The sequence below is a fragment of the Streptomyces sp. NPDC001606 genome, from assembly GCF_053596835.1.
Window position 1 is genome coordinate 54,939 of sequence record NZ_JBSFHC010000004.1, and the last position, 55,258, is coordinate 110,196.

The following is a 55,258-nucleotide window of genomic DNA, read 5'->3' on the forward strand; positions in this document are numbered from 1 at the left end:
GCACGGCCCCCGCGCCGGTCATCGCGCCGGCCGCCGCCGCGCCCGCCGCCGGGGTCGCCAGGCCCAGCGCGAGCAGCGTGCCGCCGCCCGCCTCCGCGAGGCCCGCCGCCATGGCGCTCGCCTTGCCGGGCTTGTAGCCGACGGACTCCATGAACTGGCCGGTTCCCTCCAGGCCGTGCCCGCCGAACCACCCGAACAGCTTCTGCGCGCCGTGGGCGACCAGCACCCCGCCGGTCCCCAGCCGGAGCAGCAGCAGGCCCAGATCGCGTCGGTCGTAACAGGTCATGGCGGCTCCCGGGCAGACAAGGGGGACGGGGGGCTGTTGTCCTCCCACCGTCGCATCAGGGGCACCGGGCGGCCCGTCCTGGAGGGCGTTCGGGTGGCGGGGCCCAGGGAGCGGTGTGAGCCTGACGCCATGACGATTCAGCCCTCCAGACTCAGCGACCCGGCCGTCCGCGCCTTCGTCACCGCCGTCAACTCCCATGACCGCGAGGCCTTCCTGGAGCTCCTCGCCCCGGACGCGACCATGTCCGACGACGGCACCGACCGGGACCTCGCCGAGTGGATCGACCAGGAGATCTTCTCCTCCCACGGCCACCTGGACGTCGAGAGGGAGTCCGACGGCGGCCGGACCCTGGTCGCCGGCTACCGCAACGACACCTGGGGCGAGATGCGCACCCGGTGGCACTTCACCGTCGACGGCGACGGATCGATCCTCCGGTTCGAGACCGGCCAGGCCTGAGCGAGCAGCTCCGAGCCGCCTGCGGTAAGAGGTGTACAAGGGCTCGGAAAGCCAGGCGCTCGTACGATTTTCATAAGACGGCACATTCCGCTCCCTCCCGCCCCGGCGTACCGGAATCCCCAGCTCTGCGCGGTGTACGGTCCCCGAGTGCGCGAATGTTCCCGGCTCAGCCGGCGTGCCGTCCTCGGACTGACGGCCGCCGCCCTCCCCCTCTCCGCTGCCACCGAAGCCTCCGCCGCCACCAGGGTCGTCGGAGGTGAGCGGCTGGCCCGTCCCGGCGTCCAGGTGAACGGTGCCACCGGACTGCCCGAGAAACTCACCGCCCGCTCCTGGCTCGTCGCCGACCAGGAGACCGGTGAGGTGCTCGCCTCGTGCAACGCGCACCGGCGGCTCGCGCCCGCGTCCACGCTGAAGATGCTGTTCGCGGACACCGTGCTGAAGAAGTTCGACCGCACCGAGCGGTACACCGTCAAGGACAGCGACCTCGCGGACATCCCGGCCGGCTCCAGCCTGGTCGGCATCAAGCCCGGCATCACCTACACCGTCGAGCAGCTGTGGCAGGGCGTGTTCCTGCGCTCCGGCAACGACGCCGTGCATGTGCTCGCCCACATGAACGGCGGTGTGCCCCGGACGGTCGCCGAGATGCAGGCCAAGGCCGAGGACCTCCAGGCCCTGGACACCCATGTGGTCAGCCCCGACGGCTTCGACCACCCGGGCCAGCTGTCCTCCGCGTACGACCTCACCTTGTTCGCCCGGCACGGTCTGAAGGACGCCGACTTCCGGGGCTACTGCTCCACCCGCACCGCCGACTTCCCGGCGGGCGGCAGGAAGACCTTCCAGATCCAGAACACCGACCGCCTGCTGACCGGGGCGTGGGGCCTGAAGACGTACGACGGGCTCATCGGCGTGAAGAACGGCTACACCAGTCACGCGGGCAACACCTTCACCGGCGCCGCCACGCGCGGCGGGCGCACCCTGCTGGTGACCGTGATGCACCCCGAGGCCGGCAGCAACGCCGTCTACGAGCAGACCGCCGCGCTGCTCGACTGGGGCTTCGCGCACGGCAGTTCCGCGCGGGCCGTGGGCATGCTGGTCGATCCGCTGAGCGAGGGCGGCGCGGCCGCGGGCCCCGGCGGTGTCGCCCGCAGGTCCTCCGGCGCGGCCGCCGATGCTCCGGACCCGGCCGGCGGCAAGGACTCGCCGTGGCATCTCGCCGAGGGCGCGGCGGGGACCCTGGCGCTGCTGGGGGCCGGTGTGTGGGCGCTGCGCAGGCGCGCGGTGCGCAGGGCGGAGGCCAGGGCACAGGCCCGAGCGCAGGCGCGGGCCGCGGTACGGCGGAGCCCGGTGGCCGGGCAGCGGGGAGCGGTGGGAGAGTTCGACGAGGCGGGAGAAGCGGGGGAGGCCGGAGGCAGGCATCGCCGCTGAGCGGTGCCCTGTGTACCGCAGTGTGTGCGGCAGCCGTTCCACCCACCGGTGCGTGCCTCGCGTCGATCGCGAGGCCCACCCCCAACTCCGGCCGGTGGAACGGCTGCCGCGCCCCCCTCGGTATGGCTTGCGGAACTCCGGTGCCTCAAGTGTGAAGCTCTGGTGGAGATGAGTTGACCATACGTCCTCGATCGGCCGCAATAGTGCGGATTATCAAATTCCGCTTGTGTGCGGGCGGAGGGGCCCCTCAGCCCCGCCCGATGTACGGCATGGCCGTCGCCAGTACGGTCGCGAACTGCACGTTCGCCTCCAGCGGCAACTCGGCCATGTGCCGCACGGTACGCGCCACATCGGCCACATCCATCACCGGTTCCGGGGCTACCGCCCCGTTCGCCTGGAGCGCCCCCGTCTGCATCCGGGCCGTCATGTCCGTCGCCGCGTTGCCGATGTCGATCTGCCCGACCGCGATCCGGTACGGCCGCCCATCCAGCGACAGCGACTTGGTCAGCCCGGTCAGCGCGTGCTTCGTCGCGGTGTAGGCCACCGAGTGCGGGCGGGGCGTGTGCGCCGAGATGGAGCCGTTGTTGATGATCCGGCCGCCCTGCGGATCCTGCTCCTTCATCCGCCGGTACGCCGCCTGCGCGCACAGGAACGCCCCGTTGAGGTTGGTGTCCACCACGTGCCGCCAGGCGTCGTACGGCAGGTCCTCGACCGGCACCCCGCCGGGCCCGAACGTGCCCGCGTTGTTGAACAGCAGGTCCACCCGCCCGAACCGGTCCACCACCGCCGCGAACAGCGCCTCCACGTTCTCCGGCCGTGACACGTCGGTGCGCACGGCGAGCGCGGCACCCTCCGGCACCAGCGCCGCCGTCTCCTGAAGGGTCCCGGTACGGCGGCCCGCCAGCGCCACCGACCAGCCGGCGCGCAGCAGCTCGACGGCGACGGCCCGCCCGATGCCGGAGCCCGCGCCGGTCACCACCGCGATCTTCGATTGCCTCTCGGTCATGGCTCCGCAGCCTAGGCGGCAGGTCCGTCATGCGGAATCCACTGTCCGCCATACGGTTACCCGCCCGCCACGGCCCCCCACCGCCGCACTCGTTCATGTGTGCCTCGGGAGTCTGTGCGAGCTGAGAACATGGGGGCCGGTCACCACCAGGGAGGGACAGATGTCCGAGCACGCGGCGGCACCGCCGCCGGAGACGGAACACGACACCACCGCCCCCGCCTCCACCCCGCCGCCGGCCGCCGCGCGCCGCACCGGCCTGCTCGTCACCTTCGTGCTCGGCGGCCTCACCGCCACACCCCCGCTGGCCATGGACATGTATCTGCCGGCGCTGCCCGAGGTCACCCGGTCCCTGCACGCCCCCGCCGCCACCGTCCAGCTCACCCTCACCGCCTGCCTGCTGGGCATGGCCCTGGGACAGCTGGTCGTCGGCCCCATGAGCGACCGCTGGGGCCGCCGCCGCCCGCTCCTCACCGGCCTCGCCGTCTACCTCCTCGCCACCGCCCTGTGCGCCCTCGCCCCGAACGTCGAGACCCTGGTCGCCTTCCGGCTGGCCCAGGGCCTCGCGGGCGCCGCCGGGATCGTCATCGCCCGGGCCGTCGTACGCGACCTGTACGACGGTGTGGCCATGGCCCGCTTCTTCTCCACCCTGATGCTGATCTCCGGGGCCGCCCCGATCGTGGCCCCGCTCGTCGGCGGACAGATCCTCCGGGTGACCGACTGGCGGGGCGTGTTCGTCGTCCTCACCGTGGTCGGCGCCGCACTCGCCGCGCTGGTCTGGCTGCGGCTGCCCGAGACCCTGCCGCCCGCCGACCGGCACGACGGCGGGGTGCCCGAGGCCCTGCGCGCCATGCGCGGCCTCCTCACCGACCTGCCCTTCACCGGCTACATGCTGGCCGGCGGCTTCGCCTTCGCCGCGCTGTTCGCCTACATATCGGCGTCCCCGTTCGTCATCCAGGAGATCTACGGCGCCTCCCCGCAGACCTTCAGCCTGCTGTTCGGCCTCAACTCCGTCGGTCTCGTCGTCGCCGGGCAGATCAACGGCAAGGTGCTGGTGGGCCGGGTCCGCCTGGACAAGGTGCTGGCGACCGGCCTGGCCGTGATCGTCCTCGCCGCGACCGCCCTGCTGCTGATGTCCACCGGCGTCCTCGGCACGCCCGGCCTGGCCCCGGTCGCCGCCGCCCTCTTCGTCCTCATGTCCGCGATGGGCATCACCCTGCCCAACGCCCAGTCCCTCGCCCTGCTGCGCACCCGGCGCGCCGCCGGCTCCGCCTCCGCCCTGCTCGGCACCTCCTCCTTCCTGGTCGGCGCGGTCGCCTCCCCGCTCGTCGGGGTCGCCGGGGAGCGCACCGCCGTCCCCATGGCCGTCGTACAACTGACGGCGGCACTGGCCGCCACGGTCTGCTTCATGGCAATGTGCCGTCCCTGGAAGACACCGACGACACAGGTGGGGCCGGAGGGAGACCGGAACTGAGCGCACCGCGACTGCGCGTCGACACCCCGGAGCGGGCCGGCCTCGACCCCACGCACCTGCGGCACATGACCGACGAGCTGCACGCCCTCACCGCCGGAGACCGCCCCTGGGCGGCCGGCGCCGTGCTGCTGGCCGGACGCGGCCCGGTGATCGCCGTGGCCGAGGCCGCCGGCTGGGCCGTCCGCTATGCCGGCTACGACGCGGCCGCCGACAACGCTGTCGAACTCCCGCCCGCCGCCCGGGTGCCGATGACCCTCGGCACCCCCTTCGACCTGGCCTCCCTCACCAAGCTCTGCACCGCCGTCGCCGCCGTGCAGCAGATCGAACGCGGCACCCTCGGCATCGACGCCCGCGTCGGCGCCTATCTGCCCGACTTCCACGCGGCCGCCGACCACGGCATCACCGTGCGGCAGCTGCTCACCCACACCTCCGGGCTGCGCCCCGAACTCCCGCTGTACGACTGCCCGGACATCGCCGCCCGCCTCGACCTGCTGCGCGCCGAGGCCCCCACCGGGCCGCCCGGCACCCCGCTCTACTCCGACCTCAACATGCTGCTGCTCCAGTTCGTGCTGGAGCGGATCACCGGCCGCACCCTCGACGTCCTCGTCCGGGACGGCATCACCCGTCCGCTCGGCATGACCGCGACCCGCTTCGGGCCCTGCCCCGGCGCGGCGGCCACCGAGGACCAGCGGCGGCCCTGGGCCAAGGCCGACCGGGGCATGCTGCGGGGCGTGGTGCACGACGAGAACGCCTGGGCGCTGGGCGGGGTCGCCGGGCACGCCGGGCTCTTCTCCACCGCGGGCGACCTCGCGATCCTGTGCCGGACCCTGCTCGCGGGCGGCTCCTACGGCACCGCGCGCATCCTCGGCCCGGATTTCACCGAGCTGCTGCTCACCCCGCCGGGGCTGGGCTTCGCCGTGGACCAGCCCTGGTTCATGGGAGAGCTGGCGGGCCGGGGCGCGGCCGGCCACACCGGGTTCACCGGCACCTCGCTGGTCCTCGACCCGGCCACCGACACCTTCCTGATCCTGCTGGCCAACACGGTCCACCCGAGGCGCAGCCCACCGGACAGCAGGCCGCGGGCGACCCTGGGCACGCTGCTGGCCCGGGCGGTGGTCTGACCGGGCGGCGGGCAGGGGCGGCCGCGTCCGGCCATACAATCACCGGGTGAACGACACCCTCCGCAGCGCACTGGCGGAGCTGCTCGCCGAGCTGCCCCCCACCCAGGCCGCCGGAGCCGTGGAACGACTGATCGCCCACTACCGCGGCGACACCCCCACCCACGCCCCGATCCTGCGTGACCGCGCCGACGTCGCCGCCTACGCGGCCTACCGCATGCCGGCCACCTTCGAGGCGGCCCGCTCGGCCCTCACCGCCCTCGCCGACGCCGTGCCCGGCTGGACCCCGGCCGGCCATGTCGACGTGGGCGGCGGCACCGGCGCCGCCACCTGGGCCGTCGCGGACACCTGGCCCGGCGGGCGCAGCATCACCGTGCTGGACTGGGCCGAGCCCGCCCTCGCCCTCGGCCGGGAGCTGGCCGCCGCCAACCCCGCCCTGGCCGGCGCCCGCTGGCAGCGCGCCCGGATCGGCTCGGCGCTCACCCTCGACAGCACCGACCTCGTCACCGTCTCGTACGTCCTCAACGAACTCGCCGAGGCCGACCGCGCCGCCCTGGTGGACGCCGCCGCGGCCGCCGCCCGGGCCGTGGTGATCGTGGAGGCCGGCACCCCCGCCGGATACGCCCGGGTCATCGAGGCCCGCGACCGGCTCGTCCGCGCCGGATTCCACATCGCCGCGCCCTGCCCGCACAGCGCCGCCTGCCCGATCGTGCCCGGCCAGGACTGGTGCCACTTCTCCGCCCGGGTCGGCCGCTCCTCGCTGCACCGCCAGGTCAAGGGCGGCTCCCTCGGCCACGAGGACGAGAAGTTCTCCTACGTCGCCGCGACCCGGCTGCCCGTCACCCCGGCCCCCGCCCGGGTCGTCCGGCGCCCGCAGATCCGCAAGGGCCAGGTGCTGCTCGACCTGTGCGAGGCGGACCAGCGGCTGAGCCGTACCACGGTCACCAAGCGCCACGGCGATCTGTACAAGGCGGCCCGGGACGCCGACTGGGGCGACGCCTGGCCGCCCGAGGGCGCCGAAGCGTAGCTTGTTAGCTTCGAGCCATGGAGAGGAAGCCCGCCCCCGACACCAGCCGCCGCAGCGAGAAGTCCCGCCAGGCGATCCACGCCGCCGCCCTCGCTCTGGTCGGCGAGATCGGCTACCCGAGGACCACGGTCGAGGGCATCGCCGCGCGCGCCGGCGTCGGCAAGCAGACCATCTACCGCTGGTGGTCCTCCAAGGCGGACGTGCTGCTGGAGGCGTTCCTCGCCCTCGGCGAGCAGACCGCCCGGGAGGCGGGGCAGCAGCCGTACGCCATCCCGGACACCGGTGATCTCGCCGCCGACCTCAAGGCGGTGCTCCGGGCCACCGTGGACACGCTCCGCGACCCGCGCTTCGAGGCACCGGCGCGGGCGCTGGCCGCCGAGGGCCTGCTGGACGAGCAGGTCGGCCGCACCTATGTGACCCGGCTCCTGGAACCCCAGCTCCAGCTGTACGTCGACCGGCTCCGCTCGGCGCAGCGCAGCGGGGCGGTGCGGGCCGGCATCGACCCGCGGATCGCCCTGGAACTCTTCGTCTCGCCGCTCGCCCAGCGCTGGCTCCAGCGCACCGGGCCGATCTCGTACGACTACACGGACACCCTCGTCGACTACGCCCTGCACGGCATCGCGGACCCCCGAAGCGCGTGAAGATGGGACGATAAGGCATGCTGTCCGCACGCCGGCGAGGCGACCACTCACCTGGCGACCACCAAACCGAGGGGATAGATGAGCGCGACGTTCGGCGGCCGGTCCGGTCGGCAGGGCAAACTCTCCCAGTGGCTGCTCGGACGCCGTGCGAAGGAGACCGCCGACCCCGGCGGCCGTGAGGACCTGCTGGTGGCCGCCGCCGCGGCGGGCCTGCCGCTCGCGCCTGCCGCCCACCCCGCCCCCGGCTACCGGTGCTCCTGCGACCGCGTGGGCTGTCCCACCCCGGCCCGGCACCCGGTGTCGTTCGCCTGGCAGACCCAGTCCACGACCGACCGCGCCCAGATCGAGCGCTGGGCCCGGCACCAGCCGCAGGCCAACTTCATCACCGCCACCGGCATGGTGCACGACGTGCTGGACGTGCCCCTGGAGGCCGGGCGCGAGGCCCTCGGCCGGCTGCTCGACGCGGGCGTCGAGGTCGGCCCGGTCGCCGAGAGCGACGACGGCCGCATGCTGTTCTTCACGCTGACTCGGGGCACCCCGGAGGACGAGGACGAGTGGTGGCCCTGTGAGCTGGACTGCCACCCCGAGACCATGGACGAGCACCCCGGCCTGCGCTGGCACTGCCGGGGCTCCTACGTCCTGGTGCCGCCCGCCCGGCTGCCCGGCGACGACGACCAGCAGGTGCGCTGGACCCGCGGACCGGAGCATCCGCTGCCGGACCCGCTGACCCTGCTGGAGGTCCTCACCGACGTCTGCGCCCGGTACGCGGACACCGCCGCCCCCTGGCCGCTGCGGCACTGACCGCGCCGGGGGCGCTACTCGCCCTTGGCCGCCGTGAGCCCCTGGAGCCGCCCGAGCATCCGCACCTGCCCGCCGCCCGCCGGGTCCACGGCGACATCGCCGGCGACGGACTCCAGCGTCAGCGACTGCTTGATCTCGCCCTGGGTCAGGGCTTGCACGTCCTTCGTCTGGGCCGGTACCGAGGTGCCCTGGGCGGCCGTCTGCTTCTCGAAGTGGTGCGTGCTGAAGAAGACCAGCGCGCCGCCGTCCGCGGTGCGCAGCGCGAGCGGGGCGTAGGCGCCGTGGTCGAGCGGCTGGTCGAGGTACTGCCGGACCAGCCCCGGCCGCTTGGCCTGGTGGGTGCGGCCGGCGCGCAGCCCGCTGGTGAAGGGGCCCTCGGCGAAGCCGCTGCCACCGTTCTTCAGATAGCCCGTGTAGGCCTTGCTCAGCTCGGCCGGCTTCATCGCCAGCCCGGCGGCGTCGGCCGGCACCGCCTCGGCGAAACCGTCGTCACCGGTCGTGAAGGCGGGTACGGCACCGGGCCGCACCAGCGTCAGATACGACACCCGCCAGCGCTCGCCGAGGTCGCCCCGGGTGAAGACGAGCAGCCAGCGGTAGCCGGTGGCGATGTTGCCCTTGGCGTCGGCGACGAACCAGCGCGGCCAGCCCGCCTTCTTCGGGATCGTGATCTTCACGTCCGTCAGCTTCAGCGGCACGTGACCGGAGTTGCCCGACGGGCTGTTGGTGTGCCCGGCCTTCAGCCGCGCGGCGTCGACGTCACCGAACGGGCCGGTGACATAGGGGGCGTCCAGGGAACTGTCGTAGGCCTTGTCGGCCTTGTTGTACGCGTCCGTGAAGGCGGTGAGCGCCCTGGTGGTCTCGGCGCGCGTCGCGGCCGGGAGGACCGTGCGCTCGCCGTGCACCACCATGCATCCGCTCGCGGTCAGCGACAAAGCGGTCAGCGAGGCCGCTATGAGTGCGTTCCGGTCACGCCGACGCCGTCGACGGCTGCGTTCCCTGGTCATCGGGCTCCTTCACCTTCCCCTTTCCGGAGGCGAACCCTACCGGGGAGAGGAACAGCCCGAGTACCGGGACCAAGTACAGCGCCCACACCGTGATCTGTACGACCGTCGGGTCGGGCTGGAAGTTGAACACGCCCTTGAGCAGCGTGCCGTACCAGCTGTCCGGCGGGATGGTGCCGCTGATGTCGAAGGCGAGCCGGTTGATGCCCGGGATCCAGCCGGCCTCCTGGAGGTCGTGGAAGCCGTAGGCCAGCACGCCCGCCGCGACCACGACCAGCATGCCGCCGGTCCAGGTGAAGAACCTGGCCAGGTTGATCCGCAGGGCGCCGCGGTAGAACAGCCAGCCGAGCAGCACGGCGGTGGCCAGGCCGAGTGCCGCTCCGGCCAGCGGACGCGGGGTGCCGTCGCTCGCCGCGTGCACCGACGCCCACACGAACAGCGCGGTCTCCAGGCCCTCCCGGCCGACGGCGAGGAAGGCGGTGGCGACCAGGGCGCCGGTGCCCAGCGCGAGGGCCGCGTCCAGCTTGCCGTGCAGCTCCGACTTCAGGTGCCGGGCGGTGCGCCGCATCCAGAACACCATCCAGGTGACCAGGCCGACGGCGACGATCGACAGCGAGCCGCCGAGCGCCTCCTGGGCCTTGAAGGTCAGCTCCTGCGAGCCGTACTCCAGGGCGCAGCCGAAGCCCATGGCGATGGCGATCGCGATGGCGATGCCGGTCCAGATCGGCTTCAGGGCGTCCCGGCGGCCGGTCTTGGCCAGGTAGGCGATCAGGATGCAGACGACGAGCGACGCCTCCAGGCCCTCCCGCAGTCCGAGCAGGTAGTTGGAGAACACTGCTACGCCTCCTTCGAGAACAGGGTGCGGCCCCACCAGTCGCCGGCGTCCCGGACGCCGGGCGGCACCGCGAAGACGGCCGAACCCACGTGCTGCGTGTACTCGTTGAGCGCGTCGTGCGCGGACAGCTGGCGCTGGAGCGGGATGAAGCCGTGGCGCACGTCCCGCTGGTAGGCCAGGAAGAACAGGCCCGCGTCCAGCCGGCCGAGCCCGTCGGTGCCGTCGGTGAAGGAGTAGCCGCGGCGCAGGATGGTGATGCCGCCGTTGGCGTCCGGGTGCGCGAGCCGCACGTGCGCGGTGGGCTTCATCGCCTTCAGGAACGGCTCGTCGTGCTCCTTGGCCTTGCCGACCGGGGCGCCCTCGCGCTTGTCCCGCCCGAACACGTCCTCCTGCTCCTGCAAGGGGGTGCGGTCCCAGGTCTCGATGTTCATGCGGATGCGCCGGGCGACGAGGTACGACCCGCCGGTCATCCAGGCCGGGCCGTCGCCCTCGCCCACCCAGACGTGCTTCTTCAGCCGGTCCGTCTCGGTGCCCGCGATGTTGCGGGTGCCGTCCTTGAAGCCGAAGAGGTTGCGCGGGGTCTGCGCGTCCGGGGTGGTCGAGGAGGTCTTGCCGAAGCCCAGCTGGGACCAGCGGACGGCGACCTTGCCGAAGCCGATCCGGGCCAGGTTGCGGATGGCGTGCACGGCGACCTGCGGATCGTCCGCGCAGGCCTGCACGCACAGGTCGCCGCCGGTGCGGGCCTTCTCCAGGTTGTCCCCGGGGAACTGCGGCAGGTCGACCAGGGCGGCCGGCCGCCGGTCGTGCAGGCCGAACTTCTCGAACAGGGACGGCCCGAAGCCGAGGGTGAGGGTCAGCCGGGACGGCTTCAGCCCCATCGCCTCGCCGGTGTCGTCCGGCGGCGCCTCGGCGAGCCCGTCGAAGGCGCCCTCGCCGACCGGCTTGCCGGCCGTCATCCGCCGGGCCGCCTCGGTCCAGTCCTTCAGCAGCTGCACGAACTCGGCGCGGTCCTCGGTCTTCACGTCGAACGCGGCGAAGTGCAGCCGGTCCTGCACCGGTGTGGCGATGCCGGCCTGGTGGGCGCCGTGGAACGGCACCGCGCCGCCCGCGTCGGCGGCTGCCGGGGCCATGTCGTCGCCCGCCCCGGCCATCGCCACCGCGCCGCCGGCCGCCGCGGCACCGAGCGCGAGCCCGGCCCCGCCCCAGCCGATCAGCGCCCGGCGCGAGGGAGAGGGCGCCTGGTTCTGCTCGGTCATGGTCACTTCACCACCGCGGCGGCGAGCTTGGACAGCGGCTCGGCGAGCGCGTTCACCGCGTCCGACAGCTCCTTGCGCTGGTCCTCGGTCACCTTGTCGTAGGAGACGAAGTCGTAGGACTTCTTGTCGGTGCGGTACTTGTCCAGCAGCGTGTTCAGCGCCGGGAACTGCTTGTCCAGCTCCTTGGCCAGCGCCGGGTCGTTCTTCGCGGCGACCGGCTTCAGCAGCTCGTACGCCTTCTGCGCGCCCTCGACGTTGCCCTTGAAGTCGACCAGGTCGGTGTGCGCGTAGCGGTCCTCCTCGCCGGTGACCTTGCCGGTGGCGACCTCATCCAGCAGCTCCTTGGCGCCGTTGGCCATGGAGGTGGGGGTGATCTGGGCGGTGCCGACCCGGTCCCGCCAGTCCTTCAGGTCCGTCACCAGCTGGGCGGCGAGGGCCTTCTCCTCGGCACCGATCTTCCGGTCCTGCCAGAGAGCCTTCTCCAGCCGGTGCCAGCCGGTCCACTTCTGGCCCTTCTCCAGGCCGTCGGCGCGGGTGTCGATCTTCGGGTCGATGGTGCCGAAGGACTCGGCGATCGGCTCGGTGCGCTCCCAGCCGAGGCGCGAGGGCGCGTAGGCCTTCTTCGCGGCGTCGAGGTCGCCGTCCCGGACGGCCTTGGCGAAGGTCTCGGCGAGCGGCACGGTGGCGTCGGCCTGGTCCTGCGCGTACTGCCGGTACGCGGCGACCGCCTGGTCCAGCCGCGGGTCCCGCTGCGCGGCCCGGGCCCCGCCGGTGACGGTGAGCTTCTGCCGGACGCCGCGGCCCTTCATACCGGGGCGGCAGGCGATCTCGTACGAACCGGCCTTCACCTCGGCGGTCAGCGTGTACTTGGTGCCGGGGCCGATGTTCTCCTTCTCGGAGACGATCCGGTCGTCCGGGAGCAGGATCTCGACCTCGGTGGCGTGGGCGCCCTTGTTCTCTATCTTCAGCGTGACCTGGCCGGCGGGCACGGAGTGGGCCGAGGTGTCGCAGGTGGCGTCGGCGGCGGTGACCCGGATGGCGTCGCCGTCCTTGGCGTCGCTCTTCGCCGTGCAGGCTGTGAGGGCGGTCAGAGCGGCAGCGCCGGCGGCGGCGATGACGGTCAGTCGGGCGGCTCGCATGCAGGCTCCAGGCAAGTAAGGTTGGTGAGGCTTGCCTAATTTAACTGAGCCTTACCTGAGTCTTACCCAATCCTGCGGTGATTCATCTCTCACCGGGCCGTGTGGAAGGCTTGCGGCCATGGAGAACGCGCGCCGGGAGTTCCTCGGGGAGCACCGCCTGGTCCTGGACATCCGAAACCGGCCGGATCCGCCCCCGCTGCGCTTCGAGACCGCCGACGACGGCAGACTGCTGCTCCGTCAGTCCGGGCGCCCCCTGCTGCTCGGCCGCTCGGTGGCCGGCCCGAGCTGCTGCCGCGATCTGCATCTGCACCGGCTCGACGGCTACCGCTCGCCGCTGCCGCCGCCCACCGCGGCGCTCCAGCGCTCCTCGGTCAACTGGCCGCACACCTACGCCCGTCTGCTGGAACACGCCGACGGCACCCCACTGGCCGACGGCCGCTGGGAACTGGCCCTGCGCACCGGCTTCCCGCCCGGCATCTGGGACGCCGACCTCGTCCGCGAGTGGCCCGGCGGCAGCCTCGAGCTGTACTGCGGCGGCGGCTGGCACGGCGTCCTGCCGCTGCGCCCGCTGTCGCCGCCCGACTCCGGCCGGGTCAAGGCGTACCGCAAGCAGGTCCGCGAGGGCACGGCCGCGCCGGTCCTGCTGTGGTGGGTGACCTTCCTCGACGGCTGGCTGCTGCTCGACGGGCACGACCGGGCGGTGGCCGCGCTGGCCGAGGGGCGGATCCCCGAGTCCGTGGTGCTCACCCGGGTGCCCGACGCCGACAAGCAGCAGGAGGGCGCCGACGAGATCGCCCGGGCCTACGAGTACCACCTGGAGCGGCTCGCCGCCCTCCCGCCCGGTCCCGGCACCGAGCGCCAACGGGTCACCATCGAGCGGGGCTACGGCGACGCCCTCGCCGAGCTGCCCTACGCCGTGGTGGGCACCGGCACCCACCTGCTGCCCGGCGGCGCCCCCGCCTGGGACGCGCTCGCCCGGGCCGCGATGTTTCAATGCCCGCGTGACTGATTACGACGTACTCCGCGTCTTCTGCGCACCGAACGGCGGTTACGGCAACGAACTCGGCGTCGTCCGCGAGGGCTCGCTGCTGCCCGAGCGGAGCGACCGGCAGGCCCTCGCGGCCAAACTCGGGTTCAGCGAGACCGTGTTCGTGGACGACCCCGAGCGCGGCGTGATCGACATCTACACCCCCGGCGTGCGGCTGCCCTTCGCCGGTTACCCCTGCGTCGGCGCCGCCTGGCTGCTCGACGTGCCCGAACTGGTCACCCCGGCCGGGGTGGTCGGCGCCCGGCTGGACGGCGAGTTCAGCTGGATCGAGGCCCGCGCGGAGTGGGTGCCGCCGCGGACCCTGCGCCAGTACGCCACCGCCGCCGAGGTGGACGCCCTTCAGGTGCCGCCGCCGGGGGAGTGGATCTACGCGTGGGCCTGGGAGGACGAGGCGGCCGGCCGGGTCCGCGCCCGGGGCTTCCCCGGCCGCGGCGACGGCATCGAGGAGGACGAGGCGACGGGCGCCGCGGCTCTCCTGCTCACCGACCGGCTGGGCCGCGCCCTCAACATCACCCAGGGCAAGGGCTCCCAGCTCCTCACCGCACCCCAGCCGCACGGCTGGGTGGAGATCGGCGGCCGGGTCGTCCTCGAACGCTAGGCAACGCTCAGGCGTTCAGAACGCCGGGCAACCGTCAGGCGCTCAGCCGGAACTCCTCGCCCAGGGCCCGGAACACGTCCGTGTTCAAGGTGAACGCCCGCCTGCACTCGCCGGCGATCCGCTGCCGCTCCAGCTCGTCCGCCGGTATCGCGTCCAGGAGTTCGCGGTACGACCGCTTGAAGGCGGCCGGGCTGGACAGGCCCTCGAAGACATAGAAGCGGACGCCGTCGCCCTTCCTCGCGAAGCCCCACGTCCGCTCCGCCCGGTCCCGGATGACCTGGCCGCCGGACAGATCGCCGAGGTAGCGGGTGTAGTGGTGGGCGACATAGCCGCCGGGCCAGTGCTCGGCGCACTCCCGGATCCGGTCCGCGTACGCCCGGGTGGCGGGCAGCGCGCTCAGCCCCGCCCGCCAGCCGGGCCCCCGCAGATGCGCCAGGTCCCGCTCCAGCGCGGCCAGCCGGAACAGCTCGGGGCGTATGAAGGGACCGGCCAGCGGATCCCCGGCCAGGGCGGCGGCCGTACGCTCCAGCGCCTCGTACACGAACCAGAGCTGTTCGGTGTAGCGCGCGTACGCGGACACGCCGAGCCGGCCGCCGAGCAGGTCGGTCATGAACGTCGAGGTCTCCGCCGCCGCGTGCTGTTCGCGGGTCGCGGTGCGGATGAGGGTCGAGAACGGCTCCATGGGGTTCTCCTCAGCTGTCCGACCTGCTGTCGGTAATTTTACCGACGCGCTGTCGGAAAAACATCGGAGCGCCGTTCACCGGTACGAAAAAGCCCGCCCCCGGAACGAGGGCGGGCAGCGGCAGGGGGGCCGGTGTCACGGCAGGGTGAGGATCTCCGCGCCGGTCTCCGTCACCACCAGGGTGTGCTCGAACTGTGCGGTCCGCTTGCGGTCCTTCGTGACGACCGTCCAGCCGTCGTCCCACATGTCGTACTCGTGCGTCCCCAGCGTCAGCATCGGCTCGATGGTGAACGTCATCCCGGGCTGCATCACCGTGGTCGCGTGCGGGCTGTCGTAGTGCGGGATGATCAGCCCGGAGTGGAACGACGAGTTGATCCCGTGCCCGGTGAAGTCCCGCACCACGCCGTACCCGAACCGCTTGGCGTACGACTCGATCACCCGGCCGATGACATTGATCTGCCGGCCCGGCTTGACCGCCTTGATCGCGCGGTTGAGCGCCTCGCGGGTCCGCTCCACCAGCAGCCGCGACTCCTCGTCCACCTCCCCGACCAGGTAGGTGGCGTTGTTGTCGCCGTGCACCCCGCCGATGTACGCCGTCACGTCCAGGTTGACGATGTCACCGTCGCGCAGCACCGTCGAGTCCGGGATGCCGTGGCAGATGACCTCGTTGACCGAGGTGCACAGCGACTTCGGGAAGCCGCGGTAGCCGAGCGTCGACGGGTAGGCGCCGTGGTCGCACATGTACGCGTGCGCGACCTTGTCCAGCTGGTCCGTGGTGACGCCCGGCGCGATGATCTTCGCGGCCTCCTCCATCGCCTGCGCGGCGATACGGCCGGCGATCCGCATCGCCTCGATGGTCTCCGGGGTCTGCACCTCCGGACCGGTGTAGGGCGTCGGCGCGGGCTTGCCGACGTACTCGGGACGGCGGATGTTTCCGGGTACCGAACGGGTGGGAGACAGCTCCCCTGGGACGAGCAGCGACTGGCCAGACATGCAAGCGAGTCTATCCACGCACATGGGGCACCATGTCGATGGCGAAAGGAGCCGTTCATGGCGCTGTTCAAGAAGCGCACGGCCGGTAAGCCCGGCGAGTGGTACTACTGCCTGGAGCACAAGAAGGTGGAGGAGGGCCCGGACTGCCCGGGCAAGGACCGCTTCGGACCGTACGCCTCCCGCCAGGAGGCCGAGGCCGCGATGGAGACCGCCCAGAAGCGCAACCTCCAGTGGGAGACCGACCCGCGCTGGCACGACACCCCGCCCGGTGACGGCTCCGAGGAGGACTGACCGGCCGACGTCACCAGGGGGCGGGCGGCGGTGCCGTCAGGGCCTCCGCCAGCCGTGCCAACCGGTCCCGCAGCCCCCGCCGGACCCTCGGAGAGACCCCGCCGTTCTCCCCGGCCGCCGCGCTGACCAGGTGCTGGACCGTGTCCAGGTCCAGCTCGGCGCCGTCCGGCACCGCCAGCGTCTCGTGGGCCATCGCCGCCAGCTCGCCCCCGCCCGCGCCCAGCGCCAGCACCCTGACCCCGGCCCGCCGGGCGTCGTGCACCCGCTCCAGCAGCGGCGCGGGCTCCTCGGGCGCCACGACCAGCAGGGTCTCGCCGCGCCGCGCCGCCTCGATACGGCCCGGGCCGACCGCCAGATGCGCGGGGTCACTGGGGCGCGCACCGTGCCGTACCAGCGTCGGCGCCAGCTCCGGCGTGCCCGACCAGGCCGCCTCGTCCACCAGATGCGCCGCCAGATGCCACGGCTCGTACGCGGGCGTGCCCACCAGCAGCAGCCCGCCCCCGTGCGCCACCACCGAATCCCGCAGCACCCCGCCGAACCTCCGGGTGGCCCCCAGCCACTCGGTCCCGGCGAGCACTTCCCGCAGCAGCGCGACCCGTACGGCGTCCATGTGCCGGATCCTGCCGCAACCGCGCCCCCGGGGCGGGGCGTTCACCCCGGATTCCCCCGACCCGGGGACACCGGCGAGCGAGCTCGCCCCCCGGACGTAGAGTCGGCCCATGACCTCTACGACCTCCAGCGACAGCGCACAGACCCCCGCGAAGGCCGCCGCCAAGGCCCCCGCCAAGGACCCCTGGGACCTGCCCGACGTCTCCGGGTACGTCGTCGGCGTGCTCGGCGGTACCGGACCCCAGGGCAAGGGCCTCGCCTACCGGCTCGCCCAGGCCGGCCAGAAGGTGATCATCGGCTCCCGCGCCGCCGAGCGCGCCGCGGCCGCCGCCGAGGAACTCGGCCACGGCATCGAGGGCGCCGACAACGCCGAGACCGCGCGCCGCAGCGACATCGTGATCGTCGCCGTGCCGTGGGACGGGCACGGCGCCACCCTGGAGTCGCTGCGCGAGGAGCTGGTCGGCAAGCTCGTCGTGGACTGCGTCAACCCGCTCGGCTTCGACAAGAAGGGCGCCTACGCCCTCAAGCCCAAGGAGGGCAGCGCCGCCGAGCAGGCCGCCGCCCTGCTGCCGGACTCCCGGGTCACCGCCGCCTTCCACCACCTGTCGGCCGTCCTGCTCCAGGACCCGGAGATCGAGCGGATCGACACCGATGTGATGGTGCTGGGCGAGGAGCGGGCCGACGTCGAGATCGTCCAGGCCCTCGCCGGGCGCATCCCCGGCATGCGCGGCGTCTTCGCCGGCCGGCTGCGCAACGCCCACCAGGTCGAGTCGCTGGTCGCCAACCTGATCTCCGTCAACCGCCGCTACAAGGCACACGCCGGGCTCCGCGTCACGGACGTATGACCCATGGGGGACACTGGTCGGCGAAGAAGTACCGAGCAGTGTCCCCGACAGGAGCCGTCCGTCATGCCCCGCATCGCCCTCTACACCCTTGTCGTCTGCGTCCTCGCCGTGGCCGCGGCCGTCGTCTCCTTCGTCCAGGGCAGCTGGCTGGGGATCGTCTGGGTGCTGCTGGCGGGTCTGTCGTCCAACATGACCTGGTACTACGTGAAGCGCGCCCGCGTCGCCGCCGGGCGTGACGGCTCGGTCACGGGCTGACCGTGCACACCTCGGGGGTGCCCTTCCAGAACTGGTAGAGCGCGTGGCCGCAGGCCTGCGAGAAGTCGTCCACGCCCAGCGCGCGCAGCACCGCGTCGATCGCGTCGAAGAACACACCGTTGACCGACGGCACCCACAGCAGCGCGAACACGAACAGCAGACCGAACGGCGCGAACGGCTCCACCTGCCGCTTCACGTCGTACGACAGCCACGGCTCGAGCACGCCGTAGCCGTCCAGGCCCGGCACCGGCAGGAAGTTCAGGATCGCCGCGGTCACCTGGAGCAGCGCCAGGAACGCCAGGCCGTACCGGAAGTCCGGCGGCACGCCGTCCAGCGCGTGCAGCCAGAAGGGGGCCGTGCACACCGCCGCGAACAGCACGTTCGTCAGCGGGCCGGCCGCCGAGATCAGGCTGTGCCGCCAGCGGCCCCGGATGCGGTGGCGCTCGATGAACACCGCGCCGCCCGGCAGACCGATCCCGCCCATGATCACGAACAGCACCGGCAGCACGATGCTCAGCAGGGCGTGCGTGTACTTCAGCGGGTTCAGCGTGAGATACCCCTTGGCGCCGACCGTGATGTCCCCGCTGTGCAGGGCGGTGCGCGCGTGCGCGTACTCGTGCAGGCACAGGGAGACGATCCAGGCCGCCGTCACGAACAGGAACACCGCGAGCCCCGGCTGCGCCGCGAAACCGGTCCAGGTGGCCCAGCCGGTCACCGCCGTGACGGCCAGGATCCCGACGAACACGGGGCTGACCCGGCGGTCGCCGTGCCGGGTGGTGGCGGTGGTCATGTGCGGCTCCTGCGGTGGCCGGGGACGGTCGCGGAGTGCGACCGTACCGGCCGCGCGACTCGAGGGGGAAACGTCTCGCGATCGCCGTCCGGTTCCTGGAAGCTGGGGGAATGGCGCGGATGAGGGTCTTCTACGAGGACTGGCAGATGGAGTGCTGCGGCACGCCGTTCGCGGTGGGCGACGAGGTGGCCTGGCGGCTGGTCCGCTACGACCGCCGGGCCCGCCGGCGCGGCGAGGGCCACGGCGCCGAGGCCTGGGTGGAGAACCACGGCGGCCCCGACCGGGCCACCACCGGCCGGGTCACCGCGATCGAGCTGGTGTGCCAGGAGTACCTGGTCCACACCGACCCGCGCGTGCGGGAACTCATGGCGCGGCCCCCCGCATCCGACGGTACAGAGCCCGCCGGACTGGTCCTCCTGCCCGCCGCCTACCGCGCGGAACCGCTGCCCGGCACGCTGACCCGGGAACCCGCCGACGCCAGTCCCAGCCGGTTCGAGGAGGATCCGCCGACCGGGGGCGAGGGGCCGCGCCGGGTCCGCCGCGTCGAGGGCCTCCTGGTCACGCTCGACGTCACCGGGTCCCGGGACCTGCCCCGGGAGACACCGGCGGACGACCGCGACGACCCCGGCGACCTCTGACCACCCCGACCACCCCGACCACCTCGGACCACCCCCCGGAGACAGTGAACCCCGTGCGCTATCGCCTGCTCGGTACCACCCAAGCGCTGCGCCCCGACGGCACGCCCGTCACCCTGGGCGGAGCCCGCCTGCGTGCCCTGTTGAGCGTGCTCGCGCTGCGCCCCGGCCGCATCGTGCCGGTCGGCGTGCTCGTCGAGGAGGTGTGGGGCGCCGACCCGCCGGCCGACGCCAACGGCGCGCTCCAGGCGCTGGTCGGCCGCCTCCGCCGCACCCTCGGCGCCGAGGCCGTGGCCTCCGCCGACGGCGGCTACCGGCTCACCGCCACCCCCGACGACGTCGACCTCACCCGCTTCGACCGGCTGACCGGCGACGGCCTCGCCGCCCTCGCCGACGGCGACCCCGCCAAGGCCGCCGCCGTGCTGGACGACGCCCTCGGCCTGTGGCGCGGCCCGGCCCTCGCCGACCTGCCCGAGCACAGCGCCGAGGCGGCCCGCTGGGAGACCCGCCGCCTGGACGCCCTGCGCGCCCGGCACGGCGCCGCCCTGGCCCTCGGCCACGCCGAGGAGGCGCTGCCCGAGCTGACCGCCCTGTGCGACGCCCACCCGCTGGACGAGCCGCTCCAGGCCCTGCGGCTGCGCGCCCTGCGCGACGCCGGCCGCCCGGCCCAGGCGCTCGCCGGCTACGAGGACGTACGCCGTCTGCTCGCCGACCGGCTCGGCTCCGACCCGGGCCCCGAACTGCGCGCCCTGCACGTCGAGTTGCTGGCCGGAAGCACCGCACCGGCCACGGCCCCGACAACGGCCGCGCCCGCGGCCCCGCCCGGCAACCTGCCCGCCCGGCTCACCTCCTTCGTCGGCCGGGAGGCCGACATCGCGGCCATCGGCGCCGATCTCGCCCGCGCCCGGCTGGTCACCCTGCTCGGGCCCGGCGGCGCCGGGAAGACCCGGCTGTCGCAGGAGGCCGCCGAGGCGGTACGGCACACCCTCCGGGACGGGGTGTGGCTGGCCGAGCTGGCCCCCGTGGACGACCCCGAAGCCGTACCGCACGCCGTGCTCACCGCGATCGGCGCCCGCGAGACCGTGCTGCACGGCGCCGGCGCGGACGGCATGCGCGCGGTCGCCGACCGGCACGACGACCCCCTCGAACGGCTCGTGGAGTACTGCGCCCGGCGCCGGATGCTGATCATCCTCGACAACTGCGAGCATGTGATCGAGGCCGCCGCCCGCCTCGCCGAGCGCCTGCTGGCCCGCTGCCCGCACCTGACCGTCCTCGCCACCAGCCGCGAACCCCTCGCCGTACCGGGGGAGCTGGTCCGGCCGGTGGAGCCGCTGCCGGAACCGGTCGCGCTGCGGCTGCTCGCCGACCGGGGCGCGGCGGCCCGGCCCGGCTTCCGGGTCGAGGACGATCCCGAGGCGGCGGCCGAGATCTGCCGGCGCCTGGACGGACTGCCCCTCGCGATCGAGCTGGCCGCGGCCCGGCTGCGGATGCTGACACCGCGCCAGATAGCGGACCGGCTGGACGACCGGTTCCGGCTGCTCACCTCCGGCAGCCGCACCGTCCTGCCCCGCCAGCAGACGCTGAGGGCCGTCGTGGACTGGTCCTGGGAGCTGCTGGACGCCGCCGAACGGGACGTCCTCGCCCGGCTGTCGGTCTTCGCCGGCGGCTGCGACCTGGCCGCCGCCGAGGCGGTGTGCGGCCCGGCCGCCCTGGACGCCCTCGGCTCCCTCGTGGACAAGTCCCTCGTGGTGGCCGCCCCTTCGGCCGACGGCACGATGCGCTACCGGCTGCTGGAGACCGTCGCCGAGTACGCTGCCGAACGGCTCGCCGAGACCGGCGGCCGCGCCGAGGCCGAGCGCGCCCATCTGGTGTACTACCGCGAACTCGCCCGGGCCACCGACGCGTTGACGCGCGGCCCCGGACAGCGTGCCGCGATCGACCGGTTCCAGCTGGAGTACGAGAACCTGCGCACCGCCCTGAGGCACGCGGTCGCCGCCCGCGACGAGCAGGAGGCGCTCTGCCTGGTGCTGTCCCTCCAGTGGTTCTGGTGGATGCGCGACCAGCGCATCGAGATACGCACCTGGTGCTCGGAGGTCATGGCGCTCGGCCCCGACCCCTTCACCGAGCCGGTGCGCCGGGCCCGCCCGGTGTGGCGGCGCTGCACCGACAGCCCGCCCCCGTACTCCGGCGAGGTCCTCGCCGAGGCCCGGCGCGGGGTCCACCTGGCCCATCTCGCCTGCATGGACACCGAACTGGACGCCTGGCAGACACCCGAGGCGCGGGCCAAGATACGGATCATCACCCAGGTCTACGAGCCGGGCCTGCCACAGACCTGCCGGCCGCCCGCCATGCTCTGGCTCTTCGCCGAGATGATGACCAGCGGCGCCGACCGGATGCGGACCGTCATCGACGCCAGCGTACGGACCAGCCGGGAGACCCCGGGCTTCGAGTGGGAGCTGGCCGGCGCCCTCCAGCTGCGCGCCAACCTCCTCGCCAACCGCTCCGCCTGGGCCGGTGACGCCGCCCGCGACGCCGAGGAGGCGCTGGAGATCTTCCGCCGCCTCGGCGACGCGTGGGGCACCGCCGAGGCGCTGTCCGCGCGCGGCGAGGCCCATGAGCGCAAGGGCGCCTACCGGGAGGCCGCAGCCGACTACACGGCCGCCATGGAACACGCCGAGCGGCTCGGCGCGCACGCCCAGACCGCCATCCTCACCGCGCGCCTCGGCAACGTGCTCATGGAGCAGGGCGAGACGGAGCGCGGCGAACGGCTGCTGCGGGAGGTCATCGCCGGCCGGCAGGGCGTCGCCAACGAGGCCATGCCCGCCGCCCGGCTCTTCCTCGCCTGCTGGCTCGGCCTGACCGGCCGTACACCCGAGGCGCGCGAGCAACTGCGGCTGCTGCGCGAGGAGTTCGGCATCGCGCACTTCGTCGTCTTCGACGCGCAGATCCTCACCCAGGAGGCCTGGCTGGACGCCCTGGACGGCCGTGTCGAGCAGGCCCTGTCCCGGGCCCGCGAGACGCTCCGGCTGGCCGTCGAGCCACTGGCCCGGACCGTCTCCCCGCAGCTGCCGTCCATCGTGCTCGGCGCCGCCGCGATGGCCCTCGCCGCCGACGGCGAGGGCGGCCGCGCCGCCGACGCGGCCCGCTGCCTGGGCGCCGCCGACGCCCTGCTGCCGCCGGGACACCTCTCCTCCGGCATGGAGCGCCGGCTGTACGAGATGGCCGAGGCCCGGGTCCGGGAGGTGCTGGACGAGCAGGCGTACGACGCCGCGTACGCCGAGGGCGGTGGCCTCTCCCTCGCGGAGGCCACCGCCCTGCTCTGAGCCACGGCTCAGCTCTTCGTACGGAACTTGTGGATCGCGACCGGTGCCATGACCGCGGTGATCGCCACCGACCAGGCGACGGTCACCCACAGGTCGTGCGCCACCGGGCCGCCCACCATCAGGCCACGGGAGGCGTCGGCGAGCGTGGACAGCGGGTTGTAGTCGGTGAAGTGCCGCAGCCAGCCCGGCATGGAGGTGGTCGGCGCGAAGATCGACGAGCCGAACTGGAGCGGGAACAGCACCAGGAAGCCCATCGCCTGCACCGACTGGGCGCTCTTCAGGATCACGCCGAGGGTCAGGAACACCCACATGATCGAGGAGGCGAACAGCGCGGACAGCCCCACGGCCGCGAACAGCCCGACCCAGTGATGGATGTGGAAGCCGACCAGGACGGCGACGACCATCAGCACGGTCGTGGCGAACAGCATCCGCGCCAGCTCCACGGCGATCTTCGCGAAGAGCACGGAGCCGCGCCCGATCGGCAGCGTCCGGAACCGGTCCATGACCCCGCTGTTGAAGTCCTGGCTGAACCCGGTGCCGACGCCCTGGGACAGCGACATGCTCATCATCGCGATCATGCCGGGGATGACGTACTGCACGTATCTGTCCTGACCGCCGCCCAGCGCCAGCCCGATCGAGCCGCCGAAGACGTACACGAACAGCAGCGTGAAGACGACCGGCATCAGCAGTGCGTCGAACATCGACTCCGGGTCCTGCCGGATCCACAGCAGGTTGCGCCGGATGAGCGCCCCGGTGTGCCGCAGGTGCCCGCGCAGCGGGATCCGGGCGTCGGTCAGGTGGTCCGTGGCGGGGGCGGTGGTGGTGGCGGCGCTCATACGGCGACCTCCTCGCGGGAGTCGGCGGACGCGGTGCGGTCCTCGGGGGCACCGGCGCGGTGGCCGGTGAGGGACAGGAACACCTCGTCCAGGCTGGGCAGTTCGGTGGTGACGGAGGAGAGGGTGATGCCGCGCGCGGTGACCGCGCCGATCACCGCGGTGAGCTGCTCGTCGCTGAGGATCGGCACCAGCAGGGTGCCGGTCTCGGCGTCGATCGTGGTGGTGGCGAGGCCGGTGATGCCCAGCTCGTCCAGCATCGCGGCGAGCGGGTGCAGCTCCAGCGGGTCGACCGGCCGTACCCGCAGGGTGCGTCCGCCGACGCGGGCCTTCAGCTCGTCGATGCCGCCGGCGGCGATGACCTTGCCGCGGTCCACCACCGTCAGCTCGTCGGCGAGCTGCTCGGCCTCTTCCATGTACTGGGTGGTCAGCAGCACGGTCACCCCGTTGCCGACCATCGCCTTGACCTCGTCCCACACCTCGTTGCGGGTGCGGGGGTCGAGCCCGGTCGTCGGCTCGTCCAGGTACAGCACGGCGGGCCGGCCGATCATCGATGCGGCCAGGTCCAGCCGCCGCCGCATACCGCCGGAGTAGGTGCCGGCCGGGCGGCGGGCGGCCTCGGTCAGCGAGAACCGCTCCAGCAGCTCGTCGGCGCGGGCGCGGGCCTCCTTGCGGGACAGGTCCAGCAGCCGCCCGATCATGTAGAGGTTCTCCCAGCCCGGGATCTTCTCGTCCACCGAGGCGTACTGCCCGGTCAGTCCTATCGCCCGGCGCAGCTGCCGGGGCTGCCGTACGACGTCGTACCCGGCCACGGTGGCCTGTCCGGCGTCCGGTGTGATCAGGGTGGACAGAATCCGTACGAGGGTGGTCTTCCCGGCGCCGTTCGGCCCGAGCACCCCCATCACGGTGCCTTCCCGCACATCCAGGTCCACACCGTCGAGCGCCTTGGTCTCGCCGTAGTGCTTGACCAGTCCCCGCACCGTCACTGCGCGGCTTTCGCCGACGGGGTTGTCATCGATTCGCGTCATGCCCAAGACACTGCCAGCCCCCACCGACAAACCACCGACAGTTCTCCGACAACCTGCCGACAACGCCCGACACGCGCCCGGCGCAAAAAGGTGCAGCCCGCCGACGGGGGATGATCGGCGGGCTGCCCTGGTGTTTCCGCAGTGGCCTAGTGGGCCTAGTGGACGGAGTGCTCCTCCAGCGGGAACGTTCCGCCGACGACGTCCTCGGCGAACGCGCGCGCCGCGTCGCCCATGACCTCACGCAGGTTCGCGTACTTCTTGACGAACTTCGGGACCCGGCCGGAGGTCAGCCCCAGCATGTCCGTCCAGACCAGGACCTGCGCGTCGGTCTCCGGCCCCGCGCCGATGCCGACCGTCGGGATGTGCAGCACCCGCGTCACCTCGGCCGCCAGCTCCGCCGGCACCAGCTCCAGGACGACCGCGAAGGCGCCCGCGTCCTGGACGGACTTGGCGTCGCGCAGCAGCTGCTGGGCCGCCTCCTCGCCCCGGCCCTGCACCCGGTAGCCCATCGCGTTGACGGACTGCGGGGTCAGGCCGATGTGGGCCATGACCGGGATGCCGGACTCCACCAGCAGCCGGATCTGCTCGTGCGAGCGCTCGCCGCCCTCCAGCTTGACCGCGCCGACCCCGGCCTCCTTGACCAGCCGGGTCGCCGAGCGCAGCGCCTGCACCGGGCCCTCCTGGTAGGAGCCGAAGGGCAGGTCGCCGACGATCAGCGCGCGCTGGGTGCCGCGGACCACGGCGGCCGACAGCATGGTCATCTCGTCGAGGGTGACGGGCACGGTGCTCTCGTACCCGAGGTGGCAGTTGCCCGCCGAGTCGCCGACCAGGATCACCGGGATCCCGGCCTCGTCGAAGACGGAGGCGGTCATCGCGTCGTAGGCGGTGAGCATGGGCCACTTCTCGCCGCGTTCCTTGGCGAGGGCGATGTCGCGGACGGTGATGCGGCGGGTGCTCTTCCCTCCGTACAGCGCCTTGCTGCCGTCGGAGGACTTCTGCGTGCTCTGCGTGTGCTGCGTGCTCTGGGCAGCCGAAAGCTGCGTCATGGCAACGGCTCCTTCAGTCATCTCGAGGCGCCCTGACGGCGTCCCCGGATCGTCTCCATGGTGGCACCTCGTGCCAGTCACGGCCAGGGGGACCCCCCGGGTTGCGGGTGTGATCCCTTCCGCAGCGGGGACTCCACCCCTGTGCAGTAATGGCCGGGCAAAAAAATTTAGATACGAGACGGTCCCGTATCGAAATGGTCGTAGGCTCGAACCATGACAAGTCCCATCCCCGCCCCGCGAATACCGGAAGCGGTGCACCGGCGCCGCTGGGCGATCCTGGGCGTGCTGATGCTCAGCCTGCTCATCGTCGTACTCGACAACTCGATCCTGAACGTCGCCATCAAGACCATCGCCACCCCGGCGCCGACCGGCCTCGGCGCCACCCAGAGCGAGATCGAGTGGGCGATCAACGCCTACACCCTGGTCTTCGCCGGTCTGCTGTTCACCGCCGGTCTCGTCGGTGACCGCCTCGGCCGCAAGAAGGTGCTGATCGGCGGCATCGCCGTGTTCGGCATCGGATCCGCCCTGGCCGCCGAGTCCGGCTCCCCGACGCAGCTGATCGCGTTCCGCGCCCTGATGGCCGTCGGTGCCGCCTTCGTGATGCCCGCCACCCTCGCCGTGCTGATGAACGTCTTCGAGCGCGAGGAGCAGCCCAAGGCCATCGGCATCTGGGCCGGCGGTGTCGGCCTCGCCATCGCCATCGGCCCGATCACCGGCGGCGCGCTCCTGGACCACTTCTGGTGGGGCTCGGTCTTCCTGGTCAACGTGCCGATCGTGATCGTCGCGCTCGCCCTGATGCTGTGGCTCGTCCCGGACTCCCGCGACCCCAGCCCCGGCCGGCTCGACCCGGTCGGTGTGGTGCTGTCCGTCGTCGGCCTCGTGCTGCTCGTCTACGGCATCATCAAGGGCGGCGAGCTGGCCGACTTCACCGACGCCAAGGTGCTCGCGACGATCATCGGCGGCCTCGCCGTGCTCACCGGCTTCGTGATCTACGAGAAGCGCAGCGACCACCCGTCGCTGGACGTCGGCTACTTCCGGAACAAGGTCTTCTCGGCCGCGATCGGCGCCATCGCGCTGGTCTTCTTCGCGCTGATGGGCGTCACGTTCTTCGCCGTCTTCTACACCCAGAGCGTGCGCGGCTACTCCCCGCTGGAGTCCGGTGTGCTGATGCTCCCGCTGGCCGCCGCGCAGCTGATCTTCGCGCCGCGCGCCCGGCTGGTCGTCGAGCGGTTCGGCTACCGGGTCACCACCACCGCCGGGCTGGTGCTGCTCGCCGCGATGCTCGCCGCCTTCGCCACCCTCCAGGCCGGCACGCCGATCTGGGTGCTGGAGGTCATGTTCTTCCTCATGGGCACCGGCATGGCGCATGTGATGACGCCGACCTCCGTCGTCATCATGCAGGCGCTGCCGCGCGAGAAGGCGGGCTCCGCCTCCGCGCTCAGCAACACCTTCCGCCAGGTCGGCGGCGCCCTCGGCATCGCCGTCCTCGGCTCGGTGCTGTCCACGGCGTACCGCAACGGCATCGACGGCAAGCTCGGCATGCTGCCGCCCGGCCTGCGCGACGTCGCGGGCGAGTCCATCGAGGCCACCCTCGGCGTCGCCGAGAAGCTCGGCCCGCGGGGCAAGGCGCTCGTCGGTCCGGCCAACGACGCGTTCCTGCACGCCATGCACACCACCGCCCTGTGCGGCGCGGCCGTCGCGCTGCTCGGCGCCGTGGTGACGGCCCTGTTCCTGCCGGGCAGGCCGGCGGCCCCCCAGCGGGGGGAGAAGGAGGCGCAGTTGGTCGCGGCCGGGGACTGATGGTCGCGGCCGGGGACCGACCCCCGGCCACCGGGCATTCCAGCGGATCTCCACGGGGGAAGGAGGCGGCTGCGGGAGAATTCCCGCAGCACAGTGGAAGGACGGACGACGTGATCCTTGCCGGCAGCCGGCCCCGCCCGGAGGGCCCCACCCGGGGCCGCCCCCGCAGCGAAGCCGTGGAACAGGCCATCCTGGAAGGCGTGATGACGCTCCTGGAGGAGGGCGTGTCCCTGGGCGAACTCTCCATCGAGCGCATCGCCCGCACCGCCGGGGTCGGCAAGGCCACCATCTACCGGCGCTGGAGCGGCAAGGAAGAGCTGCTCATCGACGTCGTGCGCGCCGCCGAGCCGCCCGACCCGGAGCTGCCGGGCAGCTCCATGCGCGACGACCTCGTGGTCCTGATGGAGAACCTGCGCCAGCGCGGACTGGCCAGCCGCTCCTCGGCCCTGCTGCACAACGTGCACGCCCAGATGAAGACCAACCCCCGGCTCTGGGCCGCCTACCACGAGAACGTCATAGTGCCCCGGCGCAACCTCGTCCTCGACGTGCTGCGCCGGGGGCAGCGGGAGGGCGAACTCCGGCCGGACGTGGACGTGGAGCTGGCCAACGACCTGTTCATCGGGCCGATCCTGATCCGATCCGTGCTGCGCCCCGACGCCCAGCTCCCGGAGGGGCTGGCGGAGGAGATCGTCGACACCGTGCTGGCCGGTCTACGGCCCGTCAGCTCGACAGTGTCGTAGCGCTCGTGTACGCGTTTCGTCACAGACCAGGGCGTGTGCGGCGGTAATCGGAACCTCTCCTGCCGCCCGGTTCGTCCTCGACTTCCGTACGGCCGTCACGGGACGGCGGGAACAGCACCGAACATCCCCTAGGGTCGGAAGAGCACGGGGGCGAACGGTGTGCACGGCAGGCAGTGAGGCAGACGGTATGGCGCAGCAGGCGTACATGACGGAGACGGCGGGCGGCGGTTCGGGGCCCGAGCGACCTGGAGACCGGTTCCGCCGCCTGATGCACCGTCTGTTCGCCGGCTGGCGGAACGATCCTGGCGTGTGGCGCAGGGGCATTCTGCTCGCCCTGTGCGCGCTGCTGCTCGCCCTGGTGATGCTGCTGCACGCGCACATCCCGAACCGGGTGGGCAACCTCGGCAGTCTGACCGAGACGTTTCTGCCGTGGCTGGGGCTGGCCGTCCCGGTGCTGCTGCTGTGCGGTCTGCTGCGCAGGTCGGCGACCGCGCTCGTCGCGGTACTGCTGCCGGCGATCGTCTGGCTGAACCTGTTCGGCGGGCTGCTCACCGACAAGACCAGCGGCGGCGGCGACCTGATGGTGGCCACCCACAACGTCAACGCCGACAACCCCGACCCGACCGCGACGGCCCGCTCGGTGGCCGCGTCCGGCGCCGACATCCTGGCCCTGGAGGAGATCCCCGGCTCCGCCGTACCCGTCTACGAGAAGGCGCTGGCGGCGACCTACCCGCACCACGCGGTCGTCGGCACGGTCGGGCTGTGGAGCAAGTACCCGATGAGCGACGTCCAGGCCGTGGACATCAAGCTCGGCTGGAAGCGGGCGATGCGGGCCACCGTGGCGACCCCGAAGGGCCCGGTCGCGGTGTACGTCGCCCACATGCCCTCGGTGCGGGTGAAGGTGAAGGCCGGCTTCACCGCCCGCCAGCGGGACACCAGCGCCGACGCGCTCGGCGAGGCCATCGCCGACGAGCCGCTGCAGCGGGTGGTGCTGCTCGGCGACCTCAACGGCACCATGAACGACCGCTCGCTCAACGCGGTCACCTCGCAGCTGCGCTCCACCCAGGGCGCGGCGGGCAGCGGCTTCGGGTTCAGCTGGCCGGCGTCGTTCCCGATGGCGCGGATCGACCAGATCATGGTCCGGGGCGTCGAGCCGGAAAGCTCCTGGACGCTGCCCCGCACCGGCAGCGACCACCTGCCGGTGGCGGCCCGAGTGAAGCTGGACACACCCTCGTAACCCGCTGGAATACCGGGCCTGAGAGACTTTGTTCAGCGGTTGAACTTAAACGCGCGAACCCACCGCGCGAACCCACCGCTCGCACTCCGCTCTCTCCCCGAAAGGCACAGGCTCTTCATGCCCCTGGCCCTGCTGGCCCTGGCCGTCGGCGCATTCGGCATCGGCACGACCGAGTTCGCCATGATGGGCATCCTGCCCGACGTCGCGGACGACCTGCACATCTCCATCCCCACCGCCGGGCACCTGGTCTCGGCGTACGCGCTGGGCGTCGTCATCGGCGCCCCGCTGCTGGCCGCGCTCACGGCCCGCATGTCCCGTCGCACGGTGCTGATCGCCCTGATGGCGCTGTTCGTCGTGGGCAACGCGCTGTCGGCGCTCGCCCCGGGCAACGACACGCTGCTGGCCGCCCGCTTCCTCAGCGGGCTGCCGCACGGCGCCTTCTTCGGCGTCGGCGCGGTCGTCGCCACGTCGCTGGTGGAGCCGGAGCGCAAGGCCCGCTCGGTCTCCCTGATGTTCCTCGGCCTGACCGTCGCCAACATCGCGGGCGTGCCGGTGGCGACGCTGGTGGGCCAGCACCTGGGCTGGCGGGCGACCTTCCTCGGGGTGAGCGTGATCGGCCTGGCGGCGATCGCCTCGCTCTCCCTCCTAGTCCCGCACGGCACGGGGCACGCCACCGCAAGCGGCAGCCTGCGCGGCGAGCTGGCCGCCCTGAGGTCCCTGCCGGTGTGGCTGGCGCTCGGTACGACGGTCGCGGGCTTCGGCGCGCTCTTCGCGGCGTACAGCTACGTCACCCCGATGCTGACCGGTGCCGCGGGCTACGCCGAGACCTCCGTCACCCTCCTGCTGGCCCTCTTCGGTGTCGGCGCCACGATCGGCAACCTGGCCGGCGGCCGCCTCGCCGACCACTCCCTGCGCGGCACCCTGTTCGGCGGCCTGGCCTCCCTGGGTGTCGTCCTGCTGCTGTTCCCGCTGCTGATGCGGGCGGAGTGGAGCGCCGCCCTGGCGGTGACCCTGCTCGGCACGGCGGCCTTCGTCACCGGCTCCCCGCTCCAGCTGATGGTCATGGAGAAGGCCGCCGCGGCCCCCTCCCTCGCCTCCTCCGCCAACCAGGCCGCCTTCAACCTCGCCAACGCGGGCGGCGCCTGGATCGGCGGCCTGGCGCTGGCCGCGGGCTTCGGTACGACGTCCCCGGCGACGGCCGGAGCGGGGCTCGCGGTGCTGGGCCTGGGGGTGGCGGGCGTGGCCTACGCGGTGGACCGGCGCCGGGCGACCCCGTCGGCGGGCCGGGTGGTCGCGGGCCGGGTGCCGCAGGAGTCGCAGGCGCTGCACGGCTGAAGGCGGGCCGGGGAGCCTGAGCCCGAGCCTCAGCCGAGACCGCGATGGGCGGCCCACAACGCCCCGGCGCGTTCGGCGGCGCCGGCGACCAGGGCCGCCAGTTCGGGCCGGTCGGGCACCGGGAACGAGACATAGGCGCCCCGGCCGCCGGCGACCGGCCGCCCGTAGGCCTTCGCGGCGAGGCGGCCGTCCGGCAGCAGCCGGACATTGAGCGTGGTCAGCATGAACTCCTCGCCGCGTCGCGTGTCCGTCCAGCGCAGCTCCTGCGGGATCGTGACGTTGATCGCCAGAGCACTCACTTCCGGGTCGTCGCTCATGGGCAGATGCTCTCACCCGGGGGGCGGGGGCGGCGCCGGAAAAGCGTTCGACCTGCGGCCCGGCACACGTCATGATCCGCAATTGTGACGACGTCAACGCAGAGCATGGTCCTGGCCGCCGCCCGCAACAACGCCGAGTGGTGCGCGGCGATGAGCCGCTCGCACGGCCTGGCGGGCGAGTTCGGCCCGCAGGCGTGGACCGCCCCGGCCCGCACGCCGCTGTACTACCCCGACGCGGTGACGCTCGTACCGGGCGCCGACCCGGCCGCGCTGGCGGCCCGGATCGACACCACCGCGCCGGGCGCCTCCGTCAAGGACAGCTTCGCCGACCTCGACCTGAGCGGGGCCGGCTTCGACGTCCTGTTCGAGGCACAGTGGATCCACCGCCCGGCCGGCGCACCCGCCGCCGCCCCGGATCTCACCTGGACCGTGGCGGACGACCCGGACACCCTCCGCGCCTGGGCGCTGGCCTGGGACGACGGGGACGGCGACGCGGACCTGTTCCGGCCCGAACTGCTCGACGACCCGGCCACCTTCGTGCTCGCGGGCCGGTCCCCGGACGGCCGGGTGGCCGCCGGAGCGGTGGCGAGCCGCAGCGACCGGGTGGTCGGCATCTCCAACGTCTTCGCGGCGGACGGCGGCCCGGACGCGGCCTGGCCGGGCGTCCTGGAGACGGTGCACCGGCTGTTCCCGGCCCTGCCGTTGGTCGGCTACGAGCACGGCGAGAACCTGGCGGCCGCCCTGCGCCACGGCTTCGAACCCGTCGGCCCGCTGCGGGTCTGGCTGCACGGATAGCGCGGATCACCCCAGCTCGCACCACACCGTCTTCCGGTCCGGCCCCTGTTCCACCCCCCACCGCTCGGCGAGCGCGTCGACCAGCGCCAGCCCCCGCCCGTCCTCCGCGCCCTCCGCGGCGGACGGGACGAGGACCGGCAGGGCGCGCGGATCGGGGTCGCTCACCTCGATGCGGGTACGGCCGTGTCCCGCCGCACCGATGACCCGTACGGTCACCGGGGTGCCCTCGCCGACATGCCGAATGACGTTCGTGACCAGCTCCGTGGCGCACAGCCGCACGTCGTACCCGTGTGCGCGGAGCTGGTGGCGCAGCTCCGGCGCGGCCTTCGGCGTGGCCAGGAACCGGAGTTCGAGCGCCGTCCTCACCGGCCCGCCGTCTTCCTGAGCGCAGCCGCCAGCGCGCGTGCGGTCGCCGTGTTGCAGTTCCCGAGCGTGACGAGTCCGGCAGGTGGCGCGTACGTACCGGCGAAGCTCGCGAGGTCGACGGTGAGGGACGGGAGCGTGATGCCGTGCAGGGAGAGGGCGGAGCGGAGGTCCTCCACGCAGAGGGTGACGTCATAGGCGGTGGGGGAGTGGGGGTCGGACATGGGGGCAACCTTCTGTGCGGTCTGTGACGAACGCCTCACAGAGTGTCGCCCCACTCGCTACCGTGAAAGAGGTTTCGCGTTCGCGACCAGGGCAGCGGAGGAGGGCGAGCGGTGGCTCGGGGCAAGGACATCGACGGCTCGATGAGCGTTCCGACCTTCTACGGCAAGGAGTTGCGGTGGAAGCGGGAGGCGGCGGGCCTGTCCCTGGAAGCGTTCCTGGAGGGCAGCTTCTACGGCAAGACGTACCTCAGCGACATCGAGCGCGGGGAGCGGAGGATGCCGCTGGATCTGGCGCGGCATGCGGACCGGGTCCTGGAGACGGACGGGTTCTTCGAGCGGCGGTGCGAGGACGTAAGGAAGGCGCGGCGCGGGCCGCATGCCGCGTACTTCGAGAAGGTCCTGGAGGCGGAGAAGTACGCGGAGTCCATCGAGGAGTGGTGCCCCATCACCTTCCCGGGGCTTCTCCAGACGGCCCCCTACGCACGGTTGTTGGTCCGGTCGGCCCACCCGGCGGCCGCTGACGAGTGGGTTGAGGAGAAAGTGACGGCCCGACTCGCCCGCGCCCGGCTCTTCGAGAGGGATCACTCCACCCCGGAGTACTGGGTGATCCTGCACGAGTCGCTGATCACGGAACCGCTTCTGACAGCCCCGGACATGGCCGCGCAACTCGATCGCATCGCGGAGTTGGCCGAGAGGCATCGCATCACTCCGCAGATCGTTCCGCGGACGTCCGGCGCGTACCCGCTGATGGCCGCGTCCATCATGGTCATGGATTTCCCGGACGCTCCACCGCTCATCTACACGGAGGCGTCCTACAGCGGGGACACCGTCGATGATCCGGCCCTCGTGAAGCAGTACCGCAAGGCATACGATCGGCTCAGGGCCGTCGCGCTGTCACCAGACACGTCCCTCGCCATGATCAAGGCCGCGGCAGAGGATTACCGAAATGGCAAGCAACCGGATCGACTTGAGTGACGCTCTCTGGTTCAAGAGTAGCTACAGCAACGGTGACGGCGGGGACTGTGTCGAAGTAGCCAGCGACTTCCCCGGCGCCGCCCTCTGGCGCAAGTCGAGCTACAGCAATGGAGACGGTGGCAACTGCGTCGAAGTAGCGGACGGCATCCCCGACCTCGTCCCCGTCCGCGACTCAAAAATCCCCGGCGGCCCCACCCTCCTCCTCCCCTCCACCGCCTGGACCCCCTTCATCACTGCACTGAAGACGTCGGCGTAACGCAAAGAAGGGGCGTCGGGGTGCCCAGCACCCCAACGCCCCCGCCCCTCAGCGGAGCGTTACTTCTTCTTGGCGTACGACTGGACGTAGCCGTTCGCCGGCGTGCCGACGCCCGTCACGTCGTCGTAGCCCGTGACCGCCGACAGGGAGCTGTCCTTGCCGAGGGTGCGGGCCGAGTAGCGCAGGCCGCCGCTCGCGTCCAGGCCGTTGGCGAAGTCCACGCGGGCGACCGCCAGGCCGGAGCCGGTCGGGTTGTCCGTGACGTCGTGGTACACGCCGGCCTTGCCGTACTTGGCGTAGATGGACGGGTTGGCGAAGCCGATCGCCTTGCCGCCGCGCGCCTCCTGGGCCAGCGCCTGGATCGCCGCGATCACCGGGGCGGCCAGCGAGGTGCCGCCGATGCGGTACTCGCTGTACTGCTGCGAGCCGTCCGGGAAGGTCTGGGTCTGACCCACCAGGAAGCCGGTGTTCGGGTCGGCGATGGCCGCGATGTCCGGGACCACGCGGTTGCCGTCGGCGCTGTTGGCCTTGGCGAGCGAGTCCGGGACGACGCCCTTCTGGTAGTACGGCTGCGGGACCGTCTTGCTGGTGCCGCCGCCCGCGCCCGAGGTGAAGGCGCCGGGGAAGTTGTCCCAGCTCTTGCCGTCCGCCGACAGGGTCGCCTTCTCGGTGCCCCAGCCGGTCTCCCACATGTAGGAGTTGTTCTTGCCGACGGCCAGCGAGGTACCGCCGACCGCGGTCACCCAGGCGGAGTTGGCCGGGGTGTCGACCTGCTTCGTACCGGACTTGGCGGCCTGGTCGCCGTCGTCACCGGAGGAGAAGTAGAAGCCGATGCCCTGGACCGCGCCCAGCTGGAAGACCTGGTCGTAGGCGGCCGCGAGGTCCGGCGTCTGGTTGGCCTCGATGTCGCCCCAGGAGTTGGAGACGATGTCGGCGAGGTGGTTGTCGACGACCTTGCTGAGCGAGTCGAGCAGGTCGTCGTCGAAGCAGGACGCCGCACCGACGTAGGTGACGTCGGCGTTCGGGGCCACCGCGTGCACGGCCTCGACGTCGAGGGTCTCCTCGCCGTACCAGCCGGCCGCGCCGCACTCCTTGGTCTTGGTGTACGTCTTCGGCAGCACCTGGTGCAGCTGGCTGGTCTTCCAGGCCGCGTCGCCGTGCTTGACCGCGTAGGCGCCCGCGTCGTACGCGATGGTCGGCGAGGCGTAGGCGTCGGTGATCGCGATGCGCACGCCCTTGCCGGTGTAGGAGCCGGCGCCGTAGGCGGCGCGCAGCTGCTTGCCGGTGTAGCCCTTGACCGCGTACGGGATCTTGCCGCCGTACGCGTCCGGCAGCGTGGTCGCGATGTTCGAGCCGTAGTACGAGGAGAACGGACCGGAGTTCTTGAACACGGCGTCCGGCGGCGGCAGCTGGTCGTCGTGGTTCGCCTTGTGCGGGGCGCTGTCCAGACCGGTGACGGTGAGGACGGCGTCCTTCAGGGCGGCCGGGACGGAGGCCGGCTGCGCCGGGGCGCGGTAGGTCTTCGAGCCCTTGGCGAAGTTGTGCAGCTGGGTGCCGAACGCCTTCTCGGCGGCGGCCACGTCACCGGAGACGGCGACGTAGTGCGGGGTGACCGAGGTGACCTTGAGGCCGGCCGAGGTCAGCCAGGACTTCACGGCCGCGACCTGCGCCTTGGTGGCACCGAAGCGGCTCTGCGCCTTCTTGGCGCTCAGGTACTTGCCGTACAGCTTGGAGCTGGGGTCGGACACGGCCTTCGCGTAGGCGGCGAGGCCCGCCGCGTCCTTGCCGGCCAGGTACACCCGGGCGTTCACCTGGGCGCTGTCAGCGGTCGCGCCCTTGTCCGCCTTGGCCGTGGCCCAGAGCGGCTTGGTGCCCTTGAGTGCGTCACGAGCGGGGCTGCCCGAGGCGTGGGCCGCGGGTATGCCCAGCGCCAGAGCACCGGCGATCATGGGCAGAGTTGCCGCCATGCTCACACCGGCGCGCATCTTGGCGCGGTTGGATCTCATAAAACCCCCTGCGATGCGGTTCGCATGCATGTAGTGGTCGATACGACACGCGGTCCGCGCGCCGGCCCGCGGCGGTTACGGCCGGCCGTATGGATCACACGATGGGGGTCACTCTGTCGATGAACGGTTCATGCCAGGTAAAGGTAAAGGTCAAGAGAAACTCAAGTAACCGCCACGTAGGGCGATTTGAGGCCTTTTGTGATTACGGAAATGTCACGAAAGGGCTTGCCCGCTGTTCAACAACACGGGCAAGCTCCTTCCCTTTGAAACTTCACACGCGCGGCCGTCCACGAACGCGGCGTCACGAACGCGGCTTCGCCCCGCGCTCCTTGAGCATCCCCGCCATCACCTGCAACTCCGACTGCTGGGCGTCGACCATGCCCTGCGCCAGCCGCTTCTCCACGCCGACGGTGCACTTGGCGACACACCCCTCGGCCATGTGGATCCCGCCCTTGTGGTGGTCCGTCATCAGCTGGAGGAAGAGGACCTCCGCCTGCTTGCCGCTGAGCGACCGGAGCCTGTCCAGCTCGGTGTTGGTCGCCATGCCCGGCATCAGCGCGCCGTCCTTGCCGGAGGCCATGTCCCCCATGCCCATCCAGGTCATCGGCGGATCCGCCGACACCTTGGGCAGCCCCCACAGATCCAGCCAGCCCAGCAGCATGCCGCGTTGGTTGGCCTGCGTCTGCGCGATGTCGTAGGCGAGCCGCCGCACGTCCGGGTCGCTCGTGCGGTCCCGCACGATGTACGCCATCTCCACGGCCTGCTGATGGTGGACCGCCATGTCACGGGCGAACCCCGCGTCCGCCGACTCCGCCGCCGGGACCTCTGCGCGCGGGTCCGATCCACCGGAGTCCTCGGCCACCGCGTAGGTGGCCGCGCCGGCCGCGACGAGGACCGCCGCCGCGGCCCCCGCCAGCCAGCCGATGTGCTGCCGCCCCACTACATCGCCCCGCTGGTGCAGGCGGCCCCCGGCTCCGGCGTCTGCGGGCCCTGCACATAGGCGGCGAGGAACTTGTTCACCTCGGGGTCGCTCGCGCTCTTCACGGCCACCTGGTGGCCCCACGCCGTCAGCATCAGCGGAGCGGCCTGGTTCTCGTAGGGGCTCATCAGCGAGTACGGCGTCTTGTGCACCTTGGCCGCGAGCGCGTCCACGTCGGCCTTCTTCGCCTTGCTGGTGTACGTCACCCAGACCGCGCCGTGCTCCAGCGAGTGCACGGCGTTCTCGTCCTGGAGCGGCGAGGTGTAGACGGTGCCGTCACAGGTCGCCCAGACGGGGTTGTGGTTGCCGCCGACCGGCGGGTGCATCGGATACGCCACCTTGGTCGCCACATGCGTCCGGGACAGCTTCCCGGTCCAGGTCCGCACGCCGTCCTTGCCGGTGACGAAATGCCCGGAGTCGCCCGCGTCCCCGCCCTTGCCGTCGAGCGTGTTCTTGGCCGGGGCGTCCTTCGTGGCGGTGTCCGACTTCTTGCCGGACTGCGCGTTCGCCACGACCACACCGCCGACGGCGAGACCGGCGACGACCACCACGGACGCGGCGACGACCAGCACCCGGTTGCGGCGCTCGCGGGCACGGTCGGCGCGCCGCATCTCCTCGATGCGGGCCTTGCGCGCCGCGCTGCCGCTGCTGCTGTTCTTGGCGGAACCCATGAGGCGTATGTCCTTCTGGCGAGGGGCGGAAGGTGAGGGTGGGGCCCGCCGATCGTAATGGGGAACCCGTGCCCAACCGAAGAGCGCCCGCCCGGGCCCCGCGACCCGGCCGATCATGTGAACCGTGCAGGGGCACTCCTTACGCTGTCCCTGTACCGCCTCGAACCGGACCGGCCATTACGGATACCGGTCCGAGCAGGCAAGATGGGCGGCAGAGCAGTACACCTGCCGGACGAGAGGCGTTCAGCCCGTGGATGCTCGGGCGATCAAGGTCCGCAACGCGCACGAAATGGTGTTGTGGTGGGATGCTCAGGTGCCCGACCGCCTCCCGTGGTACCGGGGACAGGCGGCCTGACCAGCAAGGATGGGGAAGCGGAAGATGGACAAGCAGCAGGAGTTCGTGCTCCGGACCTTGGAGGAGCGGGACATCCGGTTCGTACGCCTGTGGTTCACGGACGTGCTGGGCTTCCTCAAGTCCGTCGCCGTGGCCCCTGCCGAGCTGGAGCAGGCCTTCGACGAGGGCATCGGCTTCGACGGCTCCGCCATCGAGGGCTTCGCCCGGGTCTACGAGTCCGACATGATCGCCAAGCCGGACCCCTCCACCTTCCAGGTCCTGCCCTGGCGCGCCGAGGCCCCCGGCACCGCCCGGATGTTCTGCGACATCCTCATGCCGGACGGCTCCCCCTCCTTCGCGGACCCGCGCTATGTCCTCAAGCGCGCCCTGGCCCGCACCTCCGACCTGGGCTTCACCTTCTACACCCACCCCGAGATCGAGTTCTTCCTGCTGAAGGACCGCCCGCTGGACGGCTCCCGCCCCACCCCGGCCGACAACTCGGGCTACTTCGACCACACCCCGCAGAACATCGGCATGGACTTCCGCCGCCAGGCCATCACCATGCTGGAGTCGATGGGCATCTCGGTGGAGTTCTCCCACCACGAGGGCGCGCCGGGCCAGCAGGAGATCGACCTGCGCTACGCGGACGCGCTCTCCACGGCCGACAACATCATGACGTTCCGCCTGGTCATGAAGCAGGTGGCGCTGGAGCAGGGGGTCCAGGCGACCTTCATGCCGAAGCCTTTCTCCGAGCACCCCGGCTCCGGCATGCACACCCACCTCTCCCTCTTCGAGGGCGACCGCAACGCGTTCTACGAGTCGGGCGCCGAGTACCAGCTCTCCAAGGTGGGCCGCTCCTTCATCGCGGGCCTGCTGCGGCACGCCGCCGAGATCTCCGCGGTCACCAACCAGTGGGTCAACTCGTACAAGCGCATCTGGGGCGGCTCCGAGCGCACCGCGGGCGCCGGCGGCGAGGCCCCCTCGTACATCTGCTGGGGCCACAACAACCGCAGCGCCCTGGTCCGCGTCCCGATGTACAAGCCCGGCAAGACCGGCTCCGCGCGCGTGGAGGTCCGCTCCCTGGACTCCGGCGCCAACCCCTACCTGGCCTACGCGCTCCTGCTGGCCGCCGGCCTCAAGGGCATCGAGGAGGGCTACGAGCTCCCGCCGGGCGCCGAGGACGACGTCTGGGCCCTCTCCGACGCCGAGCGCCGCGCCATGGGCATCGAACCCCTCCCGCAGAACCTCGGCGAGGCCCTCAGCCTCATGGAACGCAGCGACCTGGTCGCCGACACCCTCGGCGAACACGTCTTCGACTTCTTCCTCCGCAACAAGCGCCAGGAGTGGGAGGAGTACCGCAGCGAGGTCACGGCCTTCGAGCTGCGCAAGAACCTGCCGGTGCTGTAGAGGCAGGCCTGACCTGTATCAGCTCCCGTGTGGCCGACCGCTCTGCGCGGCCGGCCACACGGCGTTTCGGCACGAGTGGCGTCAGCGCATGAGTGGGGCGAGGATGAAATGCGAGAGTAGAGGTGAACGAGGTCTTCCGAGATGCAGGAACGCGTCCCTGGCGCGGGCCCGGGACCTAACCGCTCGCTGACTGTCGTTTGCGTAGTCCTGGCGCTGGTACTGGTACTGGTCCTGGTCGGCCTGGCCTTTTACTACGGCTACGCTTCCCACCTGCTTGGTCAGGTGCTGATGGGGCTGGGGCTGGGAATTGCCATCGCCGCTTGGGCCGCCAGAAACGCCCGAAACTCTTTCTGGAGGCGATACTTCACTGTCTTCGTCCTCTTTGGTCTTACTGCAATTCTCTTCCTTGTTTCCGTTCGTATCAACCCTGAGATAGAAGCTCCGAAAGAACCCAAGTCGCCGAACGTCGTATTCGTGGTTGGCGATAAAGTCAGGGAGATGAAGACCCTTGACGTGTGGATGACGGTGAAGCTTGGCTATTCGGTTCCGGGTGAGCGGGCTCGGTACGACTGTGAACTCGTGCAGTTCCTGGGTGCAGCGGCCACGTCGGACCTTCAGTGGTCCGTCAGGGTTCACAACTCGCCTTCCGGTCGGGTCATGCATGAGCCTGAGGGTGACTTCCTTCATACATCCATGATTTCCCAGCCTGTGGATCCGTCGCTCAGCTATAGAACCTTCGTGCCAAATGGCGCTCTTTCGTCGTCGCCGGGTCGGCCGCCCAATCAGATTTCCATCTGCTGGCCGTCGTCCGAGCATCAGTTCCTCATTGAAGACGGAAGCAATGCTGCAATTTCGCTTTCAGGGGTCTATGTGGCTCAAGGTGACTCCATTGCCAAACTGCACGGGCCGCCGGTGAACGTGATAGCCGTGTTGAAAGGAGGTGACAGCGACTGGGTGTTGGACACGGGTCCGCCTCTTGCGAAGGGGAGCGGGGATGTGGTTCGCAAGTGGGAGTATCAAATTGACACGTGGGGACCTGTGTACATGCATTCTGTGGAGGCTCGGGCTCACAGTGTCGAAAAGGCGAGGGACGAGCACTTCGAGGAGTTCAACAGTGGTGTGCTCTTCGGTGTCGCCGCAGCCTCGTTGATTACCGCATGTACGGAGCTGTTCAACAGGCTTATGGCCCACGGCGACGGTTAGCGGAGCGGACAGTGGGGCGGGGGCCGGAGCGGATGCGGTGGAGCCAGTCCGGGGTGGCCAACAGCGCCAGGACGAGGACGCTCAGGGGGGCGAACGCGATGAGGGCTGCCACCACGGTCGATTGGATGAACTTGGCCGGGCCGGTGTCGACCAGATCGCCGGTGGCCGGGTTCATCCGGACCGTCAGGGTGTGGCCGTCCGGGTAGAGGTCCTTGGCGTGGCGTTCCTCCTCCCGGGGACGGCCCTGGAACGACCAGTGGTACTGGCAGCGGTACACCGTCGTGTCTCCCGAGGTGCCGCTGGTCAGCTCGCTGCATCCGTCGAGGGACGCGGTGACCGGCACGGTCGGGATGTGCGCGGCCCGCCAGTCGCGCACCGCATCCTGGGTCGCCCCCAGTGCGCCTGCCAGGAAGGCCAGCGCCGCCGCGGCGACGACGGCCGCCTCACGCGCCTCACGGCCGTCCCTGCCGCGGAAGGATCCGCGGTCCAGTACGAAGACCAGGACCGCGTACGCGCCGATAACAGCGAGATCCGCCACCCCGTCCTCCCACCCCGGCCCGGATCCCCACGGCCACAGCTGGAACCCGACCGCGCACGCCAGCCCGAGCGGCACCACCACCACACCGGCCCACGCCAGCACCCGGCCCACCGACCGGAGCCGGCCTCCCCCGACACTCATGAACCCCCCTGTCTCCTGCCAGCATGGCACCGACCGCCGGGTCTGCGCCCTACGCGCGCGCCTCCCGCCAGGTCATCACCTCGTCGGCGATGGCCCGTGCCCCGCCGGGGGCGATCTCCTCCAGGTCTTCGAGGACCACCGCCCAGCCGCCGAGCAAGACGGCGCGGGCGGCCAGCCTGCGGGCGCGGGCGGGCTCCGTCACGTCGACCAGGGCGGCCAGTGCACGGGCCCGTGTCCGGCCGTGTCGGATCGTGTGAGCGAGATCCTCGGCCCGCTCCGGCTCGCCCTGCCGGGCCAGCGCGACCACGACGTCGCTGAGCGCCTCCTCCCGCCCCCAGCGGTCGGGGATCGTGGGCACGAGGGCCTCGGCCCGGCCCGTCTCGCCCCGCCGGGCCAGCTCGCCGACGACGGCCATCAACGCCCGGCTCCGCGCCCAGCGGTCGGCGAAGGCGCGCGCGAGGGCCTCGGCCCGGTCCGTGTCCCCGGACCAGGCCAGTGCCTCCACGATCTCGGCCTTCCGTGCCGCCCTCAGGTCGGGCTCGACGATCCGGTCGGCCAGTGCCATGGCCCGCTCGACCTGCCCGTGCCGGGCCAGCAGCAAGGCCAGGGCCTCCCTCAGCGCGGCGCTGTCGACGTCCTCGTCGCAGCGGATCAGCGCTTCCGCCCGGTCGGCCAGGGCAACGGCCACCTCCCGGTCGGCGGTCTCGGCGACCGCCTCCAGCAGCTCGGGCACGATCCGCGCGTCGAAGGGCGGACGGGGCCGGGTGGGGATCGTCAGACACAGGACATCCGAGTCGGTGTCGTCCTCCGGCGGCGCCGGCGCCTTCGCGCGGGCCAGGCTGCGCAGCACGGCATCCAGCCGGTCCAGGTCACCGTTGCGGGCCTCGAAGGCCAGCACCGCCACCAGGAACGCGCGCTGTCCGACGCCCGTGCGGCCCTCGCACCGGATGAGGTCCTCCACCCGGTCGGCGAACGTGCCGGCCAGGACGTGGTCGCCGGCGGCGTGCGCGATCTCCATGGCCGTGACAAGCACCCGTCCCGTCTCCGCACCGCCGTCGGTGCACTCGACCGCTCTGGCGACGTACCCGAGCGCGGCGGGGAAGTCGCCGCCGTCCGCCACCGCCTTCGCCAGCCCGGCCCAGGCTTGCGGCCGGTTGTGCGGGTAGCGGACCGTCTCCACGAGGGCGGCGGCGCGCTCGGGTGCACCGGCGCGGGCCACCGCCGGGATGTGGGCGACCAAGGCGCAGTCCCGCAGCGAGCGGTCGGTCAGCGACTCGATGAGCGCCCGCGCGCCGTCCAGGTCTCCGGCCTCGCCCGCCGTCCGCACCAGCCGGATGAGACCCTCGTCCGACCGGGACCGGGACCGGGAGCGGCCCACGCCCGACCGGGCCAGCTCGACCGCCCGGGCGAGATGACCGGCGCGGACGAGCGCCGCCGCTAGGCCCACGCCGGCGCCGTCGGCCGCGTTCCGGTGCGCCGCCAGCCGCAGGACCGTCACCAGGCAGGGAACGGACCCGCTGCGCAGCAGGCCCCTGTCGCCGCTGCCCGGCGGAGCCGGGCCGAGGTGCTGGTCCCGCGCCCTCGTCCCGTACAGCCCTCGGCCCAGCTGGGCCAGTCCCTTCGGCACGCACACCCCCCTCGCCGCGCATGGCGGCCGCCACCTGGACCGAGACGATAGTCCGATGGTCGGACCGTCCACGGCTGTGCGCCGGAGGCCGGGAACGGCACGTGCCGCCCACCCCTCTTGCAGGGGGACCAGTGAGCGGCGACAGACAGGCGAGGCGATGCACCGACTCCGCAGGGCCGTGTGCGCGGCGCTTCTGCTGCCCCTCCTCGCGGCCGCACCGGCCGCGGCCGCACGGTCGCACGCATCGCTCCCGCTCGGCAGCGTCCGCTCGGTGCGGCCCGGTGACACCCTGGCGATCGAGGAGCGGCGGGGCGCCCTGGGCCGGTACGGCGACACCCTCAACTCGCGCGCGTTTCTCGCGCCGGGAACGCTGCGCATGAGGGACCCGCTGCTGACCACCACCGTCACCATCGCCTGCGACACCCGCCCGGGCACCTACCCGGTGGTGCTGAGGGGCGCCGGGGACGTGGGACCGGACGAGACCCCCTTCGTCTGGGCACGCGTGCGCGTGGCGCCCGCCGATGCCTCCGCACGCCGCGCCTGCCGTACCGAGGTGGCCCGCCTGCCCAAGCCCGCCCTGGAGGAGCGCTGGGCGCCGGACGACCCCTGGCCCCAGTCCGTGTGGGACGTGCGCACCTTCCGGGCCGGCAGCCGGATCACCCTCACGGACAACGACGACGAGGGCGCGGACGGCGACATCATCCTCACCTCCCGCGCCTTCACCGACCGTCCCGTGCTGCGCGGAGCCAAGGCCGTCCTGACCGCCACCACCACCCTCACCTGCGACGCGTCCCCCGGCCTCTACGTCGTCTACCGGCACGACTCCCGGCTGGACGAGCCCGCCCGACCCTGGGCCCGGCTGCGCATCACCGCCGCCGACCACTGCACCGCCGCACCCTCCTCCGTCGGCGCCGCGACCTGGACCACGGCCGCCCTGCTCCTCGCCGCCGCGGCGGCAACAGCCCTCGCCCTGCGCGCCCGCACCCGCCGCCGATCCGGCCCCGGCACCGGAGCGGCGTAACGGATCCCGGCAGCCCTCAGGAGATGTCGTCGTCCAGGCTCGGATCGGCGCGGAACTTCTTCGTGATCTTGGGCATCTTCTCGCCGGGCGACCGCCGCAGGAGTTTCATGGGACGGCCCTCGACCCATGCGTTCCAGGCCTTGAGGTAGTACAGGAGGTGCTCGCGGGAGTCGTCCTTCCGGCGGTACCGCTGGCCGGCCGCCATGCCGAGCAGGGTGTTCCGCAGCGTCAGCCGGGGGTCCGACTCGCCGAGACCCGCACCGCTCAGCAGACCCTCGTACCACGGCGCCTGATCGACGTCCGGACGCTCGCGCGAGGTGACGTACCAGCCGATCGACGCCGCCGTGACCGTCACCTTGGTCGCCCGGTTCAGGGCCATGCCACGGGAGATCGCGTCGCGCATGTCGGGGTGCTGCTCGAGGATGGTCAGCAGCTGGTCGTTGGAGATCAGCGCCGAGCCTCCCGACCAGGAGGCGTCGGGGGAGGACAGGTACAGCTGGAGGCCGCGCAGCGCGGCGGCCAGGTGCGTGCTGTTCTGCTCACCCGCGAGGGCGAGCGCGTCGCGTCCGGTCCGCTTGCGTCCCGTGTCCATCACGGTGAAGGCGGCCCTCGGCACGCCATAGGCGATCAGCATCTGCACCGGCAGACCGGCCTTGGCGACCGCGTGCAGGCGATGCTGGCCGTCGACCAGCTGGCCATCCTCGTCGAACGCGATGCCCTGGTGCGTCAGCTTCCACTCGCCCCGCTCGATCGCCTTCGTCAGCTGGGTGACCGTCTGCCGGCTCAGCGGGCGGTTGGCGATGTTCGCCTTCAGCCACTCCTCGGCCAGTTCGGGCGTGACCGTACGTACTTCCGTGCGCAATGCGGCTCCAGACACCGGTTCAGGGCATGCGAGCCCGCCTCAAACACCCATGAAGCAGGCCTAGTTGAGCGATGGTAACGCGGTGTCAGTCAATCGGGCGACGTGCGCACGTGAGGCATGGCGCAGGAGCGCATAGCGGGGCCTACACGTGCGGCCCGCCGGGGACCGGTCAGCGGGGGAACGCGGCGGACACCGCGGCCGTACTGATCCTGTGCGCACGCCCCGACCCGTCCGCCGGTACCTCGTACAGATCCGCGCCGTAGTCCCCGGGCAGCGCGTACACGATGTCGTGGTCGTCCTTCCACACCGCCTGGTCGTCGACGCTGCGCCGCTCGGCCAGCGGTGTTTCGCGCCATGTGCGCAGGTCGAGCACGTACAGCCGCCAGGGAGCGTCCTTGGGCAGGCCCTTCACCCGCTTCTTGTAGGCGATCCGTGTGCCGTCCGGCGACAGCGAGGGGCACTCGACGTTCTCGTGCACCGTGGTGAGCGTGCGGCTCCGCAGATCCCCCCGCACCAGATACGTACGCCCCTTCGTCGCCAGCGTGGCATAGAAGGTGCGGTCGTCCGCGGCGAAGGTCACGCCCCAGAAGTTGACGTCCGCCGCCCGGTAGGGACGGCCGTCCTTCACGATCCGGAAGTCCTCCAGGGTCGGAATCAGCGTCCCGCTGCGGGTGTCCACGATCGCCGCGCGTGTGGAGAAGTTCGTCCCGGCGTACGAGTCACCGCCCACGAACGCCGTCCAGGCGGCGAAGTGCCCGGTGGGGGAGACCCGGGCGCGCGACGGGATGCCCGGCACGTCATAGCGGTGCAGGGTCCGCAGACGCGCGTCCAGGACCAGCGCACGATAGGTGTCCGAGACCGGCCCGTGCACCGCCTGGAGACACACGCCGGTCCCCGAAGCCGCGTAGAAGCGCAGGCACTTGAGCCCGGAGGCGGTACGTGCCCCCGCCGGATCGCCGGCCGGGACGGACACCACCTCGTCCCGGTGCGGCCCCCACGCCATACTGCGGAACAGCATGCGCCCGGCCTGTGTCAGCGTCACCGTGCCCGGGCTGACGCGCGGCCCGCCGGCCTGCACCTGATCACGTCGTTCCGCCCGGGCCGAGGCATGCAGCACGGCCGCCACCCCGACCGCCGCCAGCAGGACGACGGCCGAGACCAGAACCAGAACCCGCGCACGGACAGTCACACGACGCCTTTCGGACGCAGACGGAAGGAGAAGAACGCGCACGTGGCCAGCGCCACCGTCGCGCCGGCCAGCGCGGCCCGGTCGCCCCACACCGTCCAGGCCGCGCCGAACAGCAGTGAGCAGGCGAAACGGGCCCCCGCCTGCCCGGTCTGCACCAGGGCCAGCCCGGACGAGCGCAAGCCCTCCGGCACCCCGTCCGAGGCCGCGGCCATCAGCACCCCGTCGGTCGCCGCGTAGAAGCAGCCGTGCAGCGCCAGCACCACGAACGGCAGCGCGGCCCCCCGCCACGACGTGAGCAGCAGCCCGTACGCGACCAGCAGCGCCCCATGGCCGGCGAGGAACACCCGCCACCGCCCGACCCGGTCCGCGAACCGCCCGAGCGGCACCGCGAGCAACAGGAACGCGGCCGCCGTACCCAGCGGCAACAGCGCGAACCACCGGTCCGGAACCCCGAGCCGGCGCTGCAACAGCAGGTACACGAACGAGTCGCTCACCGTGGCCAGCCCCAGCAGCAGCGCACACACGCCGACCCGCCGCAGCGCCCGCCCGCGCAGCAGTCCCACGGCTCCCCGCAGCGTGGGCCGCTGCACGGGCACCGCACCGCCCCGGCCGCCCGGCACGAACAGCACCAGCACCAGGACACCCAGCACGGCCACGCAGAAGCTGACCGTGAACACGGCGTCGTACCCGTCCACGGCGGCCCGCAGGATCAGGAACGCCACCAGCGGACCGCACAGGGCGCCCGCGGTGTCCATGGCCCGGTGCACCCCGAACGCCCGCCCCCGCGACTCGGCCGGAGCCGACAGCGAGATGAGCGCGTCCCGCGGAGCGGTGCGCAGCCCCTTCCCCGTCCGGTCCAGCGCCAGCACCAGCCCGATCGGGGTCAGCGAGTGAGCCACCAGCAGCAACGGCTTGCACACCGCCGACAGCGCGTAACCGGCACCGGCGACCCACTTGTGCCGCCCACCGCCCCGGTCGGCGAGATGCCCGCCCGCGAGCCGTACGAGCGCCGAGAACCCGTTGTACACACCGTCCAGCACCCCGAACCCCAGCGGGGACAGGCCCAACCCGCTGACCAGGTACAACGGCAGTACGGCCGTGACCATCTCGGACGACACGTCCGTGATCAGGCTGACCGCCCCGAGAGCGAGAACGGCAGGGGCGACCGCCGCCCGGCGCCGCCCGGCCACCGGCCGGACGGCGCCATCGGCGGACGCGCGACTGTCCGCTACGTACACGTCAGGACGCCCAGATACCCGTGATGTCCTGCGCCGAGCCCGCGTTGCCCGCGTGCGTGCCCGTCCCCTCCATGTCCTCCAGGGTGCGCAGCAGGTTGTAGTGGTTGTACGTCGTGGAACTGGTCGACCCGGGCGTGACCGGCTGCCCGTAGAACACGGTCGGGATCCGGTTGCCGCTCAGCCGGTTGTCCTCGTCGAACGTGACGGCCAGCAGACTGTTGTGCGTCTTGGCCCAGGTGGCATAGGCGCCGAGGTTGTTCTTCAGCCATGTGTCGCCGGTGGCGACGGAGCAGTCGTGCATGTCGTCGCAGAGGTTGGGCACCACGAACGACACCTGCGGCAGCGTCGAGTAGTCCGTGGGGAACTCCGCGAACGTCTTCGCGGTCGAGGTCGGGACATTGCTGAAGCCGAACCACGGGTTGTGCTTCTGGGCGTAATTGCCGCTGCTGCACACGGTCGACCCGTCACTGGGCAGCGACTCGTTGTAGCTGGCCCAGCTCTTCCCGGCGGCGATCACCTCGGAGGCGAGGTTGGGGGCCGAGGAGAACCCGGGGGTCACACAGCTGTCGTCGGTGATGCCCTGGGTGGAGCCCGAGAACATCGCGTAGTAGTTCGGCTGGCTGGGGTGGGTCTCGGCGTACGACTGGCTCAGACTGGCACCACCGGACTTCAGCGAGTTGATGTACGGCGCGCTGGAGGAGCCGATGACCTGGCTGTACGCGTGGTTCTCGAAGACCACGACGACCACGTGGTCCGGGGTGGGCACGGCGCCCGCGGCGTGCGCGGACCCCAGCCCCGTCCACAGCCCGGTCGCGGCCGCGGCGAGGGCCACTGCGGACGCCGCGACGGTACGGGCTCGGCGGTACACGGAACTGCCGGACACATCAACCTCCGGTTGGAAGAGGGCTGGCGGTGCGGACAGAGCATGCACACGTCAACATTCCCGGGTGCCACGTGAGCCAACCGCGCGGGTGAAGAGCCGATGAACGGTGAGTGCGGCCGCGCACGGCACCGACTCGGAACGGCCCGATGGCGGCTCCCACACCACCATGCACCCGCACAGGCCGCCGCAGGCATGGAAACCACCACCTGCACCCAGCCACCACCCCAGCCCTCCGCCCGCCCAGGCCACCCCGCCACCCCTCCGGTTAGGCTCTGGCCAGGACGAACCCGATCCGAGGGGAGACCACGGAGATGACGCCGGGCCGCAGAAGCAGCACCTTCACCCGCCTGCTCCGGCACGGCTTCACCGACCCCTCCGCCGCCGAGCGCCTGCTGGACGGCCCCGAGCTGGCCCCGGTCCGCAACGACCCCGTCCTGCTGGAAGCCCTGGGCGCCACCGCCGACCCCGACCTCGCCCTGCACGGCCTGGTCCGCCTCCTGGAGGCCCAGCCCTCCACCGCCGTCCACCGCGAACTGCTGGACACCCTCATCGCGGCCAAGCCCCTCCGCGACCGCCTCCTCGGCGTCCTGGGCGCCTCCGCCGCCCTCGCCGACCACCTGGCCCGGCACCCCACCGACTGGCGCGCCCTGGTCACCTACGAGCCCCAGGACCTGCATCCGGGCCTTGCCGAGTTCGAGCGGGGCCTGGCCGAGGCCACCGACCCGGTCTCCCTCCGTGTCGCCTACCGCCGCTGCCTGCTGTCCATCGCCGCGCGGGACGTCTGCGGCACGACGGACACCGCGCAGACCGCGGCGGAACTGGCCGACCTGGCCACCGCCACCCTCCGCAGGGCCCTCGCGATCGCCCGGCAGGCCGCCCCGGCCGACGCCGCGGCCTGCCGCCTCGCGGTGATCGGGATGGGCAAGTGCGGCGGGCACGAGCTGAACTACGTCTCGGACGTCGACGTGATCTTCGTGGCGGAGGCGGCGGGGGACGCCACCGAGACCCAGGCCCTGAGATCGGCCACCAAACTGGCCTCGCATCTCATGCGGATCTGCTCCGAGAGCACGGTCGAGGGCTCGATCTGGCCGGTGGACGCCAACCTGCGCCCCGAGGGCCGCAACGGCCCCCTCGTCCGCACCCTCTCCTCCCACCTCGCCTACTACCAGCGCTGGGCGAAGACCTGGGAGTTCCAGGCCCTGCTCAAGGCCCGCCCGGTGGCCGGCGACCCCGACCTCGGCCAGGCGTACCTGGACGCCCTGCACCCCCTGGTCTGGAAGGCGGCCGAACGGGAGAACTTCGTACCGGACGTGCAGAAGATGCGCCGGCGCGTCGTGGAGAACATCCCCGCGGCCGAGGTCGACCGCGAGCTGAAGCTGGGCCCGGGCGGCCTCCGGGACGTCGAGTTCGCGGTCCAGCTCCTCCAGCTGGTGCACGGCCGCACCGACCACACGCTGCGCAGCGGCACCACTCTGAACGCCCTCCAGGCGCTCGCCGCGGGCGGCTACGTGGGCCGCGAGGACGCCGCCCGGCTGGACGAGGCGTACCGCTTCCTGCGCACCATGGAGCACCGCATCCAGCTGTACCGGCTGCGCCGCACCCACCTGGTCCCCGAGGCCGAGGCCGACCTGCGCCGCCTGGGCCGCTCGCTGAACCTGCGCACGGACCCGGTGGCCGAGCTGACCCGCGAGTGGAAGCGGCACACCACGGTCGTACGGCGGCTGCACGAGAAGCTCTTCTACCGCCCGCTGCTCGACGCGGTCGCCCAACTCGCCCCGGGCGAGACCCGGCTGAGCCCGGAGGCGGCCCGTGAACGCCTCGTCGCCCTCGGTTACGCGGACCCGGCCTCCGCCCTGCGCCACCTGGAGGCCCTCGCCTCCGGGGTGACCCGCAAGGCGGCGATCCAGCGCACCCTGCTGCCGGTCCTGCTCGGCTGGTTCGCCGACTCGGCGGACCCGGACGCCGGGCTGCTCAACTTCCGCAAGGTCTCCGACGCGCTCGGCAAGACCCCCTGGTACCTGCGGCTGCTGCGGGACGAGGGCGCGGCCGCCGAGAACCTGGCCCGGGTCCTGTCGGCCGGCCGCCTCGCCCCCGACCTGCTGATGCGCGCCCCGGAGGCGGTGGCGCTGCTCGGCGACGGCGACGGCCGGGGCGGCGGCCTCGCACCGCGGGAACGCGCCCACCTGGAACAGGAGGTCCTGGCGGCGGTGGGCCGCGCGGACAACGCCCGGCAGGGCGTCACCGCGGCCCGTGGCGTGCGCCGCCGGGAGCTGTTCCGCACCGCCGCCGCGGACATCGTGGCGTCCTACGGCACGGAGACCAGCCCCGTGGAGGCCGACCAGGGCGCCCTGGTGGACCGGGTCGGCACGGCGGTCTCCGACCTCACCGCGGCCACCCTGGCGGGCGCCCTGCGCGCGGTGGTGCGGGACAGCTGGGGCGACACGCTCCCCACCCGGTTCGCGATCATAGGAATGGGCCGGTTCGGCGGCGGCGAGCTGGGGTACGGCTCCGACGCCGACGTCCTCTTCGTGCACGAGCCGAGGGACGGCGTCGACGAGCAGGAGGCGGCCGCCGCGGCCAACAAGGTCGTGGAGGAGATGCGCCGGCTGCTCCAGCTGCCCAGCACCGACCCGCCGCTGCTGATCGACGCCGGTCTGCGCCCGGAGGGCAAGTCGGGGCCCCTGGTGCGCACCCTGAAGTCGTACGAGGCCTACTACCGCCGCTGGTCCCTGGTCTGGGAGTCGCAGGCGCTGCTGCGGGCCGAGCCGGTGGCCGGCGACGAGGACCTGGCCCGCCGCTTCATCGAGCTGATCGACCCGCTGCGCTATCCGCCGCGCGGTCTGGAGGACGACGCCGTCCGCGAGATCCGCCGGCTCAAGGCCCGTATGGAGTCCGAGCGGCTGCCGCGCGGCGCCGATCCCAAGCTGCACACCAAGCTCGGCCCCGGCGGCCTGTCGGACGTGGAGTGGACCGTCCAGCTGCTCCAGCTGCGGCACGCCCACGAGGTGCCCGGCCTGCGCACCACCCGCACCCGCCCGGCCCTGGCCGCGGCGCAGGCGGCGGGGCTGCTGGACGCCGACGACGCGGCCGTGCTGGACGAGGCCTGGGTGCTGGCCACCCGGGTGCGCAACGCGGTGATGCTGGTCCGCGGCCGGGCCGGCGACACCTTCCCGACCGAGCCGCGCGAGCTGGCCGCCGTGGGCCGCTACCTGGGCTACGGCGCCGGACACGCCGGCGACATGCTGGACGCCTACCGCCGTACCACCCGCAGGGCCCGCACGGTCGTCCAGGAGCTGTTCTACGAGGGCTGAGCGGCCCGGACCGGCTCCCGCTCCGGCCCCGGCTGCGGCACCCGGCGCGGCAGCCGGCAGGGCAGCGCGCCGTACCAGACCCGGGCCACCGCGACCCCGAAGGAGAGACAGAGCATCCCGCCCACCGCGTCCAGCCAGAAGTGGTTGGCCGTGGCGACGATGACCGCGAGCGTCGCCGCCGGATACAGCAGCCCCAGCACCCGCACCCACGGCACCGAGGCCAGCAGGAAGACGGTCAGCCCGCACCACAGCGACCAGCCGATGTGCATGGACGGCATGGCCGCGTACTGGTTGGACATGTGCTTGAGGTCGCCGGAGGCCATCGAGCCCCAGGTGTGGTGGATCATCACGGTGTCCACGAAGGCCCCGCCGCGCATCAGCCGGGGCGGGGCGAGCGGGAACAGGTAGTAACCGACGAGCGCGACGCCCGTGGTGGCGAACAGCGCCAGCCGGGTCGCCGCGTACCGCCCGGGATGCCACCGGAAGAGCCACACCAGCACCCCGAGCGTGATGGCGAAGTGCAGCGTGGCGTAGTAGTAGTTCATCCCGATGATCAGCCAAGTCACCGAGTTCAGCGCATGGTTGACCGACTGCTCCACGGCGATGCCCAGATGGTGCTCGGTGCGCCAGATCCAGTCGGCGTTGCGCAGCGCCTCGGCCCGCTGCTCGGGGACCGCGTTGCGGATCAGCGAGTACGTCCAGTAACTCACCGCGATCAGAAGGATCTCGAACCACAGCCGGGGCCGCCGCAGCCGTCGCAGCCGGCGCAGCGGTCCCCTTCCGGCCTCGCCCGTGACGGCCCGCGGAAGGGGCAGCTCCTCGCGACCTTCCGACGCTGTCACGGTCGAGTCACTCATAGGCATCAAGTCTGCCAGAAAAGACTTCTCCGACAGATCATCCCAAGCCCGGGTCCATCCCGCACGTCCTGTGGCAGACCCTGATGTCCTACGACGTCCTACGACAGAACGGACATCCTTACGAGGCTCGCACCCCGTGCGGCGCCGAGGCCGTGGAGCCCCGCACCACCAGTTCGGGCATGAACACGAACTCGCTGTGCGGCGCCGGCGTCCCCCCGATCTCCTCCAGCAGCGTGCGCACCGCCGCCTGGCCCATGGCCGGCACCGGCTTGCGGACCGTGGTCAGCGGCGGGTCGGTGAACGCGATCAGCGGGGAGTCGTCGAAGCCGACCACCGAGATGTCCCGCGGCACCTCGAGGCCCTGCTGCCGGGCCGCGCGTATCGCCCCCAGGGCCATCATGTCGCTGGCGCAGACCACCGCGGTGCAGTCCCGCCCGATCAGCGCCATCGCGGCCGCCTGACCACCCTCCAGCGTGTACAGCGAGTGCTGGATCAGCTCCGACTCGACCGTCTCGGGCGCGAAGCCCAGCTGGTCGTGCATGGCCCGCACGAAACCGTCGATCTTCCGCTGCACCGGCACGAACCGCTTCGGCCCGAGGGCCAGCCCGATCCGGGCGTGGCCCAGCGACACCAGATGCGTCACCGCGAGCGTCATCGCGGCCCGGTCGTCGGGCGAGATGAACGGCGCCTGCACCTTCGGCGAGAACCCGTCCACGAGGACGAACGGCACGCCCTGCGCCCGCAGCCGCTCATAGCGCTGCATGTCGGCGGTGGTGTCCGCGTGCAGCCCGGACACATAGATGATCCCGGCGACCCCGCGGTCCACCAGCATCTCGGTCAGCTCGTCCTCCGTCGACCCGCCGGGGGTCTGGGTGGCGAGCACCGGCGTGTAGCCCTGGCGGGTCAGCGCCTGTCCGATGACCTGGGCCAGGGCCGGGAATATCGGGTTCTCCAGCTCCGGCGTGATCAGCCCCACCAGTCCCTCGCTGCGCTGCCGCAGCCGTACCGGGCGCTCATAGCCCAGGACGTCGAGCGCGGCGAGCACGGACTGGCGGGTGGTGGCGGCGACGCCCGGCTTCCCGTTGAGGACCCGGCTGACGGTCGCTTCGCTCACCCCCGCCTGCGCAGCGATGTCGGCAAGCCGTGTGGTCACAGTGTTGGACTGTACCGGCCGCATCTCAGACTGCCCACCAGATGGTGCAGTCCGCGGGCAGTTCCGTGCTCGCGGCGCCCGGCTGGACGTCGGCGCTGGCGAGCAGCAGGGTGCCCGGCGTCGGGACCACGACCGGCGCGGCGGTGAGGTTGACCGTGCAGACGAAGGAGCCCTCGGCGGTGTCGCGGCGGAAGGCCAGCACCCCCTCGGGGGTCTCCAGCCAGGTGATCTCGCGGCCCGCGCCGAGCGCCGGGTGCTCGCGCCGTACGGCGAGCGCGCTGCGGTAGAACTCCAGCGTGGAGGTGGGGTCGCCCTCCTGCGCCTCGACGGTCAGGTGCTTCCAGTCCGCGGGCTGCGGCAGCCAGCTGGGGCCGCCCGCGACCGGACCGAAGCCGAACGGCGGCTCCTGCCCGGACCACGGCAGCGGCACCCGGCAGCCGTCGCGCGTGCCGTCCTGGCCGGAGCTGCGGAAGAACGCCGGGTCCTGGCGGACCTCGTCGGGCAGGTCGACGACCTCGGGCAGACCGAGTTCCTCACCCTGGTAGAGGTAGGCCGAGCCGGGCAGCGCCAGCATCAGCAGCGTCGCCGCGCGGGCCCGGCGCAGACCGTGCGCCTCGTCCCCGTCCGCGAGCCGCGTGACATGCCGGACCACGTCGTGGTTGGACAGCACCCAGGTGGCGGGCGCGGACACGGCGTTGACGGCGCTCAGCGAGCGGTCGATGACATCGCGCAGGCCGGCCGCGTCCCACTCGGTGGTCAGGTAGGAGAAGTTGAAGGCCTGGTGCAGCTCGTCCGGGCGGACGTACAGGGCGCTGCGCTCCACCGTCGGCGTCCACGCCTCGGCGACCGCGATGCGCTCGCTGCCCTGGTACTCGTCCAGGATGCGCCGCCAACCCCGGTAGATCTCGTGCACGCCGTCCTGGTCGAAGTAGGGCATCGCCTCGGTGCCCAGCAGCTTGACCTGCTCCTCGTGGCCGATGTCCGGCAGACCGGGCGCCTTCACCAGGCCGTGCGCGACGTCGATGCGGAAGCCGTCGACCCCGAGGTCCAGCCAGAACCGCAGGATGGAGCGGAACTCGTCGTGCACCGCGGGGTGGTCCCAGTTGAAGTCGGGCTGCTCCGGCGCGAACAGGTGCAGGTACCACTCGCCGTCCGGGACCCGGGTCCAGGCCGGGCCGCCGAAGATCGACTCCCAGTCGTTGGGCGGCAGTTCGCCGTCCACGCCCTTGCCGGGCCGGAAGTGGAAGCGCTCCCGGAGCGGCGAGCCGGGACCCTCGCGCAGCGCCTGCTTGAACCACTCGTGCTGGTCGGAGCAGTGGTTGGGGACGACGTCCACGATGACCTTCAGGCCCAGGGCGTGCGCGTCGCGGACCAGGTCGTCGGCGTCGGTGAGGGTGCCGAACATCGGGTCCACGGCCCGGTAGTCGGCGACGTCGTAGCCGGCGTCCGCCTGCGGGGAGGCGTAGAACGGCGACAGCCAGACGGCGTCCACCCCCAGCTTCTTCAGGTACGGCAGCCGGGAGCGGATGCCGGGCAGATCGCCCATGCCGTCGCCGTTGCCGTCGGCGAAACTGCGCGGATAGACCTGGTAGATGACCGCGTCGCGCCACCACTCCCGGCGCCCGGAGGCGGCGGGGGAGGCGTCGGTGGGGACTGCGTCGGTGACGTGCTGGGTCATGGATTCCCTTAAGGATGCGGGGGGAACGACAGAAGCGCTTGCAGACGAGTGCGGGCCGGGCGGGGTCGCCGCCCGGCCGGGGCCGGCGGTCAGGACTTGGTACCGCCGGCGGTGAGCCCGGAGACCAGGCTGCGCTGCACGAGGAGGAAGACGATGGCCGCCGGGACGGTGATGATGATCGCCGTGGCCGAGGTCCACGCCCAGTCGGGCCGCTGGTCCTGTGCGAAGGTGCGGATGCCGACCGCCAGCGTGTAGTGGTCGGACTGCATGAACTGGGTGGCGTAGGCGACCTCGCCCCAGGCGGTGAGGAAGCTGTAGAACGCGGTGACCGCCAGCCCCGGCCGGGCCAGCGGCACGATCAGCCGCCAGAAGGTGCCGAACGGGGTGAGGCCGTCCACCCGGCCCGCCTCGTCGATCTCCTTGGGGATGGTGTCGAAGTAGCCCTTCATCATCCAGGCGCAGAACGGCACCGCGGTGGTCGCGTAGGCGAGTATCAGGCCGAGGTAGTTGTCCAGCAGGTCCAGGTCGGACATCAGCAGGTACAGCGGCACGATCAGCACGATGGAGGGGAACATCTGGGTGACCAGGAAGGTCCACATCAGCTGCTTGCTGCCGGGGAACCTCATCCGGGACACCGCGTAGCCGGCGGTCGCCGCGAGGAAGACACCGAGCACGGTGGT

At 72.1% G+C, this 55,258-nt stretch carries 54 protein-coding genes (2 of these 54 only partly in view); 25 read left to right on the plus strand and 29 right to left on the minus strand.

Features of this window, described 5'->3' with window-relative positions; translation table 11 throughout:
• Nucleotides 1–286, minus strand: partial view of a DoxX family protein gene (locus ACWCV9_RS09975; protein WP_385845174.1) — the 5' portion only. The gene continues 260 nt to the left of window position 1, outside the view; only the first 286 of its 546 coding nucleotides appear in the window; it begins with the start codon at nucleotides 284–286; its stop codon lies off the left edge, out of view.
• Between the two features lie 129 nt (nucleotides 287–415).
• Here ACWCV9_RS09975 and ACWCV9_RS09980 point away from each other — a divergent pair, with 129 nt between their 5' ends.
• Complete coding sequence (locus ACWCV9_RS09980; RefSeq protein ID WP_385845173.1) at nucleotides 416–742, plus strand: nuclear transport factor 2 family protein; 327 nt, start codon at nucleotides 416–418, stop codon at nucleotides 740–742.
• A gap of 147 nt (nucleotides 743–889) precedes the next feature.
• Entirely contained in the window at nucleotides 890–2,167 is a 1,278-nt protein-coding gene (locus ACWCV9_RS09985) for a D-alanyl-D-alanine carboxypeptidase family protein (protein WP_450785320.1), read from the plus strand.
• 247 nt (nucleotides 2,168–2,414) lie between these two features.
• Here the strand turns inward: ACWCV9_RS09985 and ACWCV9_RS09990 are convergent, their stop codons facing one another.
• Nucleotides 2,415–3,173 carry an SDR family oxidoreductase gene (locus ACWCV9_RS09990; RefSeq protein ID WP_450785322.1) on the minus strand — a complete coding sequence of 253 codons (759 nt, stop codon included), beginning with the start codon at nucleotides 3,171–3,173 and terminating at the stop codon, nucleotides 2,415–2,417.
• 160 nt (nucleotides 3,174–3,333) lie between these two features.
• On the opposite strand from ACWCV9_RS09990, the gene ACWCV9_RS09995 reads away from it, so the two are divergent.
• From ACWCV9_RS09995 to ACWCV9_RS10015, 5 genes are all read left to right on the plus strand, one after another.
• Nucleotides 3,334–4,644, plus strand: coding sequence for a multidrug effflux MFS transporter (locus tag ACWCV9_RS09995; protein WP_450785323.1), 1,311 nt, complete (start codon nucleotides 3,334–3,336; stop codon nucleotides 4,642–4,644).
• Complete coding sequence (locus tag ACWCV9_RS10000) at nucleotides 4,587–5,765, plus strand: serine hydrolase domain-containing protein (RefSeq protein ID WP_450785324.1); 1,179 nt, start codon at nucleotides 4,587–4,589, stop codon at nucleotides 5,763–5,765. The genes ACWCV9_RS09995 and ACWCV9_RS10000 overlap by 58 nt, the downstream gene beginning before the upstream one ends.
• Before the next feature lie 46 nt (nucleotides 5,766–5,811).
• A complete protein-coding gene (locus ACWCV9_RS10005; RefSeq protein WP_450785325.1) occupies nucleotides 5,812–6,789 on the plus strand; it encodes a small ribosomal subunit Rsm22 family protein in 978 nt (325 codons plus the stop codon).
• A gap of 17 nt (nucleotides 6,790–6,806) precedes the next feature.
• Nucleotides 6,807–7,430: a TetR/AcrR family transcriptional regulator gene (locus ACWCV9_RS10010; RefSeq protein ID WP_450785326.1), complete on the plus strand. Its 624-nt coding sequence runs from the start codon at nucleotides 6,807–6,809 to the stop codon at nucleotides 7,428–7,430.
• Between the two features lie 78 nt (nucleotides 7,431–7,508).
• A complete protein-coding gene (locus tag ACWCV9_RS10015; RefSeq protein ID WP_385845166.1) occupies nucleotides 7,509–8,231 on the plus strand; it encodes a bifunctional DNA primase/polymerase in 723 nt (240 codons plus the stop codon).
• Between the two features lie 14 nt (nucleotides 8,232–8,245).
• Here the strand turns inward: ACWCV9_RS10015 and ACWCV9_RS10020 are convergent, their stop codons facing one another.
• The 4 genes from ACWCV9_RS10020 to efeO are packed head-to-tail and all read right to left on the minus strand — an operon-like array spanning nucleotide 8,246 to nucleotide 12,462.
• Entirely contained in the window at nucleotides 8,246–9,235 is a 990-nt protein-coding gene (locus ACWCV9_RS10020; protein WP_450785327.1) for a hypothetical protein, read from the minus strand.
• Nucleotides 9,198–10,067 (minus strand): iron uptake transporter permease EfeU, encoded by an 870-nt coding sequence (efeU, locus tag ACWCV9_RS10025; protein WP_450785329.1) that lies wholly within the window; start codon nucleotides 10,065–10,067, stop codon nucleotides 9,198–9,200. The genes ACWCV9_RS10020 and efeU overlap by 38 nt, the downstream gene beginning before the upstream one ends.
• Nucleotides 10,068–10,069: 2 nt before the next feature.
• Nucleotides 10,070–11,323 carry an iron uptake transporter deferrochelatase/peroxidase subunit gene (efeB, locus tag ACWCV9_RS10030; protein WP_450785331.1) on the minus strand — a complete coding sequence of 418 codons (1,254 nt, stop codon included), beginning with the start codon at nucleotides 11,321–11,323 and terminating at the stop codon, nucleotides 10,070–10,072.
• A 2-nt stretch (nucleotides 11,324–11,325) separates the two neighbouring features.
• On the minus strand, nucleotides 11,326–12,462 hold the full coding sequence (gene efeO / locus ACWCV9_RS10035; protein WP_450785332.1) for an iron uptake system protein EfeO: 1,137 nt from the start codon (nucleotides 12,460–12,462) through the stop codon (nucleotides 11,326–11,328).
• A gap of 118 nt (nucleotides 12,463–12,580) precedes the next feature.
• Here efeO and ACWCV9_RS10040 point away from each other — a divergent pair, with 118 nt between their 5' ends.
• Nucleotides 12,581–13,471 carry a hypothetical protein gene (locus ACWCV9_RS10040; RefSeq protein ID WP_450785334.1) on the plus strand — a complete coding sequence of 297 codons (891 nt, stop codon included), beginning with the start codon at nucleotides 12,581–12,583 and terminating at the stop codon, nucleotides 13,469–13,471.
• On the plus strand, nucleotides 13,464–14,108 hold the full coding sequence (locus ACWCV9_RS10045) for a PhzF family phenazine biosynthesis protein (RefSeq protein ID WP_450785336.1): 645 nt from the start codon (nucleotides 13,464–13,466) through the stop codon (nucleotides 14,106–14,108). Before ACWCV9_RS10040 ends, ACWCV9_RS10045 begins: the two co-directional genes overlap by 8 nt.
• Nucleotides 14,109–14,142: 34 nt before the next feature.
• Here the strand turns inward: ACWCV9_RS10045 and ACWCV9_RS10050 are convergent, their stop codons facing one another.
• A complete protein-coding gene (locus ACWCV9_RS10050) occupies nucleotides 14,143–14,790 on the minus strand; it encodes a biliverdin-producing heme oxygenase (RefSeq protein WP_450785338.1) in 648 nt (215 codons plus the stop codon).
• 135 nt (nucleotides 14,791–14,925) lie between these two features.
• Nucleotides 14,926–15,783, minus strand: a complete 858-nt coding sequence (map, locus tag ACWCV9_RS10055; RefSeq protein ID WP_450785339.1) for a type I methionyl aminopeptidase — start codon at nucleotides 15,781–15,783, stop codon at nucleotides 14,926–14,928.
• Nucleotides 15,784–15,840: 57 nt separating this feature from the next.
• Between map and ACWCV9_RS10060 the strand changes: the two genes are divergently transcribed.
• On the plus strand, nucleotides 15,841–16,074 hold the full coding sequence (locus ACWCV9_RS10060) for a hypothetical protein (protein ID WP_450785341.1): 234 nt from the start codon (nucleotides 15,841–15,843) through the stop codon (nucleotides 16,072–16,074).
• A gap of 10 nt (nucleotides 16,075–16,084) precedes the next feature.
• Here the strand turns inward: ACWCV9_RS10060 and ACWCV9_RS10065 are convergent, their stop codons facing one another.
• Complete coding sequence (locus tag ACWCV9_RS10065) at nucleotides 16,085–16,684, minus strand: hypothetical protein (protein WP_450785343.1); 600 nt, start codon at nucleotides 16,682–16,684, stop codon at nucleotides 16,085–16,087.
• A 109-nt stretch (nucleotides 16,685–16,793) separates the two neighbouring features.
• Between ACWCV9_RS10065 and npdG the strand changes: the two genes are divergently transcribed.
• Nucleotides 16,794–17,528 (plus strand): NADPH-dependent F420 reductase, encoded by a 735-nt coding sequence (gene npdG / locus ACWCV9_RS10070; protein ID WP_450785345.1) that lies wholly within the window; start codon nucleotides 16,794–16,796, stop codon nucleotides 17,526–17,528.
• A 3-nt stretch (nucleotides 17,529–17,531) separates the two neighbouring features.
• Nucleotides 17,532–17,783, plus strand: a complete 252-nt coding sequence (locus ACWCV9_RS10075) for a hypothetical protein (RefSeq protein ID WP_450785346.1) — start codon at nucleotides 17,532–17,534, stop codon at nucleotides 17,781–17,783.
• On the opposite strand, the gene ACWCV9_RS10080 is transcribed toward ACWCV9_RS10075, so the two are convergent.
• Complete coding sequence (locus tag ACWCV9_RS10080) at nucleotides 17,773–18,573, minus strand: site-2 protease family protein (protein WP_450785348.1); 801 nt, start codon at nucleotides 18,571–18,573, stop codon at nucleotides 17,773–17,775. The two genes, ACWCV9_RS10075 and ACWCV9_RS10080, sit on opposite strands and share 11 nt — an antisense overlap.
• 119 nt (nucleotides 18,574–18,692) lie before the next feature.
• Between ACWCV9_RS10080 and ACWCV9_RS10085 the strand changes: the two genes are divergently transcribed.
• Nucleotides 18,693–19,211 carry a DUF6578 domain-containing protein gene (locus tag ACWCV9_RS10085; protein ID WP_450785349.1) on the plus strand — a complete coding sequence of 173 codons (519 nt, stop codon included), beginning with the start codon at nucleotides 18,693–18,695 and terminating at the stop codon, nucleotides 19,209–19,211.
• A gap of 44 nt (nucleotides 19,212–19,255) precedes the next feature.
• Entirely contained in the window at nucleotides 19,256–22,531 is a 3,276-nt protein-coding gene (locus ACWCV9_RS10090) for a BTAD domain-containing putative transcriptional regulator (RefSeq protein ID WP_450785351.1), read from the plus strand.
• Between the two features lie 8 nt (nucleotides 22,532–22,539).
• On the opposite strand, the gene ACWCV9_RS10095 is transcribed toward ACWCV9_RS10090, so the two are convergent.
• The 3 genes from ACWCV9_RS10095 to panB all read right to left on the minus strand — a co-directional run bounded on the left by ACWCV9_RS10095 (nucleotide 22,540) and on the right by panB (nucleotide 25,438).
• Entirely contained in the window at nucleotides 22,540–23,367 is an 828-nt protein-coding gene (locus tag ACWCV9_RS10095) for an ABC transporter permease (protein WP_450785352.1), read from the minus strand.
• On the minus strand, nucleotides 23,364–24,392 hold the full coding sequence (locus ACWCV9_RS10100; RefSeq protein WP_450785353.1) for an ATP-binding cassette domain-containing protein: 1,029 nt from the start codon (nucleotides 24,390–24,392) through the stop codon (nucleotides 23,364–23,366). Before ACWCV9_RS10100 ends, ACWCV9_RS10095 begins: the two co-directional genes overlap by 4 nt.
• A 155-nt stretch (nucleotides 24,393–24,547) precedes the next feature.
• Nucleotides 24,548–25,438, minus strand: a complete 891-nt coding sequence (gene panB, locus ACWCV9_RS10105) for a 3-methyl-2-oxobutanoate hydroxymethyltransferase (RefSeq protein ID WP_450785354.1) — start codon at nucleotides 25,436–25,438, stop codon at nucleotides 24,548–24,550.
• A 213-nt stretch (nucleotides 25,439–25,651) separates the two neighbouring features.
• Here panB and ACWCV9_RS10110 point away from each other — a divergent pair, with 213 nt between their 5' ends.
• From ACWCV9_RS10110 to ACWCV9_RS10125, 4 genes are all read left to right on the plus strand, one after another.
• Nucleotides 25,652–27,238, plus strand: coding sequence for an MFS transporter (locus ACWCV9_RS10110; RefSeq protein WP_450785356.1), 1,587 nt, complete (start codon nucleotides 25,652–25,654; stop codon nucleotides 27,236–27,238).
• Between the two features lie 110 nt (nucleotides 27,239–27,348).
• Complete coding sequence (locus ACWCV9_RS10115) at nucleotides 27,349–27,978, plus strand: TetR/AcrR family transcriptional regulator (protein WP_450785358.1); 630 nt, start codon at nucleotides 27,349–27,351, stop codon at nucleotides 27,976–27,978.
• Between the two features lie 268 nt (nucleotides 27,979–28,246).
• On the plus strand, nucleotides 28,247–29,215 hold the full coding sequence (locus ACWCV9_RS10120; protein WP_450785782.1) for an endonuclease/exonuclease/phosphatase family protein: 969 nt from the start codon (nucleotides 28,247–28,249) through the stop codon (nucleotides 29,213–29,215).
• 117 nt (nucleotides 29,216–29,332) lie between these two features.
• The gene (locus tag ACWCV9_RS10125; protein ID WP_450785360.1) at nucleotides 29,333–30,550 is read left to right on the plus strand and encodes an MFS transporter; all 1,218 of its coding nucleotides are present in this window, start codon (nucleotides 29,333–29,335) and stop codon (nucleotides 30,548–30,550) included.
• A gap of 29 nt (nucleotides 30,551–30,579) precedes the next feature.
• On the opposite strand, the gene ACWCV9_RS10130 is transcribed toward ACWCV9_RS10125, so the two are convergent.
• Nucleotides 30,580–30,867 (minus strand): hypothetical protein, encoded by a 288-nt coding sequence (locus ACWCV9_RS10130; RefSeq protein ID WP_385845141.1) that lies wholly within the window; start codon nucleotides 30,865–30,867, stop codon nucleotides 30,580–30,582.
• Between the two features lie 105 nt (nucleotides 30,868–30,972).
• Here ACWCV9_RS10130 and ACWCV9_RS10135 point away from each other — a divergent pair, with 105 nt between their 5' ends.
• Nucleotides 30,973–31,662 (plus strand): hypothetical protein, encoded by a 690-nt coding sequence (locus ACWCV9_RS10135; protein WP_450785784.1) that lies wholly within the window; start codon nucleotides 30,973–30,975, stop codon nucleotides 31,660–31,662.
• A 6-nt stretch (nucleotides 31,663–31,668) separates the two neighbouring features.
• On the opposite strand, the gene ACWCV9_RS10140 is transcribed toward ACWCV9_RS10135, so the two are convergent.
• Nucleotides 31,669–32,028 (minus strand): ATP-binding protein, encoded by a 360-nt coding sequence (locus ACWCV9_RS10140; RefSeq protein ID WP_450785362.1) that lies wholly within the window; start codon nucleotides 32,026–32,028, stop codon nucleotides 31,669–31,671.
• A complete protein-coding gene (locus ACWCV9_RS10145) occupies nucleotides 32,025–32,249 on the minus strand; it encodes a hypothetical protein (RefSeq protein WP_450785364.1) in 225 nt (74 codons plus the stop codon). Before ACWCV9_RS10145 ends, ACWCV9_RS10140 begins: the two co-directional genes overlap by 4 nt.
• 111 nt (nucleotides 32,250–32,360) lie before the next feature.
• Between ACWCV9_RS10145 and ACWCV9_RS10150 the strand changes: the two genes are divergently transcribed.
• Nucleotides 32,361–33,224 carry a helix-turn-helix domain-containing protein gene (locus ACWCV9_RS10150; protein WP_450785366.1) on the plus strand — a complete coding sequence of 288 codons (864 nt, stop codon included), beginning with the start codon at nucleotides 32,361–32,363 and terminating at the stop codon, nucleotides 33,222–33,224.
• Nucleotides 33,196–33,480, plus strand: coding sequence for a DUF397 domain-containing protein (locus tag ACWCV9_RS10155; protein ID WP_450785367.1), 285 nt, complete (start codon nucleotides 33,196–33,198; stop codon nucleotides 33,478–33,480). The genes ACWCV9_RS10150 and ACWCV9_RS10155 overlap by 29 nt, the downstream gene beginning before the upstream one ends.
• A 59-nt stretch (nucleotides 33,481–33,539) precedes the next feature.
• Here ACWCV9_RS10155 and ACWCV9_RS10160 read toward each other — a convergent pair whose 3' ends face one another.
• The 3 genes from ACWCV9_RS10160 to ACWCV9_RS10170 all read right to left on the minus strand — a co-directional run bounded on the left by ACWCV9_RS10160 (nucleotide 33,540) and on the right by ACWCV9_RS10170 (nucleotide 37,136).
• Complete coding sequence (locus tag ACWCV9_RS10160; RefSeq protein WP_450785369.1) at nucleotides 33,540–35,486, minus strand: S53 family peptidase; 1,947 nt, start codon at nucleotides 35,484–35,486, stop codon at nucleotides 33,540–33,542.
• Nucleotides 35,487–35,787: 301 nt separating this feature from the next.
• Nucleotides 35,788–36,426, minus strand: coding sequence for a DUF305 domain-containing protein (locus ACWCV9_RS10165; RefSeq protein ID WP_450785371.1), 639 nt, complete (start codon nucleotides 36,424–36,426; stop codon nucleotides 35,788–35,790).
• Entirely contained in the window at nucleotides 36,426–37,136 is a 711-nt protein-coding gene (locus ACWCV9_RS10170; RefSeq protein ID WP_450785373.1) for a DUF3105 domain-containing protein, read from the minus strand. Before ACWCV9_RS10170 ends, ACWCV9_RS10165 begins: the two co-directional genes overlap by 1 nt.
• 379 nt (nucleotides 37,137–37,515) lie before the next feature.
• Here ACWCV9_RS10170 and glnA point away from each other — a divergent pair, with 379 nt between their 5' ends.
• A complete protein-coding gene (gene glnA, locus ACWCV9_RS10175) occupies nucleotides 37,516–38,877 on the plus strand; it encodes a type I glutamate--ammonia ligase (protein ID WP_385845130.1) in 1,362 nt (453 codons plus the stop codon).
• 141 nt (nucleotides 38,878–39,018) lie between these two features.
• Nucleotides 39,019–40,080 (plus strand): hypothetical protein, encoded by a 1,062-nt coding sequence (locus tag ACWCV9_RS10180; RefSeq protein ID WP_450785375.1) that lies wholly within the window; start codon nucleotides 39,019–39,021, stop codon nucleotides 40,078–40,080.
• On the opposite strand, the gene ACWCV9_RS10185 is transcribed toward ACWCV9_RS10180, so the two are convergent.
• A complete protein-coding gene (locus ACWCV9_RS10185) occupies nucleotides 40,058–40,759 on the minus strand; it encodes a hypothetical protein (protein ID WP_450785377.1) in 702 nt (233 codons plus the stop codon). The genes ACWCV9_RS10180 and ACWCV9_RS10185 overlap by 23 nt on opposite strands.
• Before the next feature lie 49 nt (nucleotides 40,760–40,808).
• Nucleotides 40,809–42,386 (minus strand): hypothetical protein, encoded by a 1,578-nt coding sequence (locus tag ACWCV9_RS10190; RefSeq protein WP_450785379.1) that lies wholly within the window; start codon nucleotides 42,384–42,386, stop codon nucleotides 40,809–40,811.
• A gap of 157 nt (nucleotides 42,387–42,543) precedes the next feature.
• On the opposite strand from ACWCV9_RS10190, the gene ACWCV9_RS10195 reads away from it, so the two are divergent.
• Nucleotides 42,544–43,407 (plus strand): hypothetical protein, encoded by an 864-nt coding sequence (locus ACWCV9_RS10195; RefSeq protein WP_450785381.1) that lies wholly within the window; start codon nucleotides 42,544–42,546, stop codon nucleotides 43,405–43,407.
• A 16-nt stretch (nucleotides 43,408–43,423) separates the two neighbouring features.
• Here ACWCV9_RS10195 and ACWCV9_RS10200 read toward each other — a convergent pair whose 3' ends face one another.
• The 4 genes from ACWCV9_RS10200 to ACWCV9_RS10215 form a co-directional block, all read right to left on the minus strand.
• Nucleotides 43,424–44,269, minus strand: a complete 846-nt coding sequence (locus tag ACWCV9_RS10200; protein ID WP_450785382.1) for a hypothetical protein — start codon at nucleotides 44,267–44,269, stop codon at nucleotides 43,424–43,426.
• A gap of 169 nt (nucleotides 44,270–44,438) precedes the next feature.
• Nucleotides 44,439–45,458, minus strand: coding sequence for a TolB family protein (locus tag ACWCV9_RS10205; protein WP_450785384.1), 1,020 nt, complete (start codon nucleotides 45,456–45,458; stop codon nucleotides 44,439–44,441).
• Nucleotides 45,455–46,696, minus strand: coding sequence for an MFS transporter (locus ACWCV9_RS10210; protein ID WP_450785386.1), 1,242 nt, complete (start codon nucleotides 46,694–46,696; stop codon nucleotides 45,455–45,457). Before ACWCV9_RS10210 ends, ACWCV9_RS10205 begins: the two co-directional genes overlap by 4 nt.
• A 1-nt stretch (nucleotide 46,697) precedes the next feature.
• Complete coding sequence (locus tag ACWCV9_RS10215; RefSeq protein ID WP_385845123.1) at nucleotides 46,698–47,579, minus strand: alkaline phosphatase family protein; 882 nt, start codon at nucleotides 47,577–47,579, stop codon at nucleotides 46,698–46,700.
• A gap of 311 nt (nucleotides 47,580–47,890) precedes the next feature.
• On the opposite strand from ACWCV9_RS10215, the gene ACWCV9_RS10220 reads away from it, so the two are divergent.
• Nucleotides 47,891–50,890 (plus strand): bifunctional [glutamine synthetase] adenylyltransferase/[glutamine synthetase]-adenylyl-L-tyrosine phosphorylase, encoded by a 3,000-nt coding sequence (locus ACWCV9_RS10220; protein WP_450785387.1) that lies wholly within the window; start codon nucleotides 47,891–47,893, stop codon nucleotides 50,888–50,890.
• Here the strand turns inward: ACWCV9_RS10220 and ACWCV9_RS10225 are convergent.
• From ACWCV9_RS10225 to ACWCV9_RS10240, 4 genes are all read right to left on the minus strand, one after another.
• The gene (locus ACWCV9_RS10225; RefSeq protein WP_450785389.1) at nucleotides 50,878–51,747 is read right to left on the minus strand and encodes a phosphatase PAP2 family protein; all 870 of its coding nucleotides are present in this window, start codon (nucleotides 51,745–51,747) and stop codon (nucleotides 50,878–50,880) included. The genes ACWCV9_RS10220 and ACWCV9_RS10225 overlap by 13 nt on opposite strands.
• 118 nt (nucleotides 51,748–51,865) lie before the next feature.
• Nucleotides 51,866–52,900 (minus strand): LacI family DNA-binding transcriptional regulator, encoded by a 1,035-nt coding sequence (locus ACWCV9_RS10230; RefSeq protein WP_450785390.1) that lies wholly within the window; start codon nucleotides 52,898–52,900, stop codon nucleotides 51,866–51,868.
• A gap of 25 nt (nucleotides 52,901–52,925) precedes the next feature.
• The gene (locus ACWCV9_RS10235; protein WP_450785392.1) at nucleotides 52,926–54,578 is read right to left on the minus strand and encodes a glycoside hydrolase family 13 protein; all 1,653 of its coding nucleotides are present in this window, start codon (nucleotides 54,576–54,578) and stop codon (nucleotides 52,926–52,928) included.
• Nucleotides 54,579–54,667: 89 nt separating this feature from the next.
• Nucleotides 54,668–55,258, minus strand: the 3' portion of a protein-coding gene (locus tag ACWCV9_RS10240) for a sugar ABC transporter permease (protein WP_450785393.1). Its footprint extends 321 nt past the window's final position; the window shows 591 of its 912 coding nt (coding positions 322–912); its start codon lies off the right edge, out of view; the stop codon is at nucleotides 54,668–54,670.

Coding starts and splice junctions, on each gene's coding strand:
- ACWCV9_RS10160 (WP_450785369.1), bottom strand. CDS start 35,486: ATGAGATCCAACCGCGCCAAGATGCGCGCCGGTGTGAGCATGGCGGCA.
- ACWCV9_RS10050 (WP_450785338.1), bottom strand. CDS start 14,790: ATGGAGCCGTTCTCGACCCTCATCCGCACCGCGACCCGCGAACAGCAC.
- ACWCV9_RS09980 (WP_385845173.1), top strand. CDS start 416: ATGACGATTCAGCCCTCCAGACTCAGCGACCCGGCCGTCCGCGCCTTC.
- ACWCV9_RS09990 (WP_450785322.1), bottom strand. CDS start 3,173: ATGACCGAGAGGCAATCGAAGATCGCGGTGGTGACCGGCGCGGGCTCC.
- ACWCV9_RS10195 (WP_450785381.1), top strand. CDS start 42,544: ATGCACCGACTCCGCAGGGCCGTGTGCGCGGCGCTTCTGCTGCCCCTC.
- ACWCV9_RS10065 (WP_450785343.1), bottom strand. CDS start 16,684: ATGGACGCCGTACGGGTCGCGCTGCTGCGGGAAGTGCTCGCCGGGACC.
- ACWCV9_RS10020 (WP_450785327.1), bottom strand. CDS start 9,235: ATGACCAGGGAACGCAGCCGTCGACGGCGTCGGCGTGACCGGAACGCA.
- ACWCV9_RS10100 (WP_450785353.1), bottom strand. CDS start 24,392: ATGACGCGAATCGATGACAACCCCGTCGGCGAAAGCCGCGCAGTGACG.
- map (WP_450785339.1), bottom strand. CDS start 15,783: ATGTCTGGCCAGTCGCTGCTCGTCCCAGGGGAGCTGTCTCCCACCCGT.
- ACWCV9_RS10040 (WP_450785334.1), top strand. CDS start 12,581: ATGGAGAACGCGCGCCGGGAGTTCCTCGGGGAGCACCGCCTGGTCCTG.
- ACWCV9_RS10130 (WP_385845141.1), bottom strand. CDS start 30,867: ATGAGCGACGACCCGGAAGTGAGTGCTCTGGCGATCAACGTCACGATC.
- ACWCV9_RS10125 (WP_450785360.1), top strand. CDS start 29,333: ATGCCCCTGGCCCTGCTGGCCCTGGCCGTCGGCGCATTCGGCATCGGC.
- efeB (WP_450785331.1), bottom strand. CDS start 11,323: ATGACCGAGCAGAACCAGGCGCCCTCTCCCTCGCGCCGGGCGCTGATC.
- ACWCV9_RS10015 (WP_385845166.1), top strand. CDS start 7,509: ATGAGCGCGACGTTCGGCGGCCGGTCCGGTCGGCAGGGCAAACTCTCC.
- ACWCV9_RS10135 (WP_450785784.1), top strand. CDS start 30,973: ATGGTCCTGGCCGCCGCCCGCAACAACGCCGAGTGGTGCGCGGCGATG.
- npdG (WP_450785345.1), top strand. CDS start 16,794: ATGACCTCTACGACCTCCAGCGACAGCGCACAGACCCCCGCGAAGGCC.
- ACWCV9_RS10085 (WP_450785349.1), top strand. CDS start 18,693: ATGAGGGTCTTCTACGAGGACTGGCAGATGGAGTGCTGCGGCACGCCG.
- efeO (WP_450785332.1), bottom strand. CDS start 12,462: ATGCGAGCCGCCCGACTGACCGTCATCGCCGCCGCCGGCGCTGCCGCT.
- ACWCV9_RS10170 (WP_450785373.1), bottom strand. CDS start 37,136: ATGGGTTCCGCCAAGAACAGCAGCAGCGGCAGCGCGGCGCGCAAGGCC.
- ACWCV9_RS10180 (WP_450785375.1), top strand. CDS start 39,019: ATGCAGGAACGCGTCCCTGGCGCGGGCCCGGGACCTAACCGCTCGCTG.
- ACWCV9_RS10220 (WP_450785387.1), top strand. CDS start 47,891: ATGACGCCGGGCCGCAGAAGCAGCACCTTCACCCGCCTGCTCCGGCAC.
- ACWCV9_RS10060 (WP_450785341.1), top strand. CDS start 15,841: ATGGCGCTGTTCAAGAAGCGCACGGCCGGTAAGCCCGGCGAGTGGTAC.
- ACWCV9_RS10095 (WP_450785352.1), bottom strand. CDS start 23,367: ATGAGCGCCGCCACCACCACCGCCCCCGCCACGGACCACCTGACCGAC.
- glnA (WP_385845130.1), top strand. CDS start 37,516: ATGGACAAGCAGCAGGAGTTCGTGCTCCGGACCTTGGAGGAGCGGGAC.
- ACWCV9_RS10145 (WP_450785364.1), bottom strand. CDS start 32,249: ATGTCCGACCCCCACTCCCCCACCGCCTATGACGTCACCCTCTGCGTG.
- ACWCV9_RS10080 (WP_450785348.1), bottom strand. CDS start 18,573: ATGACCACCGCCACCACCCGGCACGGCGACCGCCGGGTCAGCCCCGTG.
- ACWCV9_RS10155 (WP_450785367.1), top strand. CDS start 33,196: ATGGCAAGCAACCGGATCGACTTGAGTGACGCTCTCTGGTTCAAGAGT.
- ACWCV9_RS10075 (WP_450785346.1), top strand. CDS start 17,532: ATGGGGGACACTGGTCGGCGAAGAAGTACCGAGCAGTGTCCCCGACAG.
- ACWCV9_RS10225 (WP_450785389.1), bottom strand. CDS start 51,747: ATGAGTGACTCGACCGTGACAGCGTCGGAAGGTCGCGAGGAGCTGCCC.
- ACWCV9_RS10120 (WP_450785782.1), top strand. CDS start 28,247: ATGCACCGTCTGTTCGCCGGCTGGCGGAACGATCCTGGCGTGTGGCGC.
- ACWCV9_RS10010 (WP_450785326.1), top strand. CDS start 6,807: ATGGAGAGGAAGCCCGCCCCCGACACCAGCCGCCGCAGCGAGAAGTCC.
- ACWCV9_RS10235 (WP_450785392.1), bottom strand. CDS start 54,578: ATGACCCAGCACGTCACCGACGCAGTCCCCACCGACGCCTCCCCCGCC.
- panB (WP_450785354.1), bottom strand. CDS start 25,438: ATGACGCAGCTTTCGGCTGCCCAGAGCACGCAGCACACGCAGAGCACG.
- ACWCV9_RS10185 (WP_450785377.1), bottom strand. CDS start 40,759: ATGAGTGTCGGGGGAGGCCGGCTCCGGTCGGTGGGCCGGGTGCTGGCG.
- ACWCV9_RS10110 (WP_450785356.1), top strand. CDS start 25,652: ATGACAAGTCCCATCCCCGCCCCGCGAATACCGGAAGCGGTGCACCGG.
- ACWCV9_RS09995 (WP_450785323.1), top strand. CDS start 3,334: ATGTCCGAGCACGCGGCGGCACCGCCGCCGGAGACGGAACACGACACC.